This is a genomic window from Bacteroides ndongoniae, from assembly GCF_900108345.1.
Lineage (GTDB): Bacteria > Bacteroidota > Bacteroidia > Bacteroidales > Bacteroidaceae > Bacteroides > Bacteroides ndongoniae.
This window is the reverse complement of record NZ_FNVV01000013.1, coordinates 916,839-974,509: the sequence shown is the minus strand read 5'-3', so window position 1 is coordinate 974,509 and position 57,671 is coordinate 916,839. Positions and strand designations below refer to the sequence as shown.

Here is a 57,671-nt window from a genome sequence, read left to right as displayed (position 1 = left end):
CGTGGTATGGCTGAAAATCCTGACCACTTCTTCCAACACCGCGAATCTTGCAACCGCTTCTATGACGCCGTTCCTGAAATCGTAGAAGACTACATGAAGAAGATCAGCGAAATCACCGGCCGTAACTATGGTCTGTTCGACTACTACGGTGATCCGGAAGCAGAACGCGTCATCATCGCCATGGGTTCGGTTACCGAAGCTATCCGCGAAGTCATCGACTATCTGCGCGCCAAAGGCGAGAAAGTCGGTCTGGTAGCCGTTCACCTCTACCGTCCGTTCTCTGCCAAGCACTTCCTGGCAGCTGTTCCTAAGACTGCCAAGCGCATTGCCGTACTCGACCGTACAAAAGAACCGGGTGCCAACGGCGAACCGCTTTACATGGACGTTAAAGACTGCTTCTACGGACAGGAAAATGCCCCGCTTATCGTTGGCGGACGTTACGGTCTGGGTTCGAAAGATACCACTCCGGCACAAATCTTTGCCGTTTACGACAACCTGTCATTGCCGACTCCGAAGAACCACTTCACAATCGGTATCGTAGATGACGTAACCTTCACTTCTCTGCCTCAGGAAGCCGAAATCGCCGTAGGTGGCGAAGGCATGTTCGAGGCCAAGTTCTACGGTTTGGGTGCCGACGGTACAGTAGGTGCCAACAAGAACTCAGTGAAGATTATCGGTGACAATACCGACAAACACTGTCAGGCATACTTCTCTTACGACTCCAAGAAGTCAGGCGGTTTCACTTGCTCTCACCTGCGTTTCGGTGATACGCCTATCCGCTCTACTTATCTGGTTAATACACCTAACTTTGTAGCTTGCCACGTACAGGCTTATCTGCACATGTACGACGTAACCCGCGGTCTGCGCAAAAACGGTTCGTTCCTGCTCAACACCATCTGGGAAGGCGAAGAACTGGCAAAGAACCTGCCGAACAAGGTGAAGAAATATTTCGCACAGAACAACATCACCGTTTACTACATCAACGCTACTCAGATTGCACAGGAAATCGGTTTGGGCAACCGTACCAACACTATCCTGCAGTCGGCATTCTTCCGCATCACAGGTGTTATCCCTGTTGACCTGGCTGTAGAACAGATGAAGAAGTTCATCGTGAAGTCTTACGGCAAGAAGGGCGAAGACGTAGTGAACAAGAACTATGCTGCCGTTGACCGTGGTGGTGAATACAAGCAACTCACCGTTGATCCTGCATGGGCTAACCTGCCTGACGACGAAAAAGCAGCCAACAACGATCCGGCCTTCATCAACGAAGTGGTTCGTCCTATCAACGCTCAAGACGGTGACCTGCTGCCGGTATCTGCCTTCAAGGGTATCGAAGATGGTACTTGGGAACAAGGTACTGCCAAGTATGAGAAGCGTGGTGTTGCTGCCTTCGTTCCGACTTGGAATGCCGAGAACTGTATCCAGTGTAACAAGTGTGCCTACGTTTGTCCTCACGCTGCCATCCGTCCGTTCATCCTCGATGCCGAAGAGCAGAAGGGTGCCAACTTCACTCAGCTGAAAGCCGTAGGTAAGGTATTCGATGGCATGACCTTCCGCATGCAGGTGGACGTACTCGACTGTCTGGGTTGCGGCAACTGTGCCGACGTATGTCCGGGCAACCCGAAGAAGGGTGGCAAGGCCTTGTCAATGGTTCATCTGGAAAGCCAGATGGCCGAAGCAGACAACTGGACTTACTGCGTAGAACACGTAAAGAGCAAACAACACTTGGTGGACATCAAGGCCAACGTGAAGAACTCTCAGTTCGCTACTCCGTTGTTCGAGTTCTCGGGCGCTTGCTCGGGTTGCGGCGAAACTCCGTATGTGAAACTGATTTCTCAGCTCTTCGGCGACCGCGAAATGGTAGCCAATGCTACAGGATGTTCTTCCATCTACTCCGGTTCTGTTCCTTCTACTCCTTACACCAAGAATGAGAAGGGTCACGGTCCGGCTTGGGCTAACTCACTGTTCGAAGACTTCTGCGAATTTGGTCTGGGTATGGAACTGGCCAACGAGAAGATGCGCGAACGCATTGCCAAACTGATGAAGGAAGGCATCGAAAGCGAATCTACTCCGGCCGAATACAAGGCTATCTTCCAGGAATGGTTGGACAACAGCCTTGATGCCGACAAGACAAAAGACATCTACGAACGTATCGTTCCGATGCTCGAAGCTGCCAAGGACAAATGTCCGATCTGCAACGGCATCTACGGTCTGAAGCAATACATCGTTAAGCGCAGCCAGTGGATTATTGGTGGTGACGGTGCTTCTTACGATATCGGTTACGGTGGTCTCGACCATGTGATCGCCAGCGGTAAGGATGTCAACATCCTCGTTCTCGATACTGAGGTTTACTCCAACACAGGTGGCCAGTCTTCTAAGGCTACTCCGGTAGGTGCTATTGCCAAGTTTGCTGCAGCCGGTAAGCGCGTACGTAAGAAAGACCTCGGTCTGATGGCTACTACTTACGGTTACGTTTACGTAGCACAGATCGCTATGGGTGCCGATCAGGCTCAGACTCTGAAGGCTCTGCGCGAAGCTGAAGCATATCCCGGTCCGTCACTCATCATCGCTTACGCTCCGTGTATCAACCACGGTCTGAAGGCCGGTATGGGTAAGAGCCAGGCTGAGGAAGAAAAAGCTGTTAAGTGCGGTTACTGGCACTTGTGGCGTTACAACCCGGCTTTGGAAGCTGAAGGCAAGAACCCGTTCACGCTGGATAGCAAAGAACCCGAATGGGAAGGCTTCAAAGACTTCCTGAAGGGTGAGGTTCGTTACGCATCGGTAATGAAGCAATATCCTGCAGAAGCTGAACAACTCTTCCAGGCTGCTGAGGACAACGCTAAGTGGCGTTACAACAGCTACAAGCGTCTGGCCCGCGAAAACTGGGGAACAGAAGTTGCTGAATAAGCCAAATGCTCAGAAAAAGAAAGAAGGGGACCATGCTCCCACTTCTTTCTGATACCATAAACAATCCCCTGTAAGGCACAAAACCTTGCAGGGGATTGTTGTATATTGAAGAAACCACAGTGCCAACTTATGCATCATCAGTGCATCAGTTATTGCACTGCGAGTGCACTACCTACTGCACTGACAGTGCAGTGACTATTGCACTATGAGTGCAATAACTAGTGCACTTTTTTTTCTCTATTCCCGCCTTTTCTTTTCCCGATTTAACCTAGCGCTTTTTGTTTTATCAACTATATCAGCAGTCAGTTTTCGGAAGCTGAACCTTGTTTGAATAGCCACTTTGCTAAATATCGTTCTGACTGGGGTGTCAGTTTTCGATATATTAACGAGAGTTATCCTTATTGCCTTATCCCGTTCATAACTATCTACAATCAATAAAGGTTTTGGCATGTACCGGTACAATAATAGTACTTCCTAATTCATAAAGTTCTCCCTATCTCCCAAAGAAAATAGTCAAACATTTGACTATTTACCGGAGATATACTACCTTTGCGCCCTCCAAAGAATGAGTTTTATGACATCAAGAGATTGTATTCTGCAACTGATACGGACACGTATGGCCTCGCGACAGGCTATGCAAAAGCTGTTGAAACAAAGTGGCGCGGGTATCACTTTCGAAATGCTGCAAATAATGAGTTGTTTGTGGAGCGAACAAGGCATCAGCCAGCAGACACTGGCCGTCCGCACGGCCAAAGACAAGGCCTGCCTGACCAACCTGATGCTGAATCTGGAGCGCAAGGGATACGTATGCCGGCACGAAGATCCGAAAGACCGCCGTAACAAGCTTGTATATCTCACCGAAAAAGGTGAAGAATTCCACCAATGGATTGCCCCCGTACTGACGGCCTACTATGAACGGCTGGAACAGATACTCGGAACCGAGAAACTCAAACAGACCGATGAATTATTAAAAGAGTTGCAACATGCCATTGAAACGTATTAAACTGTTTGCCGCAATCGGATACCTGCTACTTGTGCCCGCCTGTACCTTTGCCCAAGCTACGAACGATACACTCTATCTGAACGTCGACCAACTGTTCGAACAGGCTACCCGCCAGCATCTTCAACTGGCCGCCGACCGTCTGAAAGAACAAATGACCGAAGAACGGACACGGACTGCACGCTCTGCCCGCCTGCCCGAAATCAGCATCGGACTGCGTGGAGGCTTTTTAGGACAGCCTGCCGTATGGAAAAACGGACTGAGCCATCCTACACATCCCGAATCGCCCGACTGGCAGCAAAATTATGCCATAGACTTCAGCCAACCTATCTATCAAGGCGGCAAGATAAAATATGGCATCCGACAGGCCGATCTTCAGCAAGAGATAGCCAGACTGCAAACAGCTACCGACCAGGCGGACATCAAGCTGGCTATGCTGCAGCAATACCTCAGCCTGTTCAGCCTGTACAAACAACACATCGTACTGTGCCGCAACATTGAGGAATCGGAGCGTAGACTGAAAGACATCAGACGCATGAAGGACGAAGGCATCATTACAAACAATGATGTGCTGCGTAGCGAAATGCAACTGACCGATGACCGCCTGGCCGTAACAGAGACAGAGAATGACATCCGGATTGTATCGCAACAGCTGGACATTCTGTTGGGATTGGACGAACACTTGCTCCTGCTCCCCGACACGGCATTGCTCAGCCGCGAATGCAATACAGGTTTGTATGCCGACTACATAGAACAGGCCGAACAGACTGATCCCTCCATGCTTCTGTTGCGCAAGCAAACCGAACTGGCCGAAAACAGCATCAGGCTGACACGTGCCGAACAGTTGCCCCAAGTGTCACTGACTGCATCGAACACGCTGGCCCGACCCGTATCGCGTACGCTGGCCGACATGTACAACAACAGTTGGAACATCGGGCTTTCGTTTTCATATCCTCTGTCGGCACTCTACCGCAACAGACATAAATTGAAAGAAGCCCAACAGAATGTATTGCTGATGCGCAATGCCGAACAGCAGAAAGCCCAAAGCATACGCATGACCATACAAAAAGCACTACTGAAGCATCGCGAAGCAACCGAACGCGTGGAAGCCCTGAAGCTCTCGGTGCGGCAAGCCGAAGAAAACTACCGCATCATGCGAAACCGCTATATGAACCAGCTGGCCATTCTGACCGACTTGCTCGATGCCGACAACCTGCGCCTGAACGCAGAACTGCAACTCACAACAGCACGTACGCAAGTCGTATACACCTATTACGAACTGCAACGTGCAGTGGGAGCATTATAGTTACCGAGCTATCGGGAACATACAGACCGAAACATCCATTACCTAATTTCATTAACCAATCCATAACCACCATGTCTGTACTACAAGCCAAATATAGAAGATTGAAACGCCAAAAGCGGCGCAACATCATCCTTAATATTATATGTATCCTCATAGCCGGTTCCGGACTGACCTGGACCGCCAACTATTTCTGGAGATACATCAATTACGAAATAACCAACGACGCCTTTGTCGATCAGTATATCGCACCCGTAAACATCCGGGTAGGCGGCTACATTCAGGAAGTACGCTTCACCGAACACCAGTTTGTACACAAAGGCGATACACTTGTCGTACTCGACAACCGCGAATACCTGATTCGCCAAAAGGAAGCACAGGCCTCCCTGCTCGATGCGCAAGGTTCACGCGACGTACTGGCCTCGGGCATTCGAACCTCGCACACACATATCGCCGAGCAGGATGCCAATCTGGCCGAAGCGCAAGCCAAATTGTGGCAAGCCGAGCAAGATTATCACCGCTACGAACGTCTGTTAGAAGAAGAATCCGTCCCCGCACAACAGTTCGACCAAGCTAAAGCCAACTACGACGCTGCCCGTGCCCGCTACAATGCCCTCTTACGCCAAAAAGAAGCAGCCAATTCGCAATACGACGAAGCCAACAAGAAGCATGTGAATGCAGAAGCGGGAATCCTGCGTGCCGAAGCAGCTCTCGACCTGGCCAATCTGAACCTTTCGTACACGGTAGTAACCGCGCCCTACGACGGCTATATGGGACGACGCACACTGGAGCCGGGCCAGTACGTCAGTGCCGGACAAACACTTTCGTACATTGTCCGTCAGTCGGACAAATGGATTACTGCCAACTATCGTGAAACCCAGATTGCCAACATCTACATAGGGCAACCCGTACGCATCAAAGTAGACGGCCTGCCCAATCGCATTCTTCACGGACATGTAACAGCCATCTCCGAAGCAACCGGTTCGAAGTACTCGCTCGTACCTACCGACAATTCCGCCGGAAACTTTGTCAAAGTGCAGCAGCGCATCCCCGTACGCATCGACCTGGACGATGTGGACGAAAAAAGCATGAGCCTGCTCCGGGCAGGCATGATGGTAGAAACCGAAGCCTTACGAAAGAAATGAAAACAGCACGCGAACTTGACATTCCTGCCCGGAAATGGGTGCCCGACCGTCTGTCAGTAGCCACCGTCTTTCTGATCATGCTGCCCATCGCCATGCTGAACGGCACGTATACCGGCAGTATGGTAGAAGTATCGAACACGCTGGGCGTCTACACCGAAGACATCACCATCGGCTACTATGCTGCATCGGCAGGCATGGCCATAGCCTACCCCATCGTACCCAAAATTCTGGGAGCATTGTCCGGCAAATCGCTGCTCCTCATCGACCTTACACTCCAATTCTTTCTCAGCTGGTTCTGTGCCCGTCAGGCCAACATCGAATTGTTGATAGCCGCCAGTTTCATCATCGGATTTCTGAAAGGCTTCCTCATGCTTTGGATTATCCGGCGCATCAAGTTCATCTTCAGCCCGAAAGACATCCGAAGCGAATTCTATGCCTACTTCTATCCGCTGGTATTCGGTGGCGGACAACTTTCGATGGTCATCACGGCCCTGCTGGCCTATCATTACGACTGGAAATACATGTACTACTTCATGATGTTGCTTCTGCTGGTGGCCATCCTGGCTGTCATTCTGTTCTTCCGTCAGGACCGTCCTTCGCGCCCTATTCCCTGGAAAGAACTGCATCCGCGCGAGATGCTCATCATCTCTACCGGCCTTCTGATGCTTATCTACGTCATCACTTACGGCAAGACGCTCGACTGGATGGCCTCTACCCGCATCTGTATCTATATTGTAATCGCTCCGCTGCTGATAGCCCTCTTTCTTTGGGAACAGTTCCATTCCTCACATCCGTTTGTCAGTCTGAAGCCATTGTTCCAGTGGAAAGCCATTGTAGGATATTTCTATATGATGATGGTCATGTTCTTCAGTACTTCCACAAGTCTGATCACCAGCTACCTGACAACCATTCTGCGTGTTGACACCACTCACACCTATACCCTCTACATCTGGCTGTTGCCGGGCTATATGTTAGGAGCTTTCATCTGTTTCTGGTGGTTCAGGTGGCAACGGTGGCGGTTTCGTTTTCTCATAGCCGGTGGCATGGCCTGTTTTGCCCTGTTCTTCGGGATGCTTTATTTCGGCATCTCGCCCGACAGTACCTACGAGATGCTTTACCTGCCGATGTTTCTTCGCGGATTGGGTATGCTGACACTTATCATAGCCTTCGCCCTGTTTGCTGTCGAGGACATGCCACCGAAACTTCTGTTGTCGAATGCTTTTTTCCTCATTTTTTTCCGCTCGGTGCTGACGCCGGTCGCCGCATCTGCCTTTTACAGCAACATGCTCTACCACCTACAACAGAAATATATGGTAGAGCTGTCCGAGTCGCTCACAGCCACCGATCCGTTGGCAGCCGTCCGGTGGCAATCTACATTAAGCAGCAGTCTGGCACAAGGACATGGCATAGACGAAGCTATGCAGCTGGCTACAAATACCCTCTATAACGTATTACAGCAACAGGGCACTCTGCTGGCACTGAAGCATATTCTGGGATGGCTCTTTATCGTTACGCTGGTCATTGCCATCGTTTCGCGCTTCATTCCATTCCATAAAACGGTACGCGTGCCGGTTATCCATACGGGAGAAGACATGGTGTAAGCCCCCTTTTACGGATGCGAGGTCACTTCTTCGAGTTCCATACCGCATCGGTAACCTTCCTCGTAAAGTGCCAGAAGTTTTTTAGTGTCGCGTTCAATGCGGTCTACCTCAACAGGCCGCACGGGGCGTATCACAATGACTTCGCCTTGTTCTTCCAGTTTTTCCACCTGTTCCAGCTGTTCGTTGTAGAGTAGGCTACGGCGGTTGATGGCCGCACGCAGCAAAGGATATTCTTTGTAAATGAAACGGGGTACACGTGTTCCCTGAATTTTCTTGCGGTATCCCCGGTTGCGAGTCAGCACAACCACGTTTTTACGACACCCGTCGGCACGTGCCCGCAACAAGGGAATGCTGTCAACAATACCACCATCCAGCATCGGGATGCCGTCCACTCTGGCTATCGGACAGACAAACGGCAAACTGCTCGAAGCACGCACAATGTCTATCACCCGTTCCTTGTTTTTCTTCTCTTCCAGGTAGTTGGCCTCACCCGTCAGGCAATTGGTTGTCACCATGACGTAACGGGCCGGATTGTTGAAATAGGCCTGATAGTCATAAGGCAGAATACGTTCGGGAAAGTCGTGAAACAGCAGGTCAAAATCCATAATATTGTGCTTGCGCAACAGATACTTCAGACCGATATAATGATACTTCTCCAACAGATCAATATTGCTGAACTTGGCCCTTCCGCGCTGCCCCGACATGTAGGAAAGTCCGTTGCATGCCCCGGCACTGACCCCTATGACATACGGAAAACGGATGCCCCGGTCCATAAAGCTGTCGAGCACGCCGCAGGTAAACACGCCACGCATGCCTCCACCTTCGAGCACCAGTCCCGTACTGGTGTCTATCTGTATTGTTTTCTTCATATATTCATTTGAATTAACGCTCAAAGATAGCTTTTGTTAGCGATATTCTCACTATCTTTGCCATCGGTAACAGAATTTTCCAACTAATTTAATCATGATGAAAAAAACTATCCTCATTGCCGCACTGGCTCTCGTAGCCTTCGACATGTCGGCCAAGAAGAAGACCGAACCCAAAGAAGAGGGTTTCGTGTTCACCACAGTTAAAGAAAACCCCATCACCAGTATCAAGAACCAGAACCGTTCGAGCACGTGTTGGAGCTTCTCCAGCCTCGGATTCCTGGAAAGCGAACTGTTGCGTCTGGGCAAAGGTACTTACGACCTTTCCGAGATGTTCGTCGTTCACCACACGATGGTCGACCGTGCAGTTAACTACGTACGCTACCACGGCGATGCTTCTTTCTCGCCGGGCGGAAGCTTTTACGACATCATGTACTGTATGAAGAATTACGGTCTTGTACCCCAGGAAGCCATGCCGGGCATCATGTACGGCGACTCTCTGCCTGTACACAACGAACTGGATGCCGTAGCCGGAGCTTATGTACAAGCCATCGGTAAAGGAAACTTCAGCAAGCTGACTCCGGTCTGGAAGAACGGCATCAGCGCCATCTACGATACTTATCTGGGCAAATGCCCCGAAACGTTTACTTATCAGGGCAAGCAATACACTCCGAAGAGCTTTGCCGAAAGCCTGGGCATCAATCCGGACGACTATGTATCACTGACTTCGTACACACACCATCCGTTCTACACTCAGTTCTCTATCGAAATCCAGGACAACTGGCGCAACGGTCTGTCCTACAACCTGCCGATTGACGAACTGATGGCTGTTATGGACAACGCCATCCGCACAGGCTACACCTTTGCCTGGGGTAGCGACGTAAGCGAACAGGGCTTTACCCGCGACGGTATCGCCGTAATGCCCGACGCAGCACGCGGTGCCGAACTGACCGGTTCGGACATGGCACGCTGGACAGGCATGACTGCTGCCGACAAGCGCAAGGAGCTGACCAGCAAACCGCTGCCCGAAGTCAACGTTACTCAGGAAATGCGTCAGACAGCTTTCGACAACTGGGAAACTACCGACGACCACGGCATGGTAATCTACGGTATTGCCAAGGATCAGAACGGAAAAGAGTATTTCATGGTGAAGAACTCTTGGGGACTGAGCGGCAAGTACAAAGGTATCTGGTATGCATCGAAAGCTTTCGTAGCATACAAGACTATGAACATCCTGGTACACAAGGATGCTGTGCCTGCCGAAATCAAAGCTAAACTGGGAATCAAATAACTTCCCTTACAACTGACTTAATACAGCAACGGGCTTCCACCAAGTGGAGGCCCGTTTTGTTTTCAGCCCTATACACCACCACTTCAGCACGCTTTTCGTACGGCTCGGCAACTACTGCACTGCGGCTATGTTAACGTTTGCTATCTTTATCCCGGAAAAAGCATTCCAGCAGTGTTTAAAGATTAAAAAAGGATAAAGAGAACAGTTCTTAAACATTATTAATCAAACACTAAGCAGTAAAAGCTGATTCAATTTGTTTTATAAACAGACAAGCAAAAAATAAAGCCTAACTTAAAAAACCAGAATTATGAAAAAGTTGACTCTAATGATGACAATGTTCCTGCTTCTATTGGCAGGAAGTGCCGCAGCACAACAAGAACAAGAAAGAGAATTGACGAAAGCCGAAAAGAAAGCATTGCAGGAGCACATCGACAGCCTGCTGTTTGTCGAAGCCGAACAGGCACTCGAAAACCGTGCCTTCACCCTCGAAGCCGACAGGGTAGTATTCAAATACGGTCAAACCGCCTACGTGACTTCCAACACCAACTTCGTATCCGTCAAAGACAAGCGAGCCGTCGTACAGGTGGCGTTCAACATACCGGTAAGCGGTCCCAACGGACTGGGAGGCGTAACGGTAGAAGGCAGCTTCTCGGACTACGACTTGCGTAAAGACAAGAAAGGGAACCTTAATCTGTCCATCAACGTCATGGGTACCGGCATTTCGGCCCGCGTAGACATCACGCTCTACAAAGGAAGCAATAAGGCATCCGTAAACATTACCCCCAACTTCAACTCCAACCGCATGACGCTCAACGGCTTCATCGTGCCCATCGAGAAAAGTACCGTATTCAAAGGACGCTCCCTCTGATGCAGAAGAACGGATAAGCAAACTTATTCGGGAAAGCCCCATCCGTACGGGCTTTCCTTCACCATAGAAAATAAACCAGAAGATTATGAAAAAGATTTTGTTATTGGCCTGCATGGCATTAGCCATAATGTCATGCGAGAAAGATCCGGATATGGACCAACTGGACAACGACATGGTAGTCTACACCGACTATGACAATGAAGCCGACTTCGGCAAGTTTCAAACTTACTTCCTGCCCGACAGCATTCTCGAAGCCGGGACCTACCGTGCCACCTACTGGAAAGACGAGAACGCCCAGAAGCTGATTAAAGCCATCGAAAGCGCCATGAACAGCCGTGGATATCAACGCATCACCGACCCCGAACAGAAAGACGAGGCCGACTTGGGCGTACAGCTGTCGTACATCGAACAGACCACCCACATCGTAAGCGGCGGTTACTGGAACGGATGGTGGGACTACGGCTACTGGGGTCCCTGGTGGGGAGGCTGGTACTACCCCTACACCGTGAGCTACAGCTACGACACCAACACACTGGTGATGGAAATGATAGACCTGTCGGACAATGGCACCGAGAATGCCAAACTGCCCGTCATCTGGTACGCCAACGCTTCGGGCTACCAGTACAACTCCTGGTACAACATCCAGCTGATGACCGATGCCATCGGACAGGCTTTCGAACAGTCACCCTATATCCAATCCAACAAATAAGAAACGGAGGTAAACAATGAAAACATATATCAAAACTCTGATGAAAACCCTGACGCTGGCTTCCTGCCTTATCCTGGGCATCAACCAGCAAGCCAACGCACAATGCAACCCCGAACGTAGGGCGCACCTCATTGTAGACTGGCAGATGAACGCCCCGCTGAACACCGACTTTGCCGATAAGATAAGCGGCTGGGGAATGAACTTCGAAGGCTTGTATGACATCACACCCCGACTTTCGGCGGGTGCCTTCGTATCGTTTCACACCAATCACCAATACGTCGGCCGGCAGACACTGCAACTTTCGCCAACCGAAAGCCTTACGACCGACCAGCAACGGTCGGCCTTCCAGTTGCCTTTCGGAGCCGCCGTCAACTACGCACTCTGCACACACTCGCAAGTGTGCCCCTATGTAGGTGCCAAGCTGGGAGCCATGTTTGCCCGCAACACCACCTACTTCGGCACACGCGGCCTCTACGACAAGGCATGGGGCTTCTATGCCTCGCCCGAAGTCGGCCTGAAAATCTACCCCACGAAACAGAAGAACTGGGGATTCCACCTGGCCGGCTACTACAGCTATGCCACCAACCGTACGGCCACACTGACCGGCGACATCGAAGGTCAGAACAACGCAGGATTCCGCCTCGGTATCATCTTCTGACCGTCCGTCCGACTGTTTTAAACCAGTAATAGATTCCTTTAAAGCAATGCCCGCACTTCCCCTATTGACGAGGAAGGCGGGCATTTTGCATATCCAAAGCCAGTACCGCCTTGCCCATACTACCACCATACGTAGCACTTACGCGTGGCCTTTCTATGTTCTTTCCCTTACTTACGTTTCATCTCGCGCCGCGAGATATACATCCCGCGTGCTGAAATGTGCATCCCGCGCGCCGGGATATACATCCCGGCAGCCAAGACGTAAGCCAAACGCCGGAAATATACCAAGCAGAGTACTACAAGGAACCAAAGAAATTGCTCAGTTCCATCTGCTTTGTGCATTTTCTGCTCCTATTTCTTGCCAAACCCGACACTTTCAGTAAATTTGCAAGCTGATAGCCAATTGCATATCCTGACAGGACAGGCCCCCAACCCTCCTGCCGGCATTGGCTCTGACAAAAGATAAATACTTATACTAATTATTTATTTAATATCATGAGTTTGAAAATCGTAGTATTGGCAAAACAAGTGCCCGACACACGCTGTGTGGGCAAGGATGCCATGAACGCCGACGGTACCATCAACCGTGCGGCCCTTCCGGCCATCTTCAATCCGGAAGACCTCAATGCGCTGGAGCAGGCGCTCCGCCTGAAAGACGCACACCCGGGATCGACCGTCACCATGCTCACCATGGGACCGGGACGTGCAGCCGAAATCATTCGTGAAGGACTTTACCGCGGTGCCGACGGCGGTTATCTGCTGACCGACCGCGCCTTTGCCGGTGCCGACACACTGGCCACATCGTATGCCCTGGCCACAGCCATCCGCAAAATCGGCGAGTATGACATCATCGTCGGCGGTCGTCAGGCCATCGACGGCGATACAGCACAGGTAGGCCCGCAAGTAGCCGAAAAGCTGGGCTTGCCACAAATAACGTATGTAGAAGAAATTGAGGAAGTGAAAGACGGACGCATCCGCGTGAAACGCCACATCGACGGCGGCGTGGAGACCGTAGAAGGTCCGCTGCCCATCGTGCTCACCGTAAACGGTAGCGCCGCTCCCTGCCGTCCGCGCAACGCCAAACTGGTACAAAAGTACAAACGTGCCATGGGTGGACAGGAGAAAGCAGCCCTGACCAAAGACGGCAACACACTGCCCTATGCTTCGCTCTACGAGCAACGCCCCTACCTGAACATCACGGAGTGGAGCGTGGCCGACGTCAACGGCGACACCAAGCAATGCGGCCTCAGCGGCTCGCCCACCAAGGTGAAGAAGATCGAAAACATCGTCTTCCAGGCCAAAGAAAGCAAGACCCTGACCGGCAGCGACGCAGATGTAGAGAACCTGATTGTAGAACTGATTGCAAATCATACGATTGGGTAACTATGGATAATTTAAAATTCAATAAGACAACTTTTATAATGGCTCCCAAAATTCTTAGGACACCAGCGCCATTAATATCTGATAGTTTTGTTGGACTATACACAAAATTACCCAAAAGTTATTCTACTAATGAAATTTATCTCGCATATAAATTCAAAGATAAACAAGAACGTAAAAGAATTGATGACATATTATTCAATACACAATACTTCTTTAATAAAGTTATGAAATGCTCTAAAGGCATTAGTTATGACTTTTATATATTCCAAATAGGAAATTGTTTTGATAAAGATAGCGAAATTGAACAAATTAAAAGAGGTGGTACTTTGTTATTCACATTTGATGATTACTTCCCCATATTTTGTTTTTGGGATGGATATTTAAATAAAAATTTAGATTTTAATAACTTCCGAATTCCCAATTGTATTGAAACTTTTTACGAAGATGATGAATTTTAGCAATTGAACTATGAACAACGTATTTGTATATTGTGAGATGGACGGCTGCCATGTTGCCGACGTCAGTCTCGAACTTTTGACCAAAGGCCGCAAGCTGGCCAACGAGCTGGGCTGCCAACTGGAAGCCATCTGCGCCAGCACCGGCCTCGAAGGTGTGGAAAAACAAGTGTTGCCTTTCGGCGTGGACCGCGTACACGTGTTCGACGCTCCGGGCCTCTTCCCCTATACTTCCCTGCCCCACACTTCCATCCTCGTCAACCTGTTCAAGGAAGAGAAGCCTCAGATCTGCCTGATGGGTGCTACTGTCATCGGCCGTGACCTCGGCCCGCGTGTATCTTCAGCCCTGACCAGTGGACTGACCGCCGACTGTACACAGCTGGAAATCGGTAGCCACGAGGACAAGAAGCTTGGCAAGACTTACGAAAACCTGCTCTACCAGATCCGTCCTGCTTTCGGTGGTAATATCGTGGCCACCATCGTCAACCCCGAACACCGTCCGCAGATGGCTACCGTTCGCGAAGGCGTGATGAAGAAAGAAATCCTCGACGAGAACTATCAGGGCGAAGTGATCTGCCACGACGTGGCCAAGTACGTGCCCGAAACAGATTACGTAGTGAAAGTCATCGATCGCCACGTAGAAAAGGCAAAACACAACCTGAAGGGCGCTCCCATCGTAGTGGCCGGAGGATATGGCATGGGTTCGAAGGAAGGCTTCGACATGCTGTTCGAACTGGCCAAGGAACTCCACGCCGAAGTAGGTGCCAGCCGTGCCGCCGTCGACGCCGGCTTTGCCGACCACGACCGTCAGATTGGCCAGACCGGTGTTACGGTTCATCCCAAACTGTACATCGCCTGCGGTATCTCCGGCCAGATCCAGCACATCGCCGGCATGCAGGATGCGGGTATCATCATCTCCATCAACAACGACGAGAATGCCCCCATCAACTCCATCGCCGACTATGTCATCAATGGAACGGTGGAAGAGGTAATTCCTAAAATGATTAAGTATTATAAGAAGAACAGTAAGTAATGGTATTCTAAGGAATTAAGGAGTTAAGAAGTTAAGGAGTTAAGCCAATAGTTTTACTTATGACCCAAAGTTTTAAAGACCTCATTGTTTGGCAAAAAGCGCATCAGTTTGTACTGAATGTTTATAAAAACACCGCTGCTTACCCTGCACACGAACGATTCGGTTTAGTGTCTCAGTTCCAGCGAGCGGCAGTTTCTATTCCCGCCAACATCGTCGAGGGCTTTAAAAAGATGGGGAGAGCAGATAAACTCCGTTTTCTGAACATTGCACAAGGCAGCCTGGAAGAATGCAGATACTACATACTCCTTTCTAAAGATTTAAATTACATTACTGAAAACAGCTATATACAATTAACTGGGAGCATAGAAGAAGTGAGTAAATTGCTGAATGCTTATTGTAAAAGTGTCACTAATAAACGCTTCGAGGATTAAGAAATAAGGAGAAGCAGAATTTAAACATTCGGCTTAACTCCTTAACTCCTTAACTCCTTAACTCCCCTAAATAAAAAGACTATGCCCAATTTTTATACTGAACATCCGGAATTGCGCTTCCATCTGAACAATCCATTGATGGAACGCATTTGCGAACTTAAAGAGCGCAATTATAGAGATAAAGATGAGTACGACTACGCGCCGCAGGACTATGCCGACGCTATGGACTCATACGACAAAGTATTGGAAATCACCGGCGAGATTACCGGCGAAGTGATTGCCGCCAACGCAGAAGGCGTAGACGCAGAAGGTCCTCATTGTGCCAACGGCCGTGTGGAATATGCCAGCGGTACGAAGCAGAACCTCGACGCTATGGTGAAGGCTGGCCTGAACGGTATGACCATGCCGCGCCGCTACGGTGGTCTCAACTTCCCCATCACTCCCTACACCATGTGTGCGGAGATCGTGGCTCAGGCCGATGCCGGTTTCGGCAACATCTGGTCGTTGCAGGACTGTATCGAAACGCTGTACGAATTCGGTAACGAAGACCAGCACAGCCGTTTCATCCCCCGCATCTGCGCCGGCGAAACCATGTCCATGGACCTGACTGAGCCCGATGCCGGCTCCGACCTGCAGAGCGTCATGTTGAAAGCTACTTACGACGAAGCCAATCAGTGCTGGCGTCTGAACGGCGTGAAGCGATTCATCACCAACGGCGACGCTGACCTGCACCTCGTACTGGCCCGTTCCGAAGAAGGTACACACGACGGCCGCGGCCTCTCCATGTTCATCTACGACAAGCGCGACGGCGGTGTGGACGTACGCCGCATCGAAAACAAGCTCGGTATCCACGGTTCCCCCACCTGCGAATTGGTTTACAAGAATGCCAAGGCCGAACTTTGCGGCGACCGCAAGCTGGGTTTGATCAAGTATGTGATGGCGCTGATGAACGGTGCCCGTCTGGGTATCGCCGCACAGTCAGTCGGACTCAGTCAGGCAGCCTACGACGAAGGTCTGGCCTACGCCAAGGACCGCAAGCAGTTTGGCAAAGCCATCATCGAGTTCCCCGCCGTTTACGATATGCTGTCCACAATGAAAGCCAAGCTTGATGCCGGCCGCTCGCTGCTCTACCAGACATCGCGCTACGTCGATATCTACAAGGCCCTGGACGACATCGCCCGCGAACGCAAGCTGACTCCCGAAGAACGTCAGGAACAGAAACGCTTCGCCAAGATGGCTGATGCCTTCACTCCGCTGGCCAAGGGTATGAACTCCGAATATGCCAACCAGAACGCTTACGACTGTATCCAGATTCACGGTGGTTCGGGCTTCATGATGGAGTATGCCTGCCAACGCATTTACCGCGATGCCCGCATCACCAGCATCTACGAAGGTACCACCCAATTGCAGACGGTGGCCGCCATCCGCTACGTGACAAACGGCACTTACGCCTCCATCCTGCACGAATACGAACAAATCCCGTGCAGCGAGGCCATGCAACCCCTGATGGACCGCGTGAAGGAAATGACCAACAAACTCGAAGCCTGCACTGCTGCCGTAAAGGAAGCCCAGAACCAGGAATTGCTCGACTTCACCGCACGCCGCCTCTACGAGATGGCAGCCGACTGCGTGATGTCGCAGCTCATCATCCAGGATGCTACAAAGGCTCCCGAACTCTTCGCCCAATCGGCACAGGTTTATGTCAACTACGCCGAAGCCGAAGTAGAAAAGCACTTCAACTTCATCCGTAAGTTCAAGGCCGAAGAGCTGGAAAGCTATCACAAGTAATCCAGAAGGATTTCAACATACTATATATAAGGAAGAGATTATTCCTGCCAAAGGGAATAGTCTCTTTCTTTTTTCTAACCACACAATTCACAAAAATAATAACCCAGAACTTACCTAATACTCCTTTAAAAAGCCGATATTTGCACCCAAATATTCAATCTGAAAAGAATAAATCCGATACAGAGCCATGAAAACCCATTATATCTTTCTCTCGGTCCTTCTCAGTATGCTGATGACAACCGGCTGTCAATGGACCTCCAAGCCGACGGCGCCCGAACTGACGTTCCACAACGAATGCCTTAGCCCCCTGCCCGCTCCGCCCCGCAATCAGGGACAAGCAGAAAGTTGCTGGGGATACTCTATGACCGCCCGTCTGGAAAATCTGCTGATGCAACGCAGCGATACAATTGCCCTTTCCCCCTGGTTCATCACACGGAAAGCCTACGAAGAAGCTGCCCTCCGCGCCTGGCAGGACAAGGCCCGCAAGGTTTCTATCCGTGGAATGGGACATACCTTTCTATCACTGGCCGGACGCTATGGCATTGTTCCGCAAGACGAATATCCCTGCCGCCCGCGTACCCGACTGAAAGATATGAACCGCGAACTGGCTGACTTACTGAAACAACACCGCAAAGATACGGACAGCGGTAAACAGTTCCTGCAAGAAGTCAACGCCATACTCGACCGCTACATGGGTACACTGCCCGAACGAGTAGGGAGAGACAGTCTCTCTTTGTCGCCACTGGAATATTACCACCGACTGACCGCCGGCATGCCCGACGTAAAACGCCTGACCAGTTTCCAATACACGCCTTATAACCAAGAACTGGTGCTGGACTATCCTGATAACTACGAACGGAAAAGCTTCATGAACCTGCCCCTCGACTCACTCTGCCGCATAGCCGAACAGACAGTGAAGAAAGGCGGCACCGTAGTATGGGAAGGCGACACAAGCAACAACGGCTTCTACTGGCGCGAAGGATTGGCCATCTGGCACGATGCACCCGTCAGTCCCGACGACCGCGAAAACAATTACCGCCGTGGCCATTTGGACGACAACCACACCTTGCTGCTTGTAGGATGGGCAACGGACAACGAAGGCCGTCCCTACTTCGTGGCACAGAACTCGTGGGGAACGAACAACCGCTATCACGGACTGATGTACATGAGCCTCGACTACTTCCGGATGTGGACTGTAGCTCTGTTCCTCTAGGTAATACTTCCATTCACACCAACAACACCTTAACATGAGAATCAAGAACTGCAAGCCTGCAATTATCCCCGTTTTGTTTCTGCTTCTGCTGACACAAGCCTGCAACTTGCGTCCACGCCCCGATGTAGAAGACATATTCGAACAAGCTACCGAAATGCAGAGAAACAAACGTCCGACCGAAGCAATGGCCCTGTACTACGAGGTACTGAGCCGGACAGACGATCCACACATCCAATCACGCAGTTATTATAACTTGGGAAGCATTTATTTGTGGGACAGAGTTTTCGATAAAGCCGCCGATGCTTATACCCAGGCTTACCAACGGGATTCGCTATTGTGTGACACGTCGGACATGGTCAAGACATTGGAAGCCCTTGGCACCATACGACATATCTTAGGAGACAGCATCGGAAATATCCGCTTATATAACCGTGCTATCCACCTGGCCCGACTGATTAAGGACTCGGTCAACTTAGCCGAAATCTATCGTCTGCACGGCTGGCACTTTCTGGAGAAAAACAATTTCGACTCGGCTGCCTTTTATACCCGCCTCAGCATGGACTTCAGCCAAAAGCCGGCCAAACTCTATGCCACACTGGCCGAAATCCACCGACATCGGTTCGACGTAGATTCTGCCCGTTATTACTTCAACTTAGGCATCCATGCACCCGACACCAAGGACCGTATGACCAGTCTGATGCTGAGCGCCCAACTGGAACATCACCTGGGAAACGACTCGACAGCCTATAACCAACTACTGACCTATACCCTATCTGCCGACACTCTATACGCCCAACAAAAGACTCTCGAAATAGAAAAACTGGCCTACCAGCACGAAGCCGAACTGAAAATCCGTCAGGTAGAAGAGCGCCACCGGCTCTACATCGGTTTGGGCATACTTGCACTGACTGTGGCCGCAAGTGCTTTCCTCCTCGCCCTGCAAAACCAGCGGCGCAAGAAACGGGAAGAACAACTGAAGTACGAAGCTGCCCTACAAGGACTCAACGAAAAAATAGCTTTGCTGAAGGATAACCTGAACGCAAACGACCGCGAACGCGAAGCACTGCTGCAACACACCGAGGAACAGATTGCCCACCTGCGAGCCGTGACCCTGAAACGCACTGCTATTGGCCGCCGCGTCATCCTGCTGGCCGAACAAGACAGCAAAGACAAGCGCAATGTTCGCGTACTGACCGAGAAGGAACAGACCGAATTGCGAAAAGCCGTAACCGACATCTACGCCGATGAAACCGCCCGCCTGAAAGAACGCTATCCGCGCCTTACCGAAGGCGACCTGCTCTATCACTGTCTGGCATCGGCAGGCTTCGGAACGTTTGCCATTGCCCTCTGCTTTGGCAATACGGATACAGGCATCGTAGCCCAGCGCAAACGACGCATGAAACTACGCATGGAAGCAACCGGAAACGAAATGTCATGCAAATAGTTCATAATATACTGAAATACAGCATTTAGCAGAATTATCATGTCATCCGTTTCTTTTCGTCTGCCATAGATTAGCCCGTAACTTTGCTGCATCATCAAAACCAAAAACAACATGCAGCAAAGACATCAAAACAGAGAACTCTACTTCCGCGAGCAGGTACAGACCTGCCGCCTTCACTACATTCCCTATGTGCAATCCTTTATCCGCATCACGTCCCAAACTCGTGTATTGGAAATAGGATGCGGCGAAGGTGGCAATCTTCTGCCTTTCGCACAAGCCGGTTGCCGGGTGACAGGCATCGACCTGGCTACCACGCGTATTGAAGAGGCACGCCGTTTCTTCCGTCAGGCCGAAGCAAAAGGTACTTTCCTAGCTGCCGACATCTTGCAATATGCACCAGTGACAAAAGAAACCTTCGACCTTATCCTGATGCACGACGTCATCGAGCACATTGCAGACAAAGGGCAGTTGCTCGCCGCTATCAAGCATCTCCTGTCGCCCGGCGGCCTCCTTTTTATCGCCTTTCCTGCCTGGCAGATGCCCTTCGGTGGCCACCAGCAGATTTGCCATCATACCCTGCTTGCCCACTTGCCCTTCATCCATCTGTTGCCACGAGTAGCCTATCGAGGACTGCTCCGTCTGGCTGGTGAACCCCAAGGTGGCATCAACGAACTGATGAACATCCGTCGTACACGTACCACCATCGAGCAATTCGAGAAACTGGCCCGCCAGCACTACCGGATTGCCGACCGACAGCTGTGGTTCATCAATCCGCACTACGAAACCAAATTCCACCTGTACCCCCGCAAACTGTGGAAGCCGCTCAGCCGTTTTCCCATACTGCGCGGTTTCTTCTCCACCTCCTGCTGGTATCTGCTGAAATAAAAGGAAATACAGAAACGACATTACCCGGACTATCACAGTGCATTAATCTGTGAAAATTCGGGTAATACTATATGACTTGTAAAGTAATTCCTTTAGTATGTCAACGCCTCTTCATGATACGTGTCAAAACACGGATAATGTTCCAACGGACGAGGCTGACAGAAGTCTATGCCGTCGAATATCGGATTGGGAGCAGCAGCCTGAGGCAGGATGAGATTGACCTTGGCATCCTCACCTTCGAGACGTACATCGAACTTTCCATTCTTATACGTATAATATAATGTACCACGGCCTATCTTGACCGAAGTCTGCAATTCTGTGATATCAGCCGGTAACTTGGGCTCGACAGTCACCGTACCACTCATCAGGTCGGGACGGATGCCAAGGAAATACTGGTACCATACACGCAGTTGTTCGGAGTTGCTCCACGCTTGCAGGAAAGTACCCGAACGGCCTGCCCACGAGTGTCCTTCACGCGGATGAGCATCGGCGTTTTCGCTAAGACTGCCCACTGCACCTTCGTGTAAGGCTTGTCGGTTCATGTTTTGGAAGAGTTTCCAAGCTGTCTCCTGCTGACCATACTCTATCATGCGTTGCATGGCAATGCCGTTATTCCACAACCAGACGGTGCCATTGTGATAAGCATCATCTTTATGGTAATAATGCCAGTTCTCGTGCTGCGGATGAAACTGAAGATCCCATTGCGCCAATGAAGCCACGCCCCACGGATAAACCAGTTCTTCCCACACACGACGGGTGACGCGTTGCTTGAAATCCTCGTCGGCTATCAGGTCGAAACAATAAAGCTGATTGGGACGGTATTGCAGATCGGGAGTGCCGTCAGCATTCAGGTGGTCGTAGATAAGAAGGCTATCCTTGTTGCAATAATCAGCCTCGAAGTTGCGAGCCAGGCGAACGGCTGCTTCGTGCCAGGCTTCGGCATGAGGTGCATCATCCATCAGACGAGCCAAGTGAGTACCGGCCTCCAGCTGTTTGTACCACAAATACTGGATGTCGTTGGCACGATTGCCGCGAGGTGAACCAGGGATGCCATTACGTTTCACGTCCATCCACGTGTCGGCATCGGCATGCAGCAGGTAACCTTTCTCGTCCGTGTGATGGCGCAAGCTCTGGTCGATGCTGAGGACAACGGAAGGATAAATATCACGAAGGAAACTGCGGTCGCCCGAATAGCGAAGGAGTTCTTCAGCCTCGATGACGTAACGCGGCGTACCGTCGGCAGTATTGTAGAGAATCCCCTCCAGATTGGCGCGATTGGGGATGCGGCCGCAAGTCACTGAAGTAGTATCGTGATCCTGCAACTTGGCAAAATCCTTCAGAATATCTTTCGTTACTTCAAACTGACCCGTAACAAGTGTAGCACCCGGCATAGCGATAAACATATCGCGCCCCCAATACTCGTTGAACCATGGCAAACCTGCATAAATGCCCTTACCTTGCTGCTCGGTAATCAGTTCGTCCATGGTCAGGGTAATCCAGGCCAGCGCCTTGTCCAGTTCGCGCAAGTTGGTGTGCAGCGGATTGTTCTCAGTAACCAAGTCGTTCATGCGTGCCTTGCGCTGATCCAGCCATTCCGCACCTTCCTGCCGATAACCGGCGATGAGCGAGTCGCAATGTGCCTCTGTACCATAAGCAATGAGGAAGCCTCCGGCAGATGCGGGTGCCTGCATACAGTTACCATTGAAGCTGATGCCAACGGGATTCAAAGGGACTACCTTCAACCGGTTATTCTCTGCCTCCTGTGGTGTGTAACACAATGCGTCAGTCTGTCGGTTGGCATCCTTCAGCAGCGTTTCATTCAGTGTAATGCCGATGCTGTCGCCCTGCACCTTATCCACTGTAATACTGAGCAATTCCCGGTTGTCCACCATGGCCAGTGTTTCGATTGCAACAGGCCAACGACGTACCAATCGGTCGGGGTAAACACACACTTGCGATTTGCTTCTTAATAGAGGCTTGCCGTCCACTGTCAAAGCATAGTCTGAGAAAATACGGCGTTTAGCCTGATTCCATCCGGCATACCAATCGGTAGGCTCGTCCTGATGTGTACGTCCATACCAGTATCCCGCCTTCTTGTCGGTATACGAATATTCACGATTTGCTTCGGGAGCGACCTCCACGCCCAGTTCATCAACTGTCAGTGCAGGAATAGAAGGAGTTTTGTCTGCCGACCCGCATGACATCAGTACAAGCACGGCCAACAGAGTAAGAAAACGATGTTTCATAGCTTTTGTTGATATAAGTTGTGTCTTTATTTTTCAGTTTGCAATATTAGGAAAAATATGGTAAATCTACAGCAACTTCGTACACAAACCGCTCTCAACCTGCCGGAAAACGTTTGCAGCAACGACGGGAAAAGGATTTTTTATCTTCTTTTCTACAAGGCTATTACGAAGAATATCGTATCTTTGTAATCAAGAAATAGATTAAAAAGGAGAACCAACGTATGAAAGCAACCATCTCAATGGAAAGCCTGTGGCAAACCATTCAGTCATTGTCACCAAAGAATAAAAAATGGCTGGCCGACAAACTGATTGAAGATCTTCAGATAGAAGAGGAAAGCATCGGCAAGGAAGAAATCCTGGCAGGAATTGATGCGGGGCTGAAGGAAGTCAAACAAACGCGAGAAGGAAAGTTGGAAGAAAAAACAGCAAGAGAGTTTCTGTATGAACTACAAGATATTGGTTAAGCCAACCTTCCAACGGGAAGCCAAACGGATGGCCAAACATTACCGTTCGTTTGCCAAAGACTATGAAACGCTGATTGAGGCTTTGGAACAAAATCCCCACCTTGGTACCGACCTCGGCGGCGGTCTGCGTAAGATACGTATGACCATTACCTCGAAAGGACGAGGAAAAAGTGGCGGAGCGCGGGTCATCACATTTACCGTAATCGTCGCGGTCGATGAAACGGAAATCAACCTACTTTACATTTACGACAAGGCCGAACGCGAGAACATTTCCTCACACGAAATAGAAGAATTATTACGCAAAAACGGGCTGGGGTAATCCCCGGCTCGTTTTCTTATGCCAACATTATTTACGTTTCCGCTGCGGACGTTCCTTCTTCATTTGCTCATAAGCTTTCTTCTGCTCATCGGTAAGAAGAGAAGTCACTTTCTTCTCCACTTCCTGCATAGCAGTCCGGCGCTCTTCGCGCGAAAGTTCCTTTTTAAAGAAGTCGGTGTAAAGGGCAGTGATTTGTTTCTCTTGCTCGTCGGTCAAATCCAACTTCTCGTCGAGGTTTTTCACTATTTGTTCAGGAGTACGTTTACGGTCATTACCGCCTTTGCGCTGAGCATCGGCACTCTGCACGCTCAGCATGGCCACAAGGGCCAAGAAAAGAATCTTTTTCATCTTTCTGTCATTTTTAAAAGGTTATCGAATAGTATATACAAAGCTCACCATCGCATACGGCTGCAGCACATTGCTGTTCACATAGTCGTAATAGTTACTGCCTGTGCGGTGAGTGAAGGCTTGATTCTGTTTCAGTACGTCGAAAGCTTCAATCCTGATTTCGGCTGCATTGTTCTTCAGGAACTTTTTGCCCAACGAGAGGTTCCACAGGAAATAATCCTCCGTGCCTGTGTCAAGGCCAGTGTATCCAATGTAGTTAAACGTGCTGCGGAAAGTCAGTCCCCAGAAGAAGGTCCAGCCCAACTTGGCGGCTGCTGTATGGGTCACATAGTCGCTGCCCGTGGCTGTATCCAGCGAACTGAACATCTTGTTGATGCCAGCCGAATAGGAAGCTGTAAAATCGAGATTCTTGCTGATGTTACTACCAATGATAATCTTAGGTATGAGGCTCAGCTCACGTGTCCGGCTCTCCACTCCGTCAAAAATAGTAGGAACGTTGGCATAGTTGGCCGAAAGACTGAGATTGACATTACTACGAATGAAATCTATAGGGAAACCATAAGTCAGCATAGACTGCAAGCTGTAGTAACCATCCAAGTTTACAGGACGGGTAAACTGCGAACCCTTATTAAGGGTCACCGTCGGCGAGAGGGCAATATCCTCTTTGGCCACAAAAGTACTGTCGGCCACGTAATCTTTCTGGATAGTAGCCCCTACCATGGCAATAAACGTATGTCCCGATTTGGTAGTACGGATGTAGCGCAGATTGGCCGTATGCGATATTTGCTGGTCGAGGTCAGGGTTACCGGCAGAAAGGAAAAGCGGATTGGAATTGTCTATCACATTCTGCAGGCTGGTGACCGAAGGAGCCGACGACTTGCTGCGATAACGCAATTGCAGTGAATTGGTACGGTCCAATGAATAACGCAAAGTGAACGACGGCAACACAGAAAAATAGTTGTGTGACAGCTCGTCGGGTTGTGGATAGACCAAATCGCCTGTCAGATCGGCCCATTGGGCATCGACACCCAGCATGGCATTGAACTGTCCCACGCGATAACGCAACCCTACACTTCCGGCTTGTGTCAGGTAGCCCGACTGATATTCGTTGGACAGACTCTCGTCCAACTGGTCATAGAGGTCGGTCACAGCCGAGCGTTCATAAGTCTTACGGTCGTTCTCCGAATCAGTATAACTCAACTTATATCCCAACTGAAGTTGCAGGTTATCGGTCAGCTTTTCCGTATAGCTAAGATTGGAGCGAAGACTGTACTGACGATTCAACGTCTGTTTCAGCTGACTATAATTATCTGTTGTCGACAATCCGTTTACACCATAAAGCGTATTGAGATAATCAGTATAGGTATCACCATCGGTATTGCTCATCTTACCGCTAAGCATCAGCGAAAGGGTACGCCCTTCTTTCAGAAAACGGTGACGAAGATTGAGGTCAACGCCTATGTTGTAAGCATCTGTACTACCGTTCGCAGTTGTTTCGGTTTCGCTTTCGGCCGTACCGTCCAGCAAGTTTTTGCCTTGGAGCAGGCTGTAGCTGTCGTTATTCTGAAAACTCAGCGAAGGACGAATCTGCAAGGAAGTACGGTCGCTAATCTGATAATCCAGCTTCAGATTGAATCGATGGTTCCAGTTCTCCATCTGGCTTTGTTGGTATTCACTGTAAGTCATACCCGGCAATACGGACTCGAAATATTCGCGATCGGTCAGCTGCTGCGTCAGATTGTCCGACTGGTTAAAGAAATAGCTGCCGGTTATCTTCCATTTATCACTCCACTGGTCTACATAGTTCAAGCCGAGACCATTGGCCGAAGTTACGCCTCCTAAAGAGCCTACCATGAAGTTCGATGTAGAAGCACCTCCCGCACCACTGCCCGAGCGGCTTCCACCGCCACGGCCACCACGGCCTCCGCGACCGCTGGCTCCCGACGACATTACACCAGCCAAGTCCTCCTGCGAAAAATTCTGTTGGTTGACATTATTAGTCATACCCAACACTGAAATACGACGGTCGTCATCGAAGAAGTTGATGTTACCGTTTACCTTGTAGCGATCGTCCGTACCATAACCGCCCGACACTTCACCAAAGGTGCCCTGACGGAAACCTCCTTTGGTAATGATATTGATAGTCTTCACCTCCTCGCCGTCGTCGAAGCCGGTAAACTCTGCCTGTTCGCTCTTCTTGTCGAACACCTCAATACTGGCAATAACGTCCGAGGGCAGGTTCTTGATAGCCAGGTTTACATCACCATCAAAGAATTCCTTACCATCTACCAACACTTTCTGAACCTGTTCGCCCTGTGCCTGCACAGTACCGCCTTCGACTACAATACCCGGCATTTTGGCCAGCAAATCTTCGGCCGAACTTCCCTCCATCACCTGAAAAGCTTCGGCATTATACGTCAAACTGTCTCCACGTTGTTCGGCCCGTGTAGCACGTCCCTGAACAGATACTTCGCCCAGTAACTGCGCATCCTCTTCGAGAACGATACGCAACGTATACGACTGTTGTTTATCCGTTATCCGTACTTTTTTCTCCATTGGCTTATAGCCTACATAACTTACGCTAACTACATACTCGCCTACCGCCATGGCACGAAAAGAGAAAACTCCCTCACCGTCGGTCGAAGTATAAGTCTTGGCCGATGTGTCCGAAACAGGTGCAATACTCACAGTAGCAGCAGGTAAAGGCTCGCCAGCAGTACGATCGGTCACAATACCGCTTACCGTTGCTTCTCCCTGTGCCCTCAATGCAGCATTAAAAGCCATCAAAATCAAAAGTAAAAACAATCTCTTCATACCTTGTAAAGTCCGTTTATGTTTCAATTATCTGATGCAAAACTATGCAAAGCCGGGCTATCGTAAAATACCCCTGCCCGTATGCAGTGGTGAACGACACGTATGAGATGGCAAACGACACAAAAAGACTTCCGTACAACAGGCGTCGGAAGAACAGTACAAGGCCTTTGTACTGACAGTTTAAAGGCAGTAGACTGACAGTTTAAAGCCAATAAACTATGAGTTTAAAGGCTATAAACTGGGAGTTTATTACCGATAAACAGAAAATAAACTGGGATTTATCCTTTATTATTGTATCTTTGTTGGAAATAAAAAACAGAGAAAGAAACCTCAACCGCCATGAACAACAAATACTTACCATTGGGCATCGACCTGTTCTTCTGCCTCATTCTGTTGCCAGCCATGATCACGCTACTCCCCGTAGAGCGCTGGTTGGAGAACAACTCGACCTTCGTTGTCCTGCTCGTAGGATGGCTCTGTACCGTCTACTTCCTGACGCGCAAGGCCTGTGTGCCGATGCTCTTCCGCTCGCGACGCCAGCTGATCATTGCCTTGTGTCTTTTAGTCGGTACGGTATTGGTAACATGGCTCGTCACACAATATCAGATGGAATTTCCTTTTCGCGGCGACCATCCGCGTTCCGAGCGCATCAGACGCGTCACCAACCTCTCGAAAATCAGGCTACACCAGCAGGGAACATGGTTCCTCTATCTCGTAACTATCTGCTTCAGCATCGCTGTAGGGTTGCTCACGGAGCTTTACCGACAGATGAGCGAACGGCAAAGTGTAGAGTTCGAAAAGAAGAAAGCCGAACTGGCCCTCTACAAGGCACAGATCAATCCTCACTTTCTATTCAACACACTGAACACCCTCTATGGCCTCATGCTGGCACAATCGGAGAAAGCAGAGGCAGCTTTCGTACAGTTCATTCACCTGGTGAAATACATGTATACCCGTGCCACCCAAGACAAGGTCAGCATAGCAGAAGAAGCCCAATACATCGAACAGTACATCGAACTACAGAAAAACCGGTTGGACGAAAGTCGTACCCAAGTAGATTATACCTACGAAAACAACCATGCCTGCCCCAATGCACAGATAGCCCCTATGCTATTAATCACTTTCGTAGAAAACGCCTTGAAATACGGAACCTCGGCACATGAGAAAAGTCTGATTCGCATCTGCCTACAGGTAAAAGACAATACCCTCTGCTTCATAGCCGAAAACCCGATTGTAAATCCACGCCCAGCCGACAAAGCACCCGGTATCGGCATTGCCAACTGCCGCAAGCGCCTGGAACTGCTCTACCCCTCGGCTCACAAACTGAACATCCAAGAACAGGATGGATGGTATAAAGTAGAACTGGAAATAAAATTGTCTGCATAAAAACTTTAAAAAGAAACAGCCATGAAGTGTATTGCCATCGACGACGAACCGGTAGCCCTCGGCATCATCCGGCAATTCTGCCAACGAAGCGGCGACATCGAACTTATCACCTTCACCGACCCTGTTGAAGGACTACAAAAGGTGAAAGACATGCATCCTGATCTTGTTTTTCTCGACATCGAGATGGGTGGTTTCAATGGCATTGACGTAGCGCGCCAGCTGCCCGCAGGCACCTTCCTGATATTTACAACGGCCTATGCCGAATTTGCAGTTGACGGTTTCGACCTCGATGCAGTTGACTTTCTGCACAAACCTTTTTCGTACAACCGTTTCGAACGGGCTGTGGAAAAAGTAAAACGTCTGCAAGAATTGCAACGTCTCCAAGCCAAACCTGTATTTGCCGATGAAGAAATCATGCTGAAAGTAGAATATAAAAATGTCAAAATACGGCTGGCGGACATTGAATACATCGAAGCCATGGACAACTACATACGGATAATACTCACTTCAGACAAACCGGTTCTGTCGCAAACCAGCATGAAGACAGTTATGGAATTGTTGCCCGCCGAACGCTTCATGCGGATTCACAAATCATACATTGTTCCCTTACATAAAATAGCCAGTTACAACCGTCGCCAGCTCACGCTACATCACCGAAATGTCGAGCTGCCCATCGGACGAGTTTATGCTGACGAATTTATGAAACGAATGAACCTTTTACCAATAAAAGATGTTTTACATAAAAATCTCTAGTATCATGAATATTCTGCACAACCCCGAACAACGTCGTTTCACCCTGACTCAAAACGGTGAAACAGCCCATGTAGCTTATCTCATCGAAAACGGCGCACTCGACATACGCCACACCATCGTTCCCGCTCCCCTCGAAGGACAAGGCATCGCCTCGGCCCTTGTCAAGGCTGCCTACGACTATGCCCTGCAGCAGGGTTATGCCTGCGTAGCCACCTGCGCTTATGCTGTCCGCTGGTTGCAGCGCCATCCGGAGTACAACGGCACTCCCAGCCAGGAATACTGCGAAGGAAATGCATGCGCCCTATAGGCCCCTTTCTCTGTATAAACAATAAAGCGGAAAGAAGCGCGTCGTGTAGTATCCACAAACGTGCTTCCTCCCGCTTTGTATTTTTCCTGTCCGGATTCTCAAAACAGGTCACCATACATCCTCAGCCGTCCGCGCAAAGCAGCAATCTCCTTTTGCATGCTTTCCATACGTTCCAGTAAGTGATGGATGGCATCAATTCCTTCCATATTGATGGAAAGATCATAATACATACGGCTGTAACGCTCTACATCCGGCAGTTGCGAGAAAGCCAGACACGGCTTTCCTTCCTCCAGCAAAATGTCTATCAGACCATTCTCTTGCAACAGGTCGATAAAGGCAGGTTCTATGTGGCATTTGTCGCAATAATCGCTGACAATAATCAAATCGTTCTGCATAGTGATACATTTTTAGTTCATACTCTGAATTTTACGGAACATTTCTTTCTGCTGTTCAGTCAGGTTGGTTGGCAACACAACATGATAGGTCACAATCAGGTCGCCAGCCTCTCCGTCTTTCTTGTAGACAGGGAAACCTTTACCTTTCAGGCGCACCTTGGTACCATTTTGCGTACCCGGTTTCACTTTCAGCTTCACTTGTCCGTCCAAAGTACTTACCAACTGCTCGCCACCCAGCAAAGCCGTATACAGATCGGTATTGACATCCACATAAAGGTCATCGCCCAGCCGCTTGAACACCGGATCGTCAGGGATCACAAACGTGATATACAAGTCACCGGCAGGACCACCGTTCATACCCGGAGCTCCGTATCCTTTCAACTTGATGACCTGTCCGTTGGCTACACCGGCAGGTATGGTGATACGCACTTGCTTATCGCCCACGGTCAGCACCTGCTTGTGTGTCTGTGCAGCCTCACGCAAGGACAGCTCCAGTTCGGCCTGATAATCCTGTCCGCGGAAACCACCCCGGCTTCTGCTGCCGTGTCCCCGGTGCCCGAAGAGTTCTTCAAAGAAATCCGAGAAACCACCGGCATTGCTTCCGGTAAACTCCTGCCCGTCGGACGAATACCAATACGTACCGTTACCGTCCGTACCGAAGCCTCCCGAACCGAAGCCGCCAAACCCGGCGCCACCAGCCTGCTGGCGGGCACGCTTCTGCGCTTCGAACTCATCGGCATGTTTCCAGTGTTCACCATACTCATCGTACTTCTTTCGCTTTTCAGGATCACTCAGCACTTCGTTTGCCTCGTTGATGGCCTGAAACTTTTCCTTTGCTGTAGGGTCATTCGGGTTCAGGTCAGGATGAAATTTACGTGCCAGCTTACGGTACGCTTTCTTGATATCATCCTGCGATGCCGTCTTGTCCACCCCCAGTACTTGATAATAATCAATATATGCCATATTCTGTCTAATTTTATATTTCAAACTACACCATTCCTCCGCCTGACTCTTACGGACAGGCCAACAATCTCATGCGGATGCGTCAAACCAAGCCATGTCATCCATACCTGAAAGTAGCAATATACAGCTACCCTCAATTTTGACACCCTCCTCAATAACAGCTCTTTGCAGTTGCAAGCAGTTCGCGGATGTCCTCTTCCGTAGTATCGAACGAGGTCACCAACCTGATTTCATCAGCCGCCTCATCCCAGAAGTAGAAGAAATACGACTGCAACAGTTTATCGATCACCCGACGGGGCATGGTCAGGAACAACTGATTGCTTTCCACTTCCTGTGTGAACCATACTTCGGGCAGCTCTTTCAATCCGTCGCGCAACAGCAATGCCATTTGGTTGGCATGACGGGCATTCTTCAGCCACAAGTCATCCTTCAGATAGGCTGTAAACTGACAGGAGAGATAACGCAGCTTCGATGCCAACTGTGCCGACTGCTTCCTGACAAATCGCGCTTCCTTCTTCAGGTCGGGATGGAAAATAATAACACTCTCGCCTATCATCAGTCCGTTCTTCGTACCTCCGAAACTGAGGATATCAATACCACAGTCCACCGTCAGTTCCTTAAACGTCAGCCCAAGTGCCGCACAGGCATTGGCCAGACGCGCACCGTCCATGTGTACATACATTCCATGTGCGTGTGCCAGCTCCGTAATGGCACGCAGTTCGTCGGGCTTGTATATCGTACCCAGCTCCGTACACTGCGAAAGGTAAATGGCTCCCGGCTGAGAATGATGCTGTTCGCCGAAGTGGCACAGATAAGGCCGCAGGAGTTCGGGCGTCAGCTTCCCGTCCGGAGTCGCTATTGGCCTGATCTGACAACCCGTCATACGGGCAGGAGCACCACATTCATCCACGTAGATGTGAGCTGTCTCGGCACAGAGTATCAGGTTGTAAGGACGTGTACACAGTTGCAGGGCAACAGCATTGCTACCGGTACCGTTGAACACAAACAGGACTTCGCAATCGGGCGTAAAGGCTTCGCGTATCTTGCCTACGGCTTCTTCCGTCCAGGGATCATCACCGTAGCCCACCGCATGGTCTTTATTGGCACGGTTCAGGGCGTCCATCACCAGCGGATGCACACCTGAGTTGTTGTCTGATGCAAAACTTCTCATATTCTTATGCTTCATCATTAAAAAAAGCCGCGGCATCTTTACAAACAAGGCAAGACACCGCGGCTGCTTTTATACTAATTAATCAGGGGAAATCGGCTGATTACATCATGCCTCCCATGCCACCCATACCGGCGTTCATCGGCATTTCGGGTTTGTCTTCCTTCTTCTCTACGATTACACATTCGGTAGTCAGGAACATACCGGCAATAGAAGCGGCGTTTTCCAAAGCTACACGGGTAACCTTAGCCGGATCGACTACACCTGCGGCATGCAAGTTCTCGTAAACATCGGTACGTGCGTTGTAACCGAAGTCGCCTTTACCTTCACGAACCTTCTGAACAACTACAGCGCCTTCCTTACCAGCGTTGGCACAGATCTGACGGAGCGGTTCCTCGATGGCACGCTTGATGATGTGGATACCGGTTGTCTCGTCGGCATTGTCACCTTCCAGACCTTCCAGCGATTCCAATGCACGGATGTAAGCTACGCCACCACCCGGCACGATACCTTCTTCGATAGCAGCACGTGTGGCACGGAGTGCATCGTCTACACGGTCTTTCTTTTCCTTCATCTCAACTTCGGAAGCAGCACCTACGTAGAGTACAGCTACACCACCTGACAACTTGGCCAGACGTTCCTGCAACTTCTCACGGTCGTAATCGCTCTTCGTAGCGGCAATCTGAGCCTTGATCTGTTCGCAACGTTCCTTGATGTTTTCCTTGTCGCCGGCACCGTTTACAATGGTCGTATTGTCCTTCGTGATGGTAACCTTCTCGGCAGTACCCAACATTTCGATAGTAGCCTGTTCCAGTTTCAAGCCCTTTTCTTCGCTGATAACTACACCACCGGTCAGGATAGCGATGTCTTCCAACATTTCCTTACGACGGTCGCCAAAGCCCGGAGCCTTCACGGCACAGATCTTCAACTGGCTGCGCAGACGGTTCACTACCAAGGTAGTCAGCGCCTCGCTGTCAACATCTTCGGCGATAACCAGCAACGGACGGCCAGTCTGTACGGCAGGTTCCAAAATAGGCAAGAAATCTTTCAGGTTCGAAATCTTCTTATCGTAAATCAGGATGTAAGGTTTCTCCATCTCACATTCCATCTTTTCCGTATTCGTTACGAAGTAAGCTGACAAGTAGCCACGGTCGAACTGCATACCTTCTACCACACCGATCGTTGTATCCGTACCCTTAGCCTCTTCGATGGTGATGACACCGTCCTTCGAAACCTTACGCATGGCATCTGCAATCAGTTTACCGATAACGGGATCGTTGTTGGCAGATACGGTACCTACCTGTTCAATCTTGTCGTAGTTGTCACCAACCATTTCAGACTGAGCCTTGATAGATTCAACCACCTTGGCTACGGCCTTGTCGATACCGCGCTTGATGTCCATCGGGCTTGCACCGGCAGTAACGTTCTTCAAGCCTTCGGCTACAATGGCCTGAGCCAATACGGTAGCTGTTGTTGTACCGTCACCAGCGTCGTCGCCAGTCTTCGAAGCAACTTCCTTTACCAGTTGTGCACCGGTGTTCTGATAAGCATCAGCCAGTTCTACTTCCTTCGCTACAGTCACACCATCCTTTGTGATGTGGGGAGCACCAAATTTCTTCTCGATAATCACGTTACGTCCTTTCGGGCCCAGTGTTACCTTTACAGCGTTAGCCAGTGTGTCGATACCCTTCTTCAATTGGTCGCGGGCATCAATATTGAATAATATTTCTTTTGCCATGATTTCGTCTAATTAAAAATTGATAATTGAAAATTGATAATTTATCCCAGTACAGCGAGTACGTCGCTCTGACGCATGATCAGATATTTAGTACCGTCGAGTTCGATTTCAGTACCTGCGTATTTGCCGTAGAGTACATGGTCACCAGCTTTCAGTACCATCTCTTCGTCTTTCGTACCGTTACCGGCTGCAATCACTTCACCTTTCAGGGGTTTTTCTTTTGCTGTATCAGGAATGATGATACCGCCGATTGTCTTTTCTTCTGCAGGTGCAGGGAGTATCAGAACTCTGTCTGCCAATGGTTTAATGTTCATAGTTCTTTTCGTTTTTATATGTTTTACTTATTTTTTCTTGTTTCTGCCTACCTTGACGCAGGCGATAAACAATATACGAAAAGCGTGCCAAACGCCAACCGGCACAAATTGGCAGACCTTTCCTGCCAATTTGACGCTACACGAATCAAACCTATGCAATTATTTCAGATTTCAGCCCGTCAGGAAGATGCAGAAAATTACCTAACTGGGGAATATTTTTTCCCTAACTGGGAAAAAATAATTTCCTAACTGGGAAAAAAATATTCCCTAACTATGGAAAAATCCATCGTCAGGGAATCAATCAATTCGTTTCTCAAAGCCGTATTTCTTCGGCACAGTTTATCTTGTTCAAATGCTCCAGAATGCCTTCGTCGAACTGACCATGGCACTTCCCATGTACAAAAGAAACAAAATGGCCACAATAAACATTACTACCCCAATCAGCAGATTGTGCCTGTTCTCGTTTAGTTGAATGGAAAACATAATAACCTCCTCCATATTTATAAGTCCGATGCAAAAGTAACCCACGCCTGTTACATTGCTTTTACACCCTGATTACAAATATACAAAAAAGGGAGCAGAAACCCACTCCCTTTTAATAGTCTTTTATCTTTCTTATCGGTTAGTCACCCAATTCTGCCACCAGTTCATCAGGAGTCACCAGACGCTGTTCGCCGGTTTCCATATTTTTCAGGGTCACCTTGCCTTCGTTCATCTCGTTTTCGCCCACCAGTGCCACGAACGGAATACCTTTAGCGTTGGCGTAGCTCATCTGTTTCTTCATCTTACTGCTGTCCGGGAAGATCTCGGCACGGATACCTGCAGCGCGTACCTGCGCCAGTACCTGCATGGAAAAGGCTGCTTCCTTTTCACCAAAGTTGATGAAAAGCAGTTGGGTGCCGTTCACGGCTTCCTTCGGATAAAGGTCCAGCTGGTTGAGCACATCGAAGATACGGTCGGCACCGAACGAAATACCCACACCGCTCACACCGGCCATGCCGAAGACACCTGTCAGGTTGTCATAGCGTCCGCCACCAGTGATGCTACCTATCTGCACGTCCAAGGCTTTCACCTCGAAGATAGCACCTGTATAATAGTTCAGTCCGCGTGCCAAGGTCAGATCAAGCTCTAATTCGTTTTTCAGTCCCAATCCCTTCAGGGTAGAAAGGATGAACTCGCTCTCTTCCACTCCCTTCAGTCCGGTTTCGCTGGCTGCCAATACCTGCTTCAGTGTAGCCAGTTTCTCTTCGTTCGATCCGCTCAGCAGAATGATAGGTTGCAGTTTGGCGATGGCCTCGTCGCCGATGCCTTTTTCACGCAGTTCGGCGTTCACGTTGTCCAAACCTATTTTGTCCAGCTTGTCGATGGCTACGGTGATGTCTACTATCTTGTCTGCCTCGCCGATAATTTCGGCAATACCGGTCAGAATCTTGCGGTTGTTGATTTTGATGCACACCCGTATGCCGAAACGGCTGAACACCGTGTCGACAATCTGCATCAGTTCCACTTCGTTCAGCAACGAATCACTACCCACCACGTCGGCGTCGCACTGATAGAACTCGCGGTAACGTCCTTTCTGCGGACGGTCGGCACGCCATACGGGTTGAATCTGATAGCGTTTGAAAGGGAAAGTAATTTCGTCACGATGCATCACCACGTAGCGTGCAAAAGGCACCGTCAGGTCGTAGCGCAAGCCTTTCTCGCAGAATTTGCAGGCCAGCTTGGCGGCGTTGCGGCTCAGCAGTTCGTCATCGGTCAGGCCAGAGAAGTAGTCGCCCGAGTTCTGTATCTTGAACAGGAGCTTGTCGCCTTCCTCGCCATACTTGCCCATCAGCGTAGAAAGCATCTCCATAGCGGGTGTTTCTATCTGCTGGAAGCCATAGAGGTGATACACGTCGCGGATGGTGTTGAATATATAGTTACGTTTCGCCATTTCTACCGGCGAAAAGTCACGGGTTCCTTTCGGAATACAAGGTTTTGCTGCCATATTCGTATCAGTTACATTTATAATCAGGCGGCAAAGTTACAGTATTTTATCCGGAAAATCTTCATCTGGGGGATAAATATTCCAACGGCCGTCGGACAATCAATGAAATTCCGCTTTATGCTATCTGGGTGGTTCATATAAATATTGTAGTGGAGGACGGGAGTTACAACAATACTAGTTTCATCTTTCATATCTGCTTTTACAACCCAATCATATTATAACAAACGGCGTTAAGACACGAAAAACATCGCAAAAAGGTTATAAGTATACAACCTTTTGCAACGTTTTCAGCATGATATGTTTTAAGTACAACTATCCCCCCTTCCCTGTTCGTTTGCATCATGCATATTTTCCCGATTCTGCATAAGGACACCACAAGAAATAATATTTGTGGTATATCTGTACAGACATTGATAGCATGCAGCAAAAAACTAAATTCATACATACATCAGTAAGCACTTGCACGTACGTTACATCACCACTTGCATGTACGTTACATCCTTCACCATATTCACCTATCTATCAAGCGATTAAAAATTGTGCTTTTCATGAAGTGAAACTGAGGAAAATAAGAAAACCCGGAGAAGGTGAAAGCAAAAGGTGAAACCTCCGTGAAGCCACATCTTTCACCATATCCGCATGAATACCAACGCTCTAAATTTCAGGTGAAGGCGTGAAAGCAATTTTCCTCTTTCTCATTCTTTCTCCGTGTAAGTCCGCCTCATTCTGCGTAGTCCGCGTATCCATCTTTCACCCGCAGAGTGCCACTTGGCGGACGTAACTACCCACTTTAGGTAGATAACATCGGTAGTTAGCCACCGTAACAAGCAATCTCCAGCCAAATAATAAGCAATCCCACCGCATATTACAAGCAATGCCGCCAGGTTTTGCACACAAAGCCCACGAGTTTTTCCAGCAAACCCGCCAAGTATTGCCTGCAATCCCCACGAGCATTGCTTGCATCGCTCCCGAGCCACACAAGTGTTTCTCCCGAGCCATACAAGTGTCCCTCGCGAGCCGTGCAAGCGTTACTCAAAGTATCAGCAACGCAATGCACGCACATGCCTCAGCATCGGCCAAAGCATGATGGTGCTGGGTCAGATCGTAACCGCAACGAGCCGCCACGGTGTGCAACTGATGATTGGGAAGTTCCTTGCCGAAGACGCGGCGCGAAGCGCGGCAAGTACAGTGAAACGTATAGCCGGGATAGTCCATGCCGTATGCCTGGAAAACGGCTTTCAGACAGCCTTCGTCGAAAGGACTGTTGTGCGCCACCAAAGGCAGGTCGCCAATAAGCGGTGCCGCCTCCTTCCACACGTCGGGGAAGGGAGCGGCAGCAGCAGTGTCGTGCCACGTCAGGCCGTGCACCTGCGTATTCCAATAGCTGTAGAAATTGGGGTAAGGACGTATCAGACGATAGAAGCGGTCGGTCACCCGCCCGTCGCGGACAATGACCAAGCCCACACTGCACACACTGGAACGGTTGCCGTTGGCCGTCTCGAAATCGATGGCTGCAAAATCCTTCATCGTCTGTCCTTCCTCCTCCATCAGTCGTTTACAGCGTCGGAACCGGTAACATAATTGAATACTTTCAGGTTGGAAATCCGGCTTTTGAAGTCTCCCGCCTTCTGCAACGGGAATACCAGCGTACGCACATAGTTCATGGAGTCCTTGCCGGCGTTGAAGTAACGCTTCTGAACATCCAGCTTCTCAACAAGACGGCCGTCAACGAAGAGGGCGGTAGACATGTGGTCGCCCTTAATCTGGATGTTTGCCTTTTCGCCCGGATAAGGCCGGTAGCCGAATGTATTCAGATAGCCGTCGCGAGCAAAGCCGAACAGTCCGCTTACAGGGTCGGACAGGTAGAAAACGGCGTTTTCCGAACGGAACAACTCGGTGCCCGGTGCTTCGGCAGCAGCTTCGAGATCGAAACTTACCGTATAATCATAACCGATTTCGGGATAAGACAAAGAAGAACCCGGAACAACCTCCGCTGCCTGGCAGACCATAGCCGGTTCACGGCCGATCCGTGCCAGCTGGTTTACACCCGGAGCTTCGCTCAACTGACGGCGCAAACGGTCGAAATCGGCATAAGGCAGAGCGGACTGTGCTCCCCATGTTTTCGCCGACAAAGTCTGCAAAGCCGGGAAAAGACGATGATGTATATCCTTGACGGAGATGCCGTTACCCACATGATCGTTCCAAACGGCAAACATGCCACCCAGAATGGCCGGGTGCTTCTCATCGAACACCACCTTTCCTACATGGGCAGGCGTCCACTTGTTGTACAGATATTCGTCATTCAGATAGTCATGATAATAACCCGCCATCGGGACAATATAGACCAGACCGTCGGGGATGCTGATCAGTTTGTAGCCCTGCTCCACCATAGCCTTGGGGTCAGCATAGCCATTATACCAGGCACTCATGATGACATTCTCCGACTTGACCGGAGTATCGCCTGCCGCATGGGTCAACGCTCCCCACACACAAGCCTGCTTACCATAACTCTCGACCAACCGGATATAGCGGTCGGTAAAGGCACGGAACTTCTCGACTACATCTTTCTTCTTGTTGGAATATTCGTCAGTGCCGATGTGCACACGCGGTCCCCAGAAGACAGGTTCGTCACCCTCCAGATACTCCTTGAAAAGAGCATCCATGAATGTATACGTTTCGGGGTTGAACAGATCCAGATGGTCCATGCCGTACTCGCGGCTGCCTATTTCGGGTTTGTAATGAGTGAATGCCAACGTATGAGCAGGAGCATCTATTTCGGGAATGATTTCGACAAAACGGCCGGCAGCTTCTTTCTGAAAGTCGATGAACTCGCGTTTCGTATAGTAGCCGTCGCGTGCCGTCAGCCCGGGATAAGTATCACACTCCAAACGAAAAGCAGCATAGGTACGACCCCAGTCGTGACCGAAGAACTGCTTGAAGCCATTGTCGTTAAGGTGTATCTGAAGAGTGTTCATCTTGTAGTAAGCCATCACCTTGACCAGGTCGCGAAGGTAGGACATGGGGATGAACTTGCGGCCGCAATCCATCATAAAGCCACGCAGGGCATAGTCGGGATAGTCGCGTATCTGTCCCTTTGGCAGACAACGGTCAGCGTTCTGCTCGCTCATCTGAAGCAACGTACGCGTAGCCCAGTAAACACCGGCCACTTCGGGAGCAGAAACGGTAACGGTACGATCCACACGGATGGCATAGCCTTCGGTTCCCAGTTTCTTGTCTTTCTTCAGGGTCAGAAAGATGTCACCGGTGCGCGGCTTTCCCTCCTCCACCCGAAGAACAGTGCCGAACATCTGTCCGTAATCGGCAGCAAATGCCTCGGCTACCGCCCGCAAGGCAGGATCTCCACATACAATACGCATGTCGGCAGAAGGCTGGAACATGCCATCTGCTCCCTTCCACTCTTTCAGTTCGGGAATGACAAAAGGTTTTTCGTTAAGGGCATACACGCCCAACTGCATACAAAGAAAAAGAACTAAGCACAAGGTGCGGGAAGCTGAAAAAAACGGTTTCATCATAAGAGATATTGTTTAAAGTTAGCAAAATAAGGAAAAGACGCATCACCTGCACTCCGGCCAAATGATGCGTCCATCCCAATATGATTCTAAAAATTACTCGCGACGTCCCAGATAGATCATGATGTAGTAGATCAGCGTAGCCAACGAGCCCAATGCAGCCACTACGTAAGTGTAGGCAGCAGAACGAAGAGCGTCTTCGGCCTTGTCATGATTGTAGGCATTGGTAATGCCACTGGCACTGAGCCATACCAAAGCACGCTTGCTGGCATTGATCTCGACCGGCAAGGTGATGAAGCTGAACAGCGTAGTAGTGGCAAAAAGAATGATGCCGATCAGCAGCAATTCCGGAAAAGAATTGATCATCAGAATACCTGCCAATATCACCCACGTCATGATGCTGGAAGCAAACGAAACTACCGGCACCAACTTGCTGCGCATGGTAAGCGGCGCATAGGCACGGGCATGCTGCAAGGCGTGGCCACACTCGTGGGCTGCTACGGCAGCGGCCATGATGCTATTACTGTTGTACACACTTTCACTCAGATTCACGGTTTTATTGGCCGGATTGTAGTGGTCGGTCAAGTGGCCCGGTGTATGAGTCACCTGCACATCGTAGATGCCGTTGTCGTTAAGCATCTTACGCGCTACGTCGGCTCCGGTCATGCCATTGTTGGTAGGTATCTGCGAGTACTTCTTGAACTTGTTTTGCAGGTTCATCTGCACCAGCCAGCTCACCACGGCTACACCGATAAATATAATCCATTGCATTCCTATCATTCCTGTTCCCATACTGTTTTCTTTACTTTAAATTAATAATCCAAATTTGTCTTTTCAAATATCAGAACAAATTGTTTGCCAAATATAACGTAAGATTGGCAGGATACCACAAGAATTAACACAGATTATAGATTTTCCTCACACGCTTTCTTGTAAAAAGCTACGAAGACACAAAGAAAAAGAAAACACTTCCGCATGACAGACAGCCATACAGACAAAAAACAAATGTACAACAAACAAAGTCACAATAAACTGTAAAACAATACATTGCAAAGAAAACATGTACATCATCTTTCTCCGTTTTTTTCCCCGCAAGGCATTATCTTTGCCAGCCCGAAACAAACGGGGCAGAGACAAAGAACTATCCGAACGAATTTATGACATTGAAAATTATCCTAACCGCCATCTTATTGCAGCTTGTCTTCCTCCAGCTCAAAGCAGATACCAGAACATGTAATGTACATGACACGACTGACAGCATCGCCATTCCACAACCCGGCAAAAGCAACGGAGCCTTCGCCCGAAACTTCTCGTACATGGGCATTCCGCTAATCGTGTCGGGCATCATCGTGAAGGAACAGAACACACATTTCCGTACCCTACGCAACCGGTTCGAGCCCAACTTCCACAAACGCTACGATGACTATACGCAATACGTGCCACTGGCTGCCACTTGGGGACTGAAGCTGGCCGGCATAGAAGGGCGCAGTTCGTGGAAAGAACTGGCGGTAAGCAATATGCTTTCAGCCGCTTTGATGGCCGGAACGGTCAACACCTTGAAATATACCGTCAAAGAAAGAAGGCCAGACAACTCAACCCGTAACTCTTTCCCTTCGGGACACACGGCCACTGCCTTTATGTGCGCCACCATCCTGCACAAAGAGTACGGCATGAAGAGCCCCTGGTACAGCATCGGCGGCTACACGCTGGCCGGGCTGACCGGCATCACCCGACAGCTGAACAACCGCCACTGGATAGGCGACGTGCTGGTAGGAGCCGGAATCGGAATGATTGCGACCGATCTGGGGTATTTCTTCAGCGACCTGATATTCAAGCCTCAGCACATTGCCCGCAATGCAGCGGCAGATTTCGGACGGTACGATCCGCCCTCCTTCCTCGCCTTCAACATGGGGGTAGCCACTGGACCGTCTCACCTAAAAACCGCCGAACTGTACGACACAGAAATGGGAACACCACTGGGCATGAAGCTGCACATCGGTGCCAGTACGGTGGTCAGCGCTGAAGGAGCCTACTTCCTGAATACCTACATCGGCATAGGCGGACGACTGAAAGTATCGACTACTCCGCTTATAGCGGAAATCCCTGCCGAGAACATGAAACGTTTCGACATGGACAACGACCGGCAGGAAGGTGCACCGGTAAACATGTTTCTACTGAACGGACTGGAATCGGACCACTTAGGCATGTTCGACGTGGACTTAGGCCTCTACCTCTCCTACCCCCTCAGTCCGCAGTTCCAGATCGGGACCAAGCTGCTGGCCGGGCGAAGGCTGACCGCCAACTTCGACCTGCAATCGGTGTGCCGCATCAATCCGCAGATATTCGACCGCACACGGGTGGACGAAGCGACCTACAACCAGTTCTACAAAGAAGACGTAGATTACTACATGCAGCAGGAAGGTCTGTCGCGACAGGAACTGCTGAATGAAGAGTTTGTGGACGACGATTTCCTGAAAATAAGAAGAAGCAGTTCCTTCAAGATAGGAACAGGACTTTGGCTGACCTACCGCTACAAGAAAGATGCAGCTCTGCGCCTGTTTGCCGACTATGACTACGCCGCTCCCCGCCTGACATACGACCTGAAAAACTCGTGGACGGACGACGAAGGAAACAGAGACGTACAATCGTACACGCGGCGCACCAGCATGCACAACATCACACTGGGCGCCGCCATTGCATTTGTTTTCTGAGTCATCGGCTTCGGTTCACTAACCGAGCAGCAATTCAACCACCTTATCGGTTTCGGTCGGCACTTCATCAAACAGCAGGGTGATGCCGCCTTCCACCCGCTTGAACTTCAGCGATTGACGGGTAACGAAGTCGAGCGCCTGTTTCACCTGCTTGCCTTCCAGCGGCAGGAAGAGTGCTTTGTCAGGTAGGTTCAGGATGTGTACAAACAGGCGGTTCCCCTTTTGTGTCGTCACTCCCCAGTCGTGCGGAGCAATGCATCCGCCACGCGTGCCGTAAATGGTTTCGCCATAAGTCTGCATCCATTCGCCAACCTCCTTCAGGCGTTGTACAGCCACTTCGGGCAGACAGCCGTCGGGCTGAGGGCCGATGTTCATCAGCAAGTTGGCATCCTTGCCTGCCGCCTTCACCAAGTAGTGAATCAAAGTCTTAACCGACTTGTAGTTCTGGTCGGTAATCTTATATCCCCACATGCCGTTCATGGTTTCGCACGTCTCCAGCGGCAAGCTGCTGACGTCCTGTCCCGAAAGTCCAGCCTTGTTTTCGCCCGGCAGATCGCGCTCGAAAATCTGGATATCTTCACCCTCGAAAGGCACCTGATGGTGGTTGTTGCCTACAAGGCAGGCAGGCTGCAACTTGTGGATAAGCTCATACTGTCCGGGAAGCTGCCAGTCGAAGTCGGGATTCTGATCCTGATCCCACCAACCATCAAACCAGATAGCTCCTATCGGGCCGTAGTTGGTTAGCAGTTCGGTGAGCTGGTTGTTCATAAACTGATAATAGGTAGGCCAGTTGCCTTTGGCGTCGGGGCGTCCTGTCCCGCGGCCGGTACGGCCCCATGGGTAATCTTCGCGATACCAGTCGAGGTGCGAATAATACAGGTGCAGACGGATGCCCTGCTTGTGGCACTCGTCGGCCAGTTCCTTCAAAATGTCGCGCTTGAAGGGAGTGGCATCGACTACGTTGTAATCGGAGTACTGGGTATGGAACATGGAGAATCCTTCGTGATGACGACTGGTGAAGCAGATATACTTGGCACCCGAAGCCTTGATGGCTGCCACCCATTCGGCTGCGTTGAAGCGGGATGGATAGAAACCTCCTGCCAGTTTGGCATACTCCTTATAGTTCAGGTTGTTGTTGGTCATGGTCCACTCGCCCGTAGCCAGCATGGCATACAAGCCCCAGTGCAGGAAGATACCAAAACGGGCATCGCGGAACTCCTGGCGGGATTTCAGATTCTCCTCAGTAGGAACATAATGCTGGGCACGCAGCGGAAGCGACAAGCCGGCCAGCAACAGCAGGGAAGCAAGAAAATGTGTTTTCATAAATCACCATTGTTTTTTGTAAAAGCTACCTCAGTACCCGTCAATAAGTAAGCTATATTCAGGTCCCGATGTAACCTTATAGTTATACTATATTATATATAATGTATCCCATGCCAGCAGAACAGACAACCGTTCTGCCACCACGGGCGTACAACATACAAAGTTAATGAAATCGATGAAAACCGCGAATAAAAACAGCGAATAATGCCGTTTTTACCACAACTTATGAACCTGCTCCTTGATATATTCATCGTATACCTCACGCACCACCTTCATCTCTTCGTCAGTGAATGCAGGAAGGGCAGAAGCGGCTGCATTGGCTGCAATCTGGGCAGGTGTGCTGGCTCCGGGAATCACCGTGCTGACAGCATCGTACATCAGAATGTAGCGTAAGGCAGCCAAAGCCAGGTTGTCAGTATTCAACCGTTCTTTGAGCACTTGTGCCGCCTTTACGCCGGTAGCATAATCGACACCGGAAAAGGTTTCGCCTTTATCGAAAAATTCTCCGTTACGGTTGTACGAACGGTGGTCGTCTTTACCGAAGGTAGTTTCCAGCGTATATTTTCCCGAAAGTAACCCGCTTGCCAAAGGCACCCGGACAATAACCCCCACATTCTGCTGCTTGGCTTTAGCGAACAGTTCATCAGCCGGACGCAAACGGAACATGTTGAATATGATTTCTATGGCCGAGATGTCGTGGTTCATTGCCTCCAGAGCCTCATCGATACGTTCCACGCTTACTCCATAATGCAGAATACAACCCTCCCGCTTCAACGCATCGAGCGTATCGAACACTTCCTGCTTGGAGTAGACCTCCGAAGGCGGACAGTGCAGAAGTACCATGTCGAGACAATCCCGTTGCATATTCTGCAAGGAGTTGAAAACAAACCGACGGATGTTTTCGGCATTATAGCCTTCCGCATTATGAGGATTAAGTCCCCGACCACATTTCGTCACCACGTAAATGCGCTCGCTACGTCCTTTCAAGAACTCGCCAATAGTTTTTTCGCTCAATCCGCCCTGATAAATATCGGCTGTATCGAAGAAATTGATGCCTTGCTCACATGCTGCTTCAAGCGTTTTGAAGGCTACTTCTTTATCGAAAGGATCGCCCCACTTCGAACCCAGCTGCCATGTGCCAAGTGAAACCTCGCTGATACGAAAGCCGGTTTTCCCTAAAATTCTGTAATTCATAATGTCAGTCCTTTTTTATAATTATACCAGTAAACAATAATAGTATATCCATATCTGCAATTATAAGCACAAAGATAGTATACGACATTGAATTAATAAATACATGAGAAATTATACATATACCGATAAATTAACTGGTATACTGACTTACAACAGAATATAATTCATACATTTGCGCATAAAACAAAAATAAACCATGTACAAAAGAAAAAATCCTTTGGATCTGTCGTGCGGCATCCGCATCACCATGTGTGTGATAAGCTCAAAATGGAAACCTTGCATCATCGATGCCTTGCGCGAGGGGCCTAAACGTCCCAGCCAGCTTCATCGGGAAATACCGGAAGCCATCAACCGCGTACTGGACCAGAACCTCCGCGAGTTGGAAGAAGACCAGATCATAGCCAAGACCATTTATCCGGAACTGCCACCCCACAGCGAATACCATCTGACAGAACTGGGTAAAAGCCTGCTGCCCATCATCGACATAATGGACGACTGGGGAGAAGAACACCGCCACATCTACGAAGCCCTGAAACTGTAAACGGCTACGTACTGTCCCAGCCGGTAATACCCCGGAAAACTTCTCGCTCGTGCTCAATAAAAAAAAGAAGAGAGCCTGTCCGGAAACCACGATTACGCAACATCCCCGCCATCAGGCAGCGGACAAGGCATCATGTTTTTCCTGACAAGCCCTCTTCTTATTTTTCTTTCGAATCCGAAATCCTGGCTTATTCTTCGGTATATCGTTCGATCGTCTGTTCGCGGTCGGGACCTACAGAAACGATTTTAACGGGTACGCCCAACTGTTCTTCCAGGAAGGTGAGGTACGCATTGAACTCTTCAGGGAATTCGTCTTCGCTCTGCATCTTGGTCATGTCGGTCTTCCAACCTGGCAGTTCTACATAAACCGGCTCTACACCTTCAGTAATGTCGTAGGGGAAGTATTCGATTTCTTCACCGTTCATTCTGTAAGCTACGCATGCCTTGATGGTATCGAATGTGTCGAGCACATCGCTCTTCATCATAATCAGTTTGGTAACGCCGTTGATCATCACCGAATACTTCAAAGCTACCAGGTCGATCCATCCACAGCGACGTTTACGACCTGTCACTGCTCCGAATTCATGTCCCAGTGCTCCAATCTTCTCACCGGTTTCGTCGAACAGCTCGGTAGGGAACGGACCAGCTCCGACACGTGTACAGTAGGCCTTAAAGATACCGTATACATCTCCAATCTTATTAGGAGCTATACCCAGACCTGTGCAGGCTCCGGCACAAATGGTGTTGGAAGAGGTTACAAACGGATAAGAACCGAAATCGATGTCGAGCATCGTGCCCTGTGCACCTTCGCACAACACCGACTTGCCTTCCTTCAACAGTCCGTTTACTTCGTGCTCGCTGTCTACCAGTGGGAACTGCTTCAGGTATTCGATACCCTCGAACCAGGCTTTCTCCAGTTCGGTCAGGTCGTATTCATAGTTCAGGCTCTTCAGGATTTGCTCGTGACGGGCCTTGGCGGCTGCATATTTCTGCTCGAAGTTGTGCAGGATGTCGCCTACGCGCACACCGTTACGGCTGATCTTGTCGGTATACGTAGGGCCGATTCCCTTACCGGTAGTACCTACTTTGGCATCGCCTTTGGCAGCTTCGTAAGCAGCATCCAGAATACGATGAGTAGGCAGAATGAGGTGTGCCTTCTTGGAGATGTGCAAACGCTCCTTCAACGGATGTCCGGAAGCTTCCAGCGCCTCGGCCTCAGCCTTGAACAAAGCCGGATCGAGCACGACACCATTACCGATGATATTTACCTTGTCACCTTGAAAAATACCCGAGGGGATGGAACGGAGCACATATTTCTGTCCTTCGAACTCCAACGTATGACCGGCATTCGGTCCACCCTGAAAACGTGCTACTACATCGTACTTCGGAGTTAATACGTCAACGACTTTGCCTTTGCCTTCGTCGCCCCATTGCAATCCTAATAGAATGTCTACTTTCATTTTTCTTTTTTATTATTGTTGTTCTTATTTTTCCGTTTGTTGGCACGCTCGCACCTGCTGCACAAGCCATACATATACAATGAATAGTGCGTCAGGTTGAAACGCCCCAGTCTGGTATTTTCAATAGCATGCTGCAGCTCTTCGTTCTGAAACTCGGTCACCTTGCCACACTGCGTACAGATCTGATGATGATGCGTATCGCGATTATAACATTTTTCGTACTGGGAAGATGTGCCAAACTGGTGCTTGATAACCAGCCGGGCATTGATAAGCAGAATAATGGTATTGTAGAGGGTGGCACGGCTGACACGGAAATTCTCCTGATCGGCCATCAGCGAGTAAAGCGTATCAATGTCGAAATGCCCGTCAATGGAATAGATGGTATCGAGTATGGCGTAACGTTCGGGTGTCTTGCGATGCCCGTGCGCATTGAGATATTCGGTGAATATCTGCCTGACCGTATCTTTCACATTCTGACTTTCCATATCGGGGTAGCAGTAAATTACAGCTTACAAAGTTAAGCCTTTTTTGTTGAAAGCAAGTGATAATAGGGATTTTTTCTTTAGAAACTACAGAGAAAGAGAGAAAAATAGATTTCCAAAGTAAAGACATAATATCTAAAGTAAGGACATCATATAACTACTTACTACTGATAATACATTAGTATGACTACCTACTATTGATATTACTACTGATATTATTTATAGTATGACTACTTACTACTGATATTACTACTTAATTAACTACTCATAAGTAGTAACGAAGAAAATCGGGAAAAGTTTCTTTTTTTTGTAATTTTCTTACTACTTTTTTTTACAATATGAGTATCAGAAGAGGGAAAAGGAAGGAGAGAAACAGTTTTCGAAATTTATCTAAAAACATCGATATTCTATACAACTTCCCCTGCCCTGTAGTTTGAAACTACATGGACTACAACTACTACCTTCTTTTGTTAAAAAAGGTTTAATAATAGAACTCCTTTAAAAAAATCATCCTTCCTGATATCCCGTTCTGAAGTCAAAGAAGTCTGATTTTTTTAACTTAACAGCTCAGAAGCCGATTCACCTCAAGAACCGTTAGGTTCCTGTTATTAATATAGTTGCCAGAATATCAAAAAACGTTTTTGTGGATAGTTGTCCACAAAATGTCTTTCAACAAGAATTTCATTCTTGTTTTTTATGATATTGTTCGTAAAGATAGGTAAAACAGCTATTAAAATATGTTTATTAAACGTAAAATATCTAAAAATAAGGGGACTAAAACAGATTTTCTCCGTTATATTATCTAAGAGAGAGAAGAAGAGCATCAAAAGCAAATGATAAAATAGATTACAAAGTAAAACCATAATCCATACAAATAAGACCAGCTTCGCCATCCCATTATTTCACCATCCACTATCATAACACAGCCCTCATGGCCTAAACTTCGCTGGGATATGCCCATAGAGACAACAGGACATAGCCCAACAAGCACCCCCATAAAGCCATCGCGACAAACCCATCACAAAACACAATCAGATTATTAACCCCCAATAAATATCACGAATATGGCATTCTATAAAAAAGCATACAATAAGAAAACCGAAGTATATTATCCCCGTGCCATCACCATAGGCACCGCCATCAATACCGACCAAATAGCAGAAGCATTGGCCGACAGAAGCACCGTCACCAAAACGGACGTTAAAGCCGTATTGACGGAAATGGCAGACGTCATGTCACAATACATGGCCCAAGGCAAAAGCGTAAAACTGGAAGGACTCGGTTCTTTCCGATTAGGACTGAACACAAAAGGCGTGAAAAACGAAGAAGACTTCGATTTCCAGACACAACTGCAACGCGTAAAAGTAAATTTCATCCCCGAGACTACCTATCCTGCCTCTACAGGAGCAGCCACCCGCAGCATGGTAAGCAATAGCCTCGAATGGATTGAGTATGACAAAGCACTGACTACCGCCGACAGCAGCGAAGGAGGGACTCCATCCGAAGGCGGAGGTGAGGATCCGTTAGGATAAGCTGAACCCGTAAAAATGCAAATAAGCTGATAAAATGTAGAGGGTGTTTTATCAGCTTATTATGGTTTACATCAATCGGCTAAAAAAGATCTGTTTTTTCCTGACTTTATTTTCAGATTTTTCTTAAAAAAACATCTAAGTTAACAAACTGCCTCTTTAGGGAGGGGGTAGTTATTATATAACTTATTCCTACAGATTGAGCATCTAAAATTATAAAAGTTGAAGTTACACTATATTTTATAGAACACCCTCTTTCCAAATATCAACATTATCCGAAATAGCTTTGACAGATAACATTTTGAACCTTGAGATTCTAATAAGGTTTATGGTAAATTAGTTATATATTCCCATTGCAATTTAAAAAAGATAATATTGAAATATACGATTTAACGAACCGTATCTGAATATTTCACCAAATAAGGTTCAATATTAAAATTAGTTCTTCTATACTTAGTTATATAGAAATTATTAGCAAACTTTGTTAGAGTACGATTTATATATGAACGCACAATATCTATTTTGTCCTGCTCGGGTAGTTGCTCTTTTACCCGAGCTTCTAAAATAGCTTCCATCATTAAAATAATTTCAGAAATAATACGAAAAAGATCAGTATCGATAAGCCTATTAAATTCATTTATGTGTTCAGTAACGAAAACATCAAAAGCATAATAGAAAGCTTCTTCTCCCCTATCTTCATAGTCTATTATATCAATAAGTTTTTGGATATCATCCACAAAATCTTTCTCACCATAAACGATCTCCACATATCTCCCCAAACGAGGGTCATAAGAAGGAAAACTTATAAAAGGTTCTGGAGCTGAAACAACAGGACAAGTTATTACAAAATCTGTAGCTTTCATCGAAAACTGGAAGACCGTACATTGCTTGCCTTGAATAATCTGATGATTAATAGAAGGCCCCTTACTACCAAAATTAAAAAATCCCATTTCTGATCATTGTTTAACACTTCTCCCGTTCCTTCAGAGAAGTTTATAAAAACACGAAGTGTGGAACTGCAATATATGATATTTGGGAAGTCTGATACAGCCCGAAATGAAAAAAAGAGCTAAACATCTGCAAATATAATCATTGATTTTCTGTGCTTTATGCGGTATCAGATTCGGGAATGACTTTTTAATTTGTCTTAATCCGTTGCAAGATTCTTCGGGATATATGGGAACATTTACGGGAATTTATTATACCTTTGCCGCATAACCGAAAAAGCAACGCAGATGAAAGTCACCGTCTATCTGAAAAAGTGTTCCCCCGAGGCCTCGAACATCTGTTTCAGGGTCAGGGATAGGAATGTGGACATAAAGGTCGTTTCCCCGCTTGAAGTGCAGGACAAGTATTGGGATTCCGATACCCTCAGCTACAGGCGCACGACAACCGTGCCTGCCGCTGAGCAGAAACGCCTGCCGGAACAGATCGCCGCCATCATCGAGCGGGCGCAGAAAACTTTCACGGACAAGGCGGACAGCAGGTGGATGAAGCAGGTCATCGAGGATGTGCTGTACCCTGTTCGCGCCTTTGAGCGGAACCACCCGAATCTGCTAGCCCGTGTCCACGAGTATCTGGAGAAGTTTGACGGCGCGGAGAGGACAAAGGAGCATATCGTCCGCTTCGAGCGCAAGATGACCCGCTACCACGACTACCGTCGGGAAATACTGGGCGAGGTAGATTTCACCCTCTTCGTGGAGACCGTTACGCTGGAGCAAATGAACGATTTTAGGGATTATGTCGTGAACGAGTACAAGCTGCGGCAGGAACACCCCGACTTCTATACTCCCCACATGCTCATCAACCACAGGCCGAGGCCGCTTTCCGGCACGACCGTCATCAACATCATGAACCTGCTCTGCACCTTCCTGCACTGGTGCAAGAAGATGAAGTATTCCGACAACGAGGTCTATGTGCTCTACGGCTGTAAGGAGCCTACCTACGGCGACCCGTTCTTCCTCACTTCGGAAGAGAGGAACATCCTGTATGACGCAGACCTAAGCAACAACCCGAAGCTGGCCGTCATCCGTGACATCTTCATGTTCCACTGCTATGTCGGCTGCCGCGTGGGTGACCTTTACCGTCTCACAAGGGACAATATCAAGGACGGTTTTCTGGAATACATGCCGCAGAAGACGAAGAAATGCGAGGCGAAGACTGTCAGGGTACCCCTGCACGAGAAGGCGTTGAAGATACTGGAACGCTACGATGCCAATGCCGACAGGCTGTTCCCGTTCAAGCAGATACACACCTACAACCTCGGCATACGGGAGCTGCTGAAGCGTTGCGGCTTAGACAGGATGGTCACCATCCTCGACACGCACGGCTACAACACCGTGCAGAAGCCCCTGTACGAGGTGGCCAGCAGCCACACGGCACGCAAGACCTTCGTGGGCAATCTTTACAGGCAGGTGCCCGACCCAAACCTTATCGCCTCCATGTCGGGGCATGTGGAGGGCAGCAGGGCGTTCAGCCGCTACCGCACGATAGACGATGACATGAAGCGCAGGCTTGTGGAAATGATAGACTAAGACAGAAAGGAGGACATACATATGAAAGTGACCGCATTCATCCGGAAGACCGCCGCCAAGAACAACATCACCGACCAGGCACGGGTCTATTTCCGTGTCCGTGACATCGGCGGTGTGGACATCAAGGCCGCAAGTGAACTGTCCATCAACCCCAACCATTGGAGCCCGGAACGGCAGGGCTACAAGCCCCGCGTGGCTCTGGTGTCGGAGGAGAAGAAGATGGCCTTCGACAAGGACGTGCAGCAGATCACCCACCTCATAACGAAAGAGTACCACCGGGGCGTGGACGGCAACTGGCTCAAAAGCCTGATAGAGGAATACCACCATCCCAACATCAACGCAAGGGGCGGCAACAAAGCCGACGAGTACCTGCTCTCGTACCAGATACGGAAATACATCGAGGAAACACCGCTCGCGGACGAAAGCCGGAAACACCATCTCGACAATCTCAACAAGGTGCTGCGCTACGAGCGTTTCCGCCACGAAGTGCTGCACCAGCGGGGCTTCCACCTCTGCATCGACACCATTACGGCGGACGACATCAGGGACTTCAAACTGTGGATGCAGGAAGAATACAGGTATGTGGACATGTATCCCGTATTCTACCGGAACGAGAAGCACCGTGATGTCGGGCAGAAGCGTTCCGAGAACAGCATGTCAGGGTCGCTCTACCGCATCCGCACCGTCGTCAAGTGGTGCATCAAGCGCGGACTGACAAGGAACAACCCCTTCGACCAATACCAGATTGCCCGGCCGATGTACGGCGACCCGTTCTACCTGACACTCGAAGAACGGGACAAGGTGTACTATGCAGACCTGAGCGGCATGGGAACTACCTACCCGGTCTACCGTGACATCTTCATGTTCCAGTGCCTGATAGGATGCCGCGTGAGCGACCTGAACAGGCTGACCAAGGCCAATATCGTGGACGGTTTCGTGGAGTACATCCCGCAGAAGACGAAGATGGAGCATGCCAATACGGTGCGTGTACCGCTCAACCAAAAGGCACGGGAGATACTTGAACGCTACAAGGATCTGGAGAACGCCCTGCTCCCCCGGTTCTCGCACTTCGGCTACAACAAGAAGATAAAGGAGATACTCAAGTATGTGGGCATCGACCGCAAGGTCATAGTACTCGACCCCAAGACAAGGGAGGATGTGGCAAGACCCCTGTACGAGGTGGCATCTACCCATACGGCACGCAAGACCTTCATCGGCAACCTCTACAGGCAGGTCAAGGACCCGAACCTGATAGCCTCCATGTCGGGACATTCGGAGGGCAGCCGTGCCTTTGCCCGGTACCGGAAGATTGACGACGAGATGAAGAAGGAACTGGTAAACCTTCTGGACTGATAATTTCCCTGTTTCCCCCCTCCACAGACAATGCAATATGAATATGGACGAGCAGAAACAGACATACGAACAGTTCAAGGCGGACATCCTCCAGTGGAAGGACGCACACAGGGAGGAATACACCCGCTTCGCGAAAATGATGGCGGACGGGAACGAGGTGCAGTACCTTGCCGTATGCCGGGCCATATTCAAGCAGCTGCCCGGCATCAAAAAGGAATGGCAGATATCATGGTGTGACGACAGCACGGACGGATTCGAGAACATAGGCCTCCATTTTAAAGAGAACGCGGTGCCGGAGCAGATCGTGGAACTTTACAGGAAACAGAGGGAAGAGGATGCGACTTCTCCTCCGTCCTCCTTCTGGGGCAGGATGAGATACATTTTCAGACAGAGCCTGAGAAAACGCCGCGTGACCCTGTCCGCCCCTCTTGTATTGAGCTGGCTGTATTACGGCAAGAGTTTCGAGGCCATGGTGGACATGGTCAGCAGGCAGGCTGGGCATCCCAAAGCAGGGAACGCCGAGCGGATGGGCTGCTCCATTGTCGTCAGGCAGATTATCGAGGTGTCCATAAAGAATGGCTTCCGCACGCAGGAGGACTGGGACAGGCATTTAGCCATGAAAAGTGCCATTGAGAAAGGCGGCATCGGCGAATGGGCGTTGCAGTCCGTAAAGGACAAAATTGGAGGTAATGATACCGAAAACAATCAGACCGAGACAACAAGTTCCGTCACCGGAACGGCACCACAGACACAGCGGAAGGCAGGAAAGAAGAAGATACAGGAGCGGCCGCTTGCAGATTATCTCAAGTGCGGAAACAAGGAGGCAGTTATACAATGCATCCGCAATTTCGTTTCCATAAACACGAGTGCCGTCCATCAGGCACTCCCGTTCTATGTGCTGAAAGACCTGCGGCTGGTGGCCGGGATGCACGCCGCGAAGGAGTACAGCGTGGGGATGGCATTGCAGTTCCCCGACCTGCCCTCGCTGAAAAGCGAGAGCGCCATACGGCAGGCGGTCGGCTTCCTGAAGGCGGCAAAGCATGTCATCAAGGACGGGAAAGATCAGATGGCACCTCTTATCGAGAGTGACGAGAACCGAGACCTGTACCGGACACTGGCAGCGGAAATCAGAGAAATCGCTGCCGATGATGAAGCGGAAACTGTGGCCGGATAGGGCAAAACGAGCCGTTTTACATGGACATGCAGACTTGAATTGTCATGACAATTTAAGACAAATTATTATATATCAATCCGTTTCAATTCGCATATACTTTTGCACCGTCAATCCTCTTCCCGGGGATAGGCGGTGCTTCTCTTTTACAAGCCATCGGAAGCGGGGCATCAGGGAACTTTTGAAGATGGTCATCACAAAATTCAAAACTGATATTTATGATTACCATAGAAAGTCTGGTTGAGCAGGGCGCGAACGTGAAACTGGAAGTCACGCCAGCCGACCTTAAGATGTTTGCCGAGGCCATCGTGCAGCGCACGATGGCGGCCCGGCAGGAAGAACTGAATGCGGAGATGCGGCGTGTGGCGGAAGAGACATGGCTCAACACAAGACAGGTGCGTGAGCTGCTGAACGTGTGCGAGGGGACGCTCAACCTGTGGGCGAAGCGCGGCTACCTCGTCCCCGTCAAGGTGGGCAACAAGAACATGTATGCCAGATCGGATGTCCGCCGTGTGCAGACGGGAGGCAAGTCCGAGAGTGTGACATCCTATTGCAAGAAGAAAAATGGCTGACATGACAAACACCCGACTTGAACTGTGCAACATGATCCGCATGGAGGCGGAGCATGTCAGTGATACAGGCTTCCCTCTGGATGTCTTTCCGCAGGCCGTGCAGTCCGTCATACTCGACATGGACCGGTACGAGAACTACAAGACCGAGTTCATCGCGACGGCCATGCTGTCGGCGGTATCGGCCGCATTGGGAGGCACCTACCGTATCCGCATCAAAGGCGAGTGGCAGAGCAACGCCGCCCTCTACATCATCCTCGTGGGCAGGCCGGGACTGGGCAAGACACCGCCGCTGGAGGCGGCATACCGCCCCATACGGAAGCACGACTACGCCCTATTCAGGGCGTATGAGTCGGAACTGGAGGCATGGAAGGCCGCCGGGGAGAGCGGCAGGAAGCCCGTACTGCGACGCACCGTCGTTTCCGACTTCACTCCGGAATCGCTACTGCTGACACATAACAGCAATCCCCGCAGCGTGGTCATTCTGGTGGACGAGATAATGGGCATGTTCAACTCCGCCAACCGCTACACCAACGGGCAACTCATAGAGCAGCTGCTCACGGCATGGAGCGGCGGGGCACTGGATGTGACAAGGGTCAGCAACACTATACCTGTGCATATTGAACAGCCGTGCATCAACATCATCGGGACCACGCAGACCAAGCGTGTGCATGAACTGCTGACGAAAGGCTTCGAGGAAAACGGCCTGCTCGACCGCATCCTGTTCGTGCTTCCCAAGTCCCGTGAAGTGCCAAAATGGACTGATTGGGATGATGGCGGGGAGGACAGGGCTTCCATGGCGGCGGCACGATGGGAACAGATACTTGGCAAGGTACTCGCCTTGGACTATGACACGGGAGAGGAAGAAAGGATGCCCCATGTGCTGTCTATGGACAGGGAGGCAAGGGAATATTTCTTCTCTTGGTGGAACAGGAAAGTGGAACGCATCAACCGGATAGAGGACGACGCCCAAGTGGAGAGTCGCGAGATGAAGCATCCGGCGCAAGTGGCACGGCTGGCCCTGCTCATGCAGGTGTTGCGGTATGCCATCGACGAGAGCCACCTGCAGTCTGTGGATACGGCATCGGTAAAGGCCGCCATCCGGCTGAACGGCTACTTCGAGGACTCGTACCGCCGCATCCGCTCATTCGTGGCGGAGGACATGTGCGAGGATCCGCCCAAGGTGCTGCTGTCGCTGTTGCCGGACACGTTCGACACGAAAACTGCCATCGCCATTGGGAAGGAATTGCAGAATGTCAGCGAGCGCACGGTGATGAACTACCTCAAGGAGCTGTGCCGGAGCAGGCTGCTGCGGAAGTCCAAGGCCGGGCATTACGAGAAAATCATATATGATAAATCTGTAAAATTTAATATATAACTATTTAACCATTTGTAAATGAGTAGTTTATGAATTTTGTTTCTGAAACAAGAAACAAATCAGGAACAAAAAATGGTTTTTTAGGTAAATCCTCGTTTTTTTGTTTGCATTACTTTTCATTCCTTTCACTTGCTTGCAATCAAAGCACCAATCCAAGCTATTACTATGCTTTCTCATCCTGATTCAATATATGTTTTTTCATATATCCAGGAATTCGCAGCGAAAAGAGAAAAGTATTGTTTTCAATGATCGATATCAATATGTGCAAAGTTAAAAATAATCATCCAAGCAATCAAATATTTGTCTATTTTTAGTTTACTTTAGTTTAGCATATATATAGGCTAATGGACTAAACTAAACTGTTTTTGCTCACTCTGCCACTCCCTTTTTAGACAGCAGAAAGTGGACTCCCTTTGGCTCCGTCCTTTCTCTTTTCGCTGCAATATATTCCTTTATAAGTTTACGAGTAAATATTTGTCCCTATAAGCATTCGACTTCGGGCTATTTGATGAATTGTGCCGCAAAGGTATTTGTCATGTCTTTCTTGTATGCAAGGTATCCTTGAGGTTCACAACAAAATCTCCACCTTGCTTTTGCAGCGGTAGTATTTGGTCGTGAAACCTTGCATAAAGAGCCATGACACCTTATGAAGCGACATAATTAATCAAGCCTGAAGTAGTAAATGCTACATGAGGGAAAAAAAGAAAACTTAAAATAGAATTATATGGCAAATTATGCGACAAACATTTTCTACGCAAGTACGGAAAACCAAAATGACCTCAATAAGATAGAGGCTTTCTTGGATGACAATTTCAGTTGTTATGCAAACAAGTATGGCAATTCTGTTGATGCAGAATTTCCTTCCCGGTGGGAATATCCAGAAAAAGAAATGGACCAATTGGTTGCCTCACTGGAAGCAAAAGATAAAGTCTATATTAAAATTCTAACTTATGAATTTGAAAATGAATATGTGAGTTTTAGAATCTTCTCTCAAGGCAAGTGGGAAATAAAAATATAATAGTGATGAGCAACAGAACATTTGATAACGAAAGCGATATTATAGGTTTATCCTGTACTTTATCCACGGCTTATAAAGGCTACACGGAAGGTGTAATTGTGGACGACTATGGCACTACCATAGTTGTCCGCCTTGAAAGCGGCAAAGAGATTTCAGTATTCCGAGATGAAATTATTATTCATGATTAAGCAATATGGCACAGATAGCAACAAAATTCGTTCAATGGGATGTTCCGGAGCTGGCAACATTACAAGGCAGCCGAGTGTATAAGTTGCGGGAACATCTGAATAATGGCGGCAAACTCAATAGAGAAGACAAGAATTGGATTACTCGCAACGTGAGCGAAAGCACCTATTTCAAACGGGGGATTGCCTTGAGCGGTTATCATTTTGATTTTTCCGATGTTCTCAAGCGGTATTTCGTCAAACAATACGGGCATATCCAAGAATATTATGCCATAGACAAAACCGCATTACGCTCAATACTGTATGGCAGGATTGAGGATATAGTTGAAGTAGTACGTTAGAATACATGGCTTATGGGAAAATTTGAATTTTATCAAGACTGTAAAGTCACAAGTTGGGAAAGAGACTATTTCACTGTGGAAGCCAACAGTTATGAGGAAGCAGAGGCAATCGTCCGGTCCTGGCGTTGCAAAGATGTTTCGAATATCATTGACAGCCGTCTTTCTCATGGAA

General features: G+C 49.3%; 52 protein-coding genes (2 of these 52 cut by a window edge). 34 read left to right on the top strand and 18 right to left on the bottom strand.

The genetic code is table 11. The annotated features are described in order from the left end of the window. From nifJ to BQ5591_RS08620, 5 genes are all read left to right on the top strand, one after another. Positions 1-2,907, top strand: partial view of a pyruvate:ferredoxin (flavodoxin) oxidoreductase gene (nifJ, locus tag BQ5591_RS08640; RefSeq protein ID WP_071149006.1) — the 3' portion only. Its footprint begins 651 nt before the window's first position; 2,907 of the gene's 3,558 nt are visible here — the last part of the coding sequence; its start codon lies off the left edge, out of view; it ends in the stop codon at positions 2,905-2,907. 574 nt (positions 2,908-3,481) lie between these two features. Further along, positions 3,482-3,910: a MarR family winged helix-turn-helix transcriptional regulator gene (locus BQ5591_RS08635; protein ID WP_022161796.1), complete on the top strand. Its 429-nt coding sequence runs from the start codon at positions 3,482-3,484 to the stop codon at positions 3,908-3,910. Continuing rightward, positions 3,891-5,213 (top strand): TolC family protein, encoded by a 1,323-nt coding sequence (locus BQ5591_RS08630; protein ID WP_071149004.1) that lies wholly within the window; start codon positions 3,891-3,893, stop codon positions 5,211-5,213. Before BQ5591_RS08635 ends, BQ5591_RS08630 begins: the two co-directional genes overlap by 20 nt. Positions 5,214-5,284: 71 nt before the next feature. After that, the gene (locus BQ5591_RS08625; RefSeq protein WP_071149003.1) at positions 5,285-6,355 is read left to right on the top strand and encodes an HlyD family secretion protein; all 1,071 of its coding nucleotides are present in this window, start codon (positions 5,285-5,287) and stop codon (positions 6,353-6,355) included. Beyond that, positions 6,352-7,956, top strand: coding sequence for an MFS transporter (locus tag BQ5591_RS08620; protein ID WP_071149002.1), 1,605 nt, complete (start codon positions 6,352-6,354; stop codon positions 7,954-7,956). The genes BQ5591_RS08625 and BQ5591_RS08620 overlap by 4 nt, the downstream gene beginning before the upstream one ends. 8 nt (positions 7,957-7,964) lie before the next feature. On the opposite strand, the gene BQ5591_RS08615 is transcribed toward BQ5591_RS08620, so the two are convergent. Beyond that, positions 7,965-8,825, bottom strand: coding sequence for a patatin-like phospholipase family protein (locus tag BQ5591_RS08615; RefSeq protein WP_071149001.1), 861 nt, complete (start codon positions 8,823-8,825; stop codon positions 7,965-7,967). Positions 8,826-8,922: 97 nt separating this feature from the next. Here BQ5591_RS08615 and BQ5591_RS08610 point away from each other — a divergent pair, with 97 nt between their 5' ends. The 12 genes from BQ5591_RS08610 (at position 8,923) to BQ5591_RS08555 (ending at position 20,979) form a co-directional block, all read left to right on the top strand. Beyond that, positions 8,923-10,113 carry a C1 family peptidase gene (locus BQ5591_RS08610; protein WP_071149391.1) on the top strand — a complete coding sequence of 397 codons (1,191 nt, stop codon included), beginning with the start codon at positions 8,923-8,925 and terminating at the stop codon, positions 10,111-10,113. A 307-nt stretch (positions 10,114-10,420) separates the two neighbouring features. Further along, entirely contained in the window at positions 10,421-10,981 is a 561-nt protein-coding gene (locus tag BQ5591_RS08605; protein WP_022161802.1) for a DUF4251 domain-containing protein, read from the top strand. A gap of 85 nt (positions 10,982-11,066) precedes the next feature. Then, complete coding sequence (locus BQ5591_RS08600) at positions 11,067-11,690, top strand: DUF4136 domain-containing protein (RefSeq protein ID WP_071149000.1); 624 nt, start codon at positions 11,067-11,069, stop codon at positions 11,688-11,690. Positions 11,691-11,706: 16 nt separating this feature from the next. Further along, positions 11,707-12,348 (top strand): outer membrane beta-barrel protein, encoded by a 642-nt coding sequence (locus BQ5591_RS08595; RefSeq protein WP_071148999.1) that lies wholly within the window; start codon positions 11,707-11,709, stop codon positions 12,346-12,348. A gap of 494 nt (positions 12,349-12,842) precedes the next feature. Next, positions 12,843-13,730 (top strand): electron transfer flavoprotein subunit beta/FixA family protein, encoded by an 888-nt coding sequence (locus tag BQ5591_RS08590; RefSeq protein WP_071148998.1) that lies wholly within the window; start codon positions 12,843-12,845, stop codon positions 13,728-13,730. Between the two features lie 2 nt (positions 13,731-13,732). Further along, positions 13,733-14,188, top strand: coding sequence for a hypothetical protein (locus BQ5591_RS08585; RefSeq protein WP_071148997.1), 456 nt, complete (start codon positions 13,733-13,735; stop codon positions 14,186-14,188). A 10-nt stretch (positions 14,189-14,198) separates the two neighbouring features. After that, positions 14,199-15,218 (top strand): electron transfer flavoprotein subunit alpha/FixB family protein, encoded by a 1,020-nt coding sequence (locus BQ5591_RS08580; protein ID WP_071148996.1) that lies wholly within the window; start codon positions 14,199-14,201, stop codon positions 15,216-15,218. Between the two features lie 59 nt (positions 15,219-15,277). Continuing rightward, the gene (locus BQ5591_RS08575; RefSeq protein ID WP_071148995.1) at positions 15,278-15,649 is read left to right on the top strand and encodes a four helix bundle protein; all 372 of its coding nucleotides are present in this window, start codon (positions 15,278-15,280) and stop codon (positions 15,647-15,649) included. Positions 15,650-15,730: 81 nt separating this feature from the next. After that, complete coding sequence (locus tag BQ5591_RS08570; protein WP_071148994.1) at positions 15,731-17,437, top strand: acyl-CoA dehydrogenase family protein; 1,707 nt, start codon at positions 15,731-15,733, stop codon at positions 17,435-17,437. A 187-nt stretch (positions 17,438-17,624) separates the two neighbouring features. Continuing rightward, positions 17,625-18,650, top strand: a complete 1,026-nt coding sequence (locus BQ5591_RS08565) for a C1 family peptidase (RefSeq protein ID WP_083380907.1) — start codon at positions 17,625-17,627, stop codon at positions 18,648-18,650. Positions 18,651-18,684: 34 nt separating this feature from the next. Further along, entirely contained in the window at positions 18,685-20,094 is a 1,410-nt protein-coding gene (locus BQ5591_RS08560) for a hypothetical protein (protein ID WP_071148992.1), read from the top strand. A 111-nt stretch (positions 20,095-20,205) separates the two neighbouring features. Beyond that, entirely contained in the window at positions 20,206-20,979 is a 774-nt protein-coding gene (locus BQ5591_RS08555; RefSeq protein ID WP_022161811.1) for a class I SAM-dependent methyltransferase, read from the top strand. 92 nt (positions 20,980-21,071) lie between these two features. On the opposite strand, the gene BQ5591_RS08550 is transcribed toward BQ5591_RS08555, so the two are convergent. After that, a complete protein-coding gene (locus tag BQ5591_RS08550) occupies positions 21,072-23,225 on the bottom strand; it encodes an amylo-alpha-1,6-glucosidase (protein WP_235817060.1) in 2,154 nt (717 codons plus the stop codon). A gap of 221 nt (positions 23,226-23,446) precedes the next feature. Here BQ5591_RS08550 and BQ5591_RS08545 point away from each other — a divergent pair, with 221 nt between their 5' ends. Together BQ5591_RS08545 and BQ5591_RS08540 are read left to right on the top strand one after the other, a co-directional pair. Continuing rightward, the gene (locus tag BQ5591_RS08545) at positions 23,447-23,689 is read left to right on the top strand and encodes a hypothetical protein (protein ID WP_071148991.1); all 243 of its coding nucleotides are present in this window, start codon (positions 23,447-23,449) and stop codon (positions 23,687-23,689) included. Continuing rightward, positions 23,667-24,008: a type II toxin-antitoxin system RelE/ParE family toxin gene (locus tag BQ5591_RS08540; protein WP_071148990.1), complete on the top strand. Its 342-nt coding sequence runs from the start codon at positions 23,667-23,669 to the stop codon at positions 24,006-24,008. The genes BQ5591_RS08545 and BQ5591_RS08540 overlap by 23 nt, the downstream gene beginning before the upstream one ends. Before the next feature lie 27 nt (positions 24,009-24,035). On the opposite strand, the gene BQ5591_RS08535 is transcribed toward BQ5591_RS08540, so the two are convergent. Continuing rightward, positions 24,036-24,356 carry a hypothetical protein gene (locus BQ5591_RS08535; protein WP_071148989.1) on the bottom strand — a complete coding sequence of 107 codons (321 nt, stop codon included), beginning with the start codon at positions 24,354-24,356 and terminating at the stop codon, positions 24,036-24,038. 21 nt (positions 24,357-24,377) lie between these two features. After that, a complete protein-coding gene (locus BQ5591_RS08530) occupies positions 24,378-27,170 on the bottom strand; it encodes a TonB-dependent receptor (RefSeq protein WP_071148988.1) in 2,793 nt (930 codons plus the stop codon). 339 nt (positions 27,171-27,509) lie between these two features. On the opposite strand from BQ5591_RS08530, the gene BQ5591_RS08525 reads away from it, so the two are divergent. Genes BQ5591_RS08525 through BQ5591_RS08515 form a run of 3 tightly spaced genes read left to right on the top strand, consistent with a single transcriptional unit; the run spans position 27,510 to position 29,616 of the window. Next, the gene (locus BQ5591_RS08525; RefSeq protein ID WP_071148987.1) at positions 27,510-28,556 is read left to right on the top strand and encodes a sensor histidine kinase; all 1,047 of its coding nucleotides are present in this window, start codon (positions 27,510-27,512) and stop codon (positions 28,554-28,556) included. 21 nt (positions 28,557-28,577) lie between these two features. Continuing rightward, on the top strand, positions 28,578-29,309 hold the full coding sequence (locus BQ5591_RS08520; RefSeq protein WP_071148986.1) for a LytR/AlgR family response regulator transcription factor: 732 nt from the start codon (positions 28,578-28,580) through the stop codon (positions 29,307-29,309). Positions 29,310-29,313: 4 nt separating this feature from the next. Further along, positions 29,314-29,616, top strand: a complete 303-nt coding sequence (locus BQ5591_RS08515; protein ID WP_071148985.1) for a GNAT family N-acetyltransferase — start codon at positions 29,314-29,316, stop codon at positions 29,614-29,616. Positions 29,617-29,714: 98 nt separating this feature from the next. Here the strand turns inward: BQ5591_RS08515 and BQ5591_RS08510 are convergent, their stop codons facing one another. The 9 genes from BQ5591_RS08510 to BQ5591_RS08470 form a co-directional block, all read right to left on the bottom strand. Continuing rightward, positions 29,715-30,011, bottom strand: coding sequence for a chaperone modulator CbpM (locus tag BQ5591_RS08510; RefSeq protein ID WP_071148984.1), 297 nt, complete (start codon positions 30,009-30,011; stop codon positions 29,715-29,717). 12 nt (positions 30,012-30,023) lie between these two features. Next, positions 30,024-30,974: a DnaJ C-terminal domain-containing protein gene (locus BQ5591_RS08505; RefSeq protein WP_071148983.1), complete on the bottom strand. Its 951-nt coding sequence runs from the start codon at positions 30,972-30,974 to the stop codon at positions 30,024-30,026. 151 nt (positions 30,975-31,125) lie between these two features. After that, entirely contained in the window at positions 31,126-32,145 is a 1,020-nt protein-coding gene (locus BQ5591_RS08500) for a threonine aldolase family protein (protein ID WP_071149389.1), read from the bottom strand. A gap of 100 nt (positions 32,146-32,245) precedes the next feature. Beyond that, positions 32,246-33,880, bottom strand: coding sequence for a chaperonin GroEL (groL, locus tag BQ5591_RS08495; protein ID WP_071148982.1), 1,635 nt, complete (start codon positions 33,878-33,880; stop codon positions 32,246-32,248). A 41-nt stretch (positions 33,881-33,921) separates the two neighbouring features. Next, positions 33,922-34,194, bottom strand: a complete 273-nt coding sequence (locus BQ5591_RS08490; protein ID WP_021847043.1) for a co-chaperone GroES — start codon at positions 34,192-34,194, stop codon at positions 33,922-33,924. Positions 34,195-34,816: 622 nt separating this feature from the next. Then, entirely contained in the window at positions 34,817-36,181 is a 1,365-nt protein-coding gene (gene hisS, locus BQ5591_RS08485) for a histidine--tRNA ligase (RefSeq protein ID WP_022164014.1), read from the bottom strand. A gap of 1,032 nt (positions 36,182-37,213) precedes the next feature. Beyond that, positions 37,214-37,708 (bottom strand): 3'-5' exonuclease, encoded by a 495-nt coding sequence (locus BQ5591_RS08480; protein ID WP_022162158.1) that lies wholly within the window; start codon positions 37,706-37,708, stop codon positions 37,214-37,216. Positions 37,709-37,728: 20 nt separating this feature from the next. Further along, entirely contained in the window at positions 37,729-39,711 is a 1,983-nt protein-coding gene (locus BQ5591_RS08475) for a family 20 glycosylhydrolase (RefSeq protein WP_071149388.1), read from the bottom strand. Positions 39,712-39,807: 96 nt separating this feature from the next. Next, positions 39,808-40,503, bottom strand: coding sequence for a zinc metallopeptidase (locus BQ5591_RS08470; RefSeq protein ID WP_071148981.1), 696 nt, complete (start codon positions 40,501-40,503; stop codon positions 39,808-39,810). Between the two features lie 365 nt (positions 40,504-40,868). On the opposite strand from BQ5591_RS08470, the gene BQ5591_RS08465 reads away from it, so the two are divergent. Then, a complete protein-coding gene (locus tag BQ5591_RS08465) occupies positions 40,869-42,422 on the top strand; it encodes a phosphatase PAP2 family protein (protein ID WP_235817059.1) in 1,554 nt (517 codons plus the stop codon). 18 nt (positions 42,423-42,440) lie between these two features. Here the strand turns inward: BQ5591_RS08465 and BQ5591_RS08460 are convergent, their stop codons facing one another. After that, positions 42,441-43,745 (bottom strand): alpha-L-fucosidase, encoded by a 1,305-nt coding sequence (locus tag BQ5591_RS08460; protein WP_071148980.1) that lies wholly within the window; start codon positions 43,743-43,745, stop codon positions 42,441-42,443. Positions 43,746-43,958: 213 nt separating this feature from the next. Next, the gene (locus BQ5591_RS08455) at positions 43,959-44,939 is read right to left on the bottom strand and encodes an aldo/keto reductase (protein WP_205410627.1); all 981 of its coding nucleotides are present in this window, start codon (positions 44,937-44,939) and stop codon (positions 43,959-43,961) included. Positions 44,940-45,135: 196 nt separating this feature from the next. On the opposite strand from BQ5591_RS08455, the gene BQ5591_RS08450 reads away from it, so the two are divergent. Continuing rightward, positions 45,136-45,480, top strand: coding sequence for a winged helix-turn-helix transcriptional regulator (locus BQ5591_RS08450; RefSeq protein WP_022162163.1), 345 nt, complete (start codon positions 45,136-45,138; stop codon positions 45,478-45,480). Between the two features lie 187 nt (positions 45,481-45,667). Here BQ5591_RS08450 and BQ5591_RS08445 read toward each other — a convergent pair whose 3' ends face one another. Then, positions 45,668-46,939 (bottom strand): adenylosuccinate synthase, encoded by a 1,272-nt coding sequence (locus BQ5591_RS08445; RefSeq protein ID WP_022162164.1) that lies wholly within the window; start codon positions 46,937-46,939, stop codon positions 45,668-45,670. Continuing rightward, positions 46,936-47,424 (bottom strand): Fur family transcriptional regulator, encoded by a 489-nt coding sequence (locus tag BQ5591_RS08440; protein WP_022162165.1) that lies wholly within the window; start codon positions 47,422-47,424, stop codon positions 46,936-46,938. Before BQ5591_RS08440 ends, BQ5591_RS08445 begins: the two co-directional genes overlap by 4 nt. A 1,061-nt stretch (positions 47,425-48,485) precedes the next feature. Between BQ5591_RS08440 and BQ5591_RS08430 the strand changes: the two genes are divergently transcribed. Continuing rightward, positions 48,486-48,953 carry an HU family DNA-binding protein gene (locus BQ5591_RS08430; protein ID WP_071148977.1) on the top strand — a complete coding sequence of 156 codons (468 nt, stop codon included), beginning with the start codon at positions 48,486-48,488 and terminating at the stop codon, positions 48,951-48,953. 386 nt (positions 48,954-49,339) lie between these two features. Here BQ5591_RS08430 and BQ5591_RS08425 read toward each other — a convergent pair whose 3' ends face one another. Further along, positions 49,340-49,900: a hypothetical protein gene (locus tag BQ5591_RS08425; RefSeq protein ID WP_071148976.1), complete on the bottom strand. Its 561-nt coding sequence runs from the start codon at positions 49,898-49,900 to the stop codon at positions 49,340-49,342. Positions 49,901-50,185: 285 nt separating this feature from the next. Between BQ5591_RS08425 and BQ5591_RS08420 the strand changes: the two genes are divergently transcribed. The 9 genes from BQ5591_RS08420 to BQ5591_RS08380 form a co-directional block, all read left to right on the top strand. After that, complete coding sequence (locus BQ5591_RS08420) at positions 50,186-51,484, top strand: site-specific integrase (RefSeq protein WP_071148975.1); 1,299 nt, start codon at positions 50,186-50,188, stop codon at positions 51,482-51,484. Between the two features lie 21 nt (positions 51,485-51,505). Beyond that, the gene (locus BQ5591_RS08415; protein ID WP_071148974.1) at positions 51,506-52,837 is read left to right on the top strand and encodes a site-specific integrase; all 1,332 of its coding nucleotides are present in this window, start codon (positions 51,506-51,508) and stop codon (positions 52,835-52,837) included. Positions 52,838-52,874: 37 nt separating this feature from the next. Continuing rightward, positions 52,875-54,011, top strand: coding sequence for a DUF6043 family protein (locus BQ5591_RS08410; protein ID WP_071148973.1), 1,137 nt, complete (start codon positions 52,875-52,877; stop codon positions 54,009-54,011). 215 nt (positions 54,012-54,226) lie between these two features. Then, complete coding sequence (locus tag BQ5591_RS08405; protein WP_025277659.1) at positions 54,227-54,580, top strand: helix-turn-helix domain-containing protein; 354 nt, start codon at positions 54,227-54,229, stop codon at positions 54,578-54,580. Continuing rightward, positions 54,573-55,955: a DUF3987 domain-containing protein gene (locus BQ5591_RS08400; RefSeq protein WP_071148972.1), complete on the top strand. Its 1,383-nt coding sequence runs from the start codon at positions 54,573-54,575 to the stop codon at positions 55,953-55,955. Before BQ5591_RS08405 ends, BQ5591_RS08400 begins: the two co-directional genes overlap by 8 nt. Before the next feature lie 724 nt (positions 55,956-56,679). Then, positions 56,680-56,973 carry a hypothetical protein gene (locus BQ5591_RS08395; RefSeq protein WP_005807229.1) on the top strand — a complete coding sequence of 98 codons (294 nt, stop codon included), beginning with the start codon at positions 56,680-56,682 and terminating at the stop codon, positions 56,971-56,973. 5 nt (positions 56,974-56,978) lie between these two features. Further along, positions 56,979-57,161, top strand: coding sequence for a hypothetical protein (locus BQ5591_RS08390; protein WP_005807227.1), 183 nt, complete (start codon positions 56,979-56,981; stop codon positions 57,159-57,161). A gap of 5 nt (positions 57,162-57,166) precedes the next feature. Further along, positions 57,167-57,499 carry a hypothetical protein gene (locus BQ5591_RS08385; protein WP_005807225.1) on the top strand — a complete coding sequence of 111 codons (333 nt, stop codon included), beginning with the start codon at positions 57,167-57,169 and terminating at the stop codon, positions 57,497-57,499. A gap of 12 nt (positions 57,500-57,511) precedes the next feature. Further along, positions 57,512-57,671, top strand: partial view of a hypothetical protein gene (locus BQ5591_RS08380; RefSeq protein WP_007215944.1) — the 5' portion only. It continues 143 nt past the right edge of the window; the window shows 160 of its 303 coding nt (coding positions 1-160); the start codon lies at positions 57,512-57,514; the stop codon falls past the right edge of the window.

Coding starts and splice junctions, on each gene's coding strand:
- BQ5591_RS08635 (WP_022161796.1), top strand. CDS start 3,482: ATGACATCAAGAGATTGTATTCTGCAACTGATACGGACACGTATGGCC.
- BQ5591_RS08630 (WP_071149004.1), top strand. CDS start 3,891: ATGCCATTGAAACGTATTAAACTGTTTGCCGCAATCGGATACCTGCTA.
- BQ5591_RS08400 (WP_071148972.1), top strand. CDS start 54,573: ATGGCTGACATGACAAACACCCGACTTGAACTGTGCAACATGATCCGC.
- BQ5591_RS08385 (WP_005807225.1), top strand. CDS start 57,167: ATGGCACAGATAGCAACAAAATTCGTTCAATGGGATGTTCCGGAGCTG.
- hisS (WP_022164014.1), bottom strand. CDS start 36,181: ATGGCAGCAAAACCTTGTATTCCGAAAGGAACCCGTGACTTTTCGCCG.
- BQ5591_RS08505 (WP_071148983.1), bottom strand. CDS start 30,974: ATGGCATATATTGATTATTATCAAGTACTGGGGGTGGACAAGACGGCA.
- BQ5591_RS08440 (WP_022162165.1), bottom strand. CDS start 47,424: ATGGAAAGTCAGAATGTGAAAGATACGGTCAGGCAGATATTCACCGAA.
- BQ5591_RS08525 (WP_071148987.1), top strand. CDS start 27,510: ATGAACAACAAATACTTACCATTGGGCATCGACCTGTTCTTCTGCCTC.
- BQ5591_RS08480 (WP_022162158.1), bottom strand. CDS start 37,708: ATGAAGGATTTTGCAGCCATCGATTTCGAGACGGCCAACGGCAACCGT.
- BQ5591_RS08550 (WP_235817060.1), bottom strand. CDS start 23,225: ATGAAACATCGTTTTCTTACTCTGTTGGCCGTGCTTGTACTGATGTCA.
- BQ5591_RS08540 (WP_071148990.1), top strand. CDS start 23,667: ATGAACTACAAGATATTGGTTAAGCCAACCTTCCAACGGGAAGCCAAA.
- BQ5591_RS08410 (WP_071148973.1), top strand. CDS start 52,875: ATGAATATGGACGAGCAGAAACAGACATACGAACAGTTCAAGGCGGAC.
- BQ5591_RS08465 (WP_235817059.1), top strand. CDS start 40,869: ATGACATTGAAAATTATCCTAACCGCCATCTTATTGCAGCTTGTCTTC.
- BQ5591_RS08515 (WP_071148985.1), top strand. CDS start 29,314: ATGAATATTCTGCACAACCCCGAACAACGTCGTTTCACCCTGACTCAA.
- BQ5591_RS08445 (WP_022162164.1), bottom strand. CDS start 46,939: ATGAAAGTAGACATTCTATTAGGATTGCAATGGGGCGACGAAGGCAAA.
- groL (WP_071148982.1), bottom strand. CDS start 33,880: ATGGCAAAAGAAATATTATTCAATATTGATGCCCGCGACCAATTGAAG.
- BQ5591_RS08610 (WP_071149391.1), top strand. CDS start 8,923: ATGAAAAAAACTATCCTCATTGCCGCACTGGCTCTCGTAGCCTTCGAC.
- BQ5591_RS08560 (WP_071148992.1), top strand. CDS start 18,685: ATGAGAATCAAGAACTGCAAGCCTGCAATTATCCCCGTTTTGTTTCTG.
- BQ5591_RS08615 (WP_071149001.1), bottom strand. CDS start 8,825: ATGAAGAAAACAATACAGATAGACACCAGTACGGGACTGGTGCTCGAA.
- BQ5591_RS08490 (WP_021847043.1), bottom strand. CDS start 34,194: ATGAACATTAAACCATTGGCAGACAGAGTTCTGATACTCCCTGCACCT.
- BQ5591_RS08535 (WP_071148989.1), bottom strand. CDS start 24,356: ATGAAAAAGATTCTTTTCTTGGCCCTTGTGGCCATGCTGAGCGTGCAG.
- BQ5591_RS08510 (WP_071148984.1), bottom strand. CDS start 30,011: ATGCAGAACGATTTGATTATTGTCAGCGATTATTGCGACAAATGCCAC.
- BQ5591_RS08475 (WP_071149388.1), bottom strand. CDS start 39,711: ATGAAACCGTTTTTTTCAGCTTCCCGCACCTTGTGCTTAGTTCTTTTT.
- BQ5591_RS08625 (WP_071149003.1), top strand. CDS start 5,285: ATGTCTGTACTACAAGCCAAATATAGAAGATTGAAACGCCAAAAGCGG.
- BQ5591_RS08405 (WP_025277659.1), top strand. CDS start 54,227: ATGATTACCATAGAAAGTCTGGTTGAGCAGGGCGCGAACGTGAAACTG.
- BQ5591_RS08460 (WP_071148980.1), bottom strand. CDS start 43,745: ATGAAAACACATTTTCTTGCTTCCCTGCTGTTGCTGGCCGGCTTGTCG.
- BQ5591_RS08395 (WP_005807229.1), top strand. CDS start 56,680: ATGGCAAATTATGCGACAAACATTTTCTACGCAAGTACGGAAAACCAA.
- BQ5591_RS08590 (WP_071148998.1), top strand. CDS start 12,843: ATGAGTTTGAAAATCGTAGTATTGGCAAAACAAGTGCCCGACACACGC.
- BQ5591_RS08415 (WP_071148974.1), top strand. CDS start 51,506: ATGAAAGTGACCGCATTCATCCGGAAGACCGCCGCCAAGAACAACATC.
- BQ5591_RS08530 (WP_071148988.1), bottom strand. CDS start 27,170: ATGAAGAGATTGTTTTTACTTTTGATTTTGATGGCTTTTAATGCTGCA.
- BQ5591_RS08425 (WP_071148976.1), bottom strand. CDS start 49,900: ATGGGATTTTTTAATTTTGGTAGTAAGGGGCCTTCTATTAATCATCAG.
- BQ5591_RS08570 (WP_071148994.1), top strand. CDS start 15,731: ATGCCCAATTTTTATACTGAACATCCGGAATTGCGCTTCCATCTGAAC.
- BQ5591_RS08430 (WP_071148977.1), top strand. CDS start 48,486: ATGGCATTCTATAAAAAAGCATACAATAAGAAAACCGAAGTATATTAT.
- BQ5591_RS08470 (WP_071148981.1), bottom strand. CDS start 40,503: ATGGGAACAGGAATGATAGGAATGCAATGGATTATATTTATCGGTGTA.
- BQ5591_RS08605 (WP_022161802.1), top strand. CDS start 10,421: ATGAAAAAGTTGACTCTAATGATGACAATGTTCCTGCTTCTATTGGCA.
- BQ5591_RS08580 (WP_071148996.1), top strand. CDS start 14,199: ATGAACAACGTATTTGTATATTGTGAGATGGACGGCTGCCATGTTGCC.
- BQ5591_RS08555 (WP_022161811.1), top strand. CDS start 20,206: ATGCAGCAAAGACATCAAAACAGAGAACTCTACTTCCGCGAGCAGGTA.
- BQ5591_RS08520 (WP_071148986.1), top strand. CDS start 28,578: ATGAAGTGTATTGCCATCGACGACGAACCGGTAGCCCTCGGCATCATC.
- BQ5591_RS08600 (WP_071149000.1), top strand. CDS start 11,067: ATGAAAAAGATTTTGTTATTGGCCTGCATGGCATTAGCCATAATGTCA.
- BQ5591_RS08450 (WP_022162163.1), top strand. CDS start 45,136: ATGTACAAAAGAAAAAATCCTTTGGATCTGTCGTGCGGCATCCGCATC.
- BQ5591_RS08585 (WP_071148997.1), top strand. CDS start 13,733: ATGGATAATTTAAAATTCAATAAGACAACTTTTATAATGGCTCCCAAA.
- BQ5591_RS08420 (WP_071148975.1), top strand. CDS start 50,186: ATGAAAGTCACCGTCTATCTGAAAAAGTGTTCCCCCGAGGCCTCGAAC.
- BQ5591_RS08575 (WP_071148995.1), top strand. CDS start 15,278: ATGACCCAAAGTTTTAAAGACCTCATTGTTTGGCAAAAAGCGCATCAG.
- BQ5591_RS08565 (WP_083380907.1), top strand. CDS start 17,625: ATGAAAACCCATTATATCTTTCTCTCGGTCCTTCTCAGTATGCTGATG.
- BQ5591_RS08500 (WP_071149389.1), bottom strand. CDS start 32,145: ATGAGAAGTTTTGCATCAGACAACAACTCAGGTGTGCATCCGCTGGTG.
- BQ5591_RS08620 (WP_071149002.1), top strand. CDS start 6,352: ATGAAAACAGCACGCGAACTTGACATTCCTGCCCGGAAATGGGTGCCC.
- BQ5591_RS08390 (WP_005807227.1), top strand. CDS start 56,979: ATGAGCAACAGAACATTTGATAACGAAAGCGATATTATAGGTTTATCC.
- BQ5591_RS08455 (WP_205410627.1), bottom strand. CDS start 44,939: ATGAATTACAGAATTTTAGGGAAAACCGGCTTTCGTATCAGCGAGGTT.
- BQ5591_RS08595 (WP_071148999.1), top strand. CDS start 11,707: ATGAAAACATATATCAAAACTCTGATGAAAACCCTGACGCTGGCTTCC.
- BQ5591_RS08545 (WP_071148991.1), top strand. CDS start 23,447: ATGAAAGCAACCATCTCAATGGAAAGCCTGTGGCAAACCATTCAGTCA.